Origin of the sequence: Dyadobacter sp. CY356, assembly GCF_021440195.1 — a bacterium.
Classification (GTDB): domain Bacteria; phylum Bacteroidota; class Bacteroidia; order Cytophagales; family Spirosomataceae; genus Dyadobacter.
Window position 1 is genome coordinate 173,015 of record NZ_JAJTSZ010000010.1, and the last position, 57,671, is coordinate 230,685.

Below are 57,671 nucleotides of genomic sequence, written 5' to 3' on the forward strand. Positions count from 1 at the left end.
TGGATTATGCTCCCAATTCTCCTAGAATCCGTTTCGTGATCATAACATGTTCAGAAAAAGTGGCGTGTGCCAAGGTAGCCAGATGTCTGCCCTGACTTTCAGCAGGATCAGTTTTTCCAGCTGCATGTGTCAAATAATTAGCTGCAAGATCTCTTAAAAAAACATGATTTTCATATTGAGCCTGAATGAAAATCTTATCAAATTCAGCTCCTTTTTTGGCCATCTTGATTTTTTCAAGCGTTCCTTTTGCTTTATCATCCATTGCAGGCATAGGTGTTGCAAGATCTTTAAGTACAGCTGTTACAGACTTGGCTTCTTCCAGTTCAAAACCTGCAAATTCCCGGGCGTTTTTCTGTGTACATTTTGAGACGGCAATTTGGCTTGTTTGCAGTGATAGTGTTGCCGGTCCAAAAACTTTCATCCTAAATTCTTTATCTGTTGCAGCTGTTGGCGCATCCATAAAAGCAACTTCCATAGCCTCGGCGGTAAAAGAAGGTAATAATGTGGCTACCAAGGATATACCGGCACTAATTGCCATTGTATCATAAAGTGACTTTCTGAAGAAAGCACGACGAGGTGTTTTTTGATTTAAGTTCATAATGAAGCTGTTTGTTGATGAAGTGAAATTTTTAAATTTGATCTCGCACTGGTTAAATCTATGCCAATCAGCTACTTGTATATTGGCACATGATATTAGAATAACTTACAACCTGAAAGAATGTTTAAAGTAAATCGGGATGTTTAAAGTCTCATTTTGGGAAATGAAATGAATGGAATGGCTAATTGTGATCTGCCGCAATGAAGTCGCATTACTTTTATATGAGATTCAATTTTTTGTTCGGATGATATTTTTGAGAATTATTTTTCACTCCTTCATCCTCAAATTCCTACTTTTGCCTTTCGATTAAAAAGACTAACAAATGGATATTAAAGTAATAGCTTTCGACGCGGACGATACGTTGTGGCTCAATGAACCCTATTTCAGAAAAACAGAAGAGCAGTTTTGTGAGTTATTAAGTGAATATCTCGAACGCCACGCGCTTGAACGTGCGTTGTTTAAAACCGAGATCGATAATCTCCCTCTTTATGGATACGGTGTGAAAGGATTCATGCTTTCCATGATAGAAACGGCCTTGAAGATTTCTGACAAAACGATCAGTCTGGAACATATAGAAAAAATCCTTGATTTGGGTAAAAATCTGCTCAACGAGCCCATTGACATTCTGGATGGCGTGGAAGAGGTTTTGGAGAAACTAAAAGGAAAATACAAGTTGGTGGTTGCTACAAAAGGCGATTTGCTTGATCAGGAGAGAAAATTGAAAAATTCGGGACTGAGCCATTATTTTCATCACATAGAAATCATGTCGGAGAAAGATGATGCAAATTATCTGAAACTGATTAAACACCTGGATATCATGCCGGAAAATCTTTTAATGGTTGGCAATTCCCTGAAATCCGATATTCTTCCGGTTTTGAATATTGGCGGTTATGCTGTGCACGTGCCATATCATATTACCTGGGCGCATGAACAGATCGAGAATACGATTGAAAGTGACAAATTCAAAAGTGTGGAGCATATCCGGGAAATTTTGCAGGATCTCTGATCATATCCTTATCCTGTTTTTTGATTGGTTTAATACAGGCACTGTATTTTAAAGCGGTCATTATAATACAGAGAATTCAGTCGTGTTAGGAATAAAATAGTAATCAGGTCACTTCATCTTTTTATGACAACAAAAATCAAATCACTTGTTTTAGTAGCATTATTAGCTCCGCTTTCTGTGCGTGCGCAACAGTTGATTACCATGTCAAACAAGTGTTACAAACAAGTTCAGGCAGGAAATCAGCAAAATGATCAGGGGCAATATCAGGAGGCATTAAATACTTTTACCAAGGTATTAAAGGATTGTTCTGCAAAAGATGCCAAAGAAGAAGGGAACGTTGGTAAAGCAATTGCTTTCAACGGTTTAAAACAGTTTAATGATGCCATTACTGCGGCAGAAAGCGCAATTAAGGTTAGTAAGCAAACAAATGTAACGGCTTATTATGCAAGAAGTTATGCGCTCAATAATGTTGGGAGAACAGAAGATGCCAAAGCCGATATTGTTAAAATCACTGAACTTACAAAAAAGAATAAAAATATAAAGGCAAGGGCAACGATGTACGCCCAGCTTTCCCATCTTGATTTTCAGCTTAACAAATTGGCGGAAGCCGATACAAATCTTACAAAAGCGATTGAGCTGGATCCTACAAATCCTGCCTTCTTTGTTCAAAAAGGAGATATGATGGTCAAGATCAATAACTATGACGATGCGTTCGTGGCGTATGATAAAGTATTGGAACTTGGAAAAAATGACCTTGAAATTTATCAGATCAGAACGGAAGCAAGACTCAAACAGCTGGAACAGAAATATGTGACTACGGATATCAAGGAGTTGTCAAACAGAATGACGAAACAGGAAAAAAGCAGTTTGTGTGCAGACATGAAAAAGGCGCTGGATATGGGTCTGCGGAACTTGCAGCTTGACTTGTTATCGGCTTCGATTTGTGAGTAATTAATTCAAAAATTAAAAATCAACATTGTGAAAAAAAATAGCATAGTTATATTATTACTAATATTTGCACTGGGATGCAAAAGTTTAAATAATACACAAAAAGGTACCGGAATTGGTGCAGCGGGAGGTGCCGCAGCCGGTGCTGCCATCGGTGGACTTACAGGAAAGAATAGTGTGATCGGTGCCTTGATAGGAGCAGCTGTGGGTGGATCTGCGGGTTATTTTATTGGTAAACATATGGACAAGCAAGCCGAAGAATTAAAGCAGGCAATTCCGGATGCCACGGTTGAGCGAGTGGGAGAGGGAATTAATTTAACTTTCAATTCAGGATTGCTTTTTAAAATTAATTCTGCCGATCTAAGTGATGATGCAAAGCAGGAACTTAAAAAAGTTGGCGGGATTCTGGCAAAATATGATGATACGCAGATATTGCTGGAAGGCCATACAGATGATACAGGCTCTGATGATTTAAATATGAAGCTATCAGAACGCCGCGCGGAAGCGGTTTCTTCTTATCTTGAATCAGAGAACATTCCATCATCCAGATTAAAAACAAAGTGGTATGGTGAATCGCAGCCAAAGTTTCCAAATGACAGCGAAGCAAACCGTATAAAAAACCGTAGGGTTGAAATTGCAATTTTTGCGGATCAGGAGATGAAGAAGGAAGCTGAGAAGGGAGAATTGAAGTAGGAAAGGTTTCACGCAAAGGTACTAAGTTAAAAAACGCAAAGGGCGCTGAGTTTAAAACTTTGCGCCCTTTGCGTTTTAACATTCCTGCTTTACGTAAAACCTCTTACCCTAAACTCACTTCATGCGGCGAAGTAATTTCCGGTTTCTTCTTTTCAAAACGGGCTTTAATCCTATCCACAACCAGATAAGCCGAAGGCACGAGCAATAATGTCAGAACCAGGGAGCTTGTCAATCCACCAATAATTACCCAGGCCATACCATTCTTGGTTTCAGCACCGGCTCCACTTGCAAGCGCAATGGGTAGCATACCAAATACCATCGCCAAAGTTGTCATCAAAATCGGGCGAAGACGTTCTTTCCCGGCTTCTACCAGAGCATAAACCACATCGTGCCCCTGTTCTTTTAAATGATTGGTAAAATCGACAATTAAAATTGCATTTTTCGCAACCAATCCAAGAAGCATGATCATCCCGACAATCGCGAAAACGGTCAGACTTTCCATGGTTAAAGCTAAGGCCAGAAGTGCACCAATTAAAGCAACCGGAATTGAAAATAATACTACGAATGGATAAACAACACTTTCGTAAAGCCCAACCATAATAAAATAAACAAGCAAAATCGCGATTACTAAGGCTAGTCCAAGACTTCCAAAGGCGTCTCCCTGCTGCTGCATTTGTCCTAAATACTGGATAGTTATCCCGTTTGGTAATTTCAGATTTTCCACCTTTGCCTGTATATCAGCACCAACCGTTCCAACAGGACGACCTACAACCTGTGCATTTACAGATATAGAAGAAAGTCTGTCAATCCGCTGTAAAACGCTTTCACCGATTTGTTCTTCAACGGATGCAAATTGAGATAACTGAAAAGATTGTCCCTGATTATTCACAAATAGCAGCTGACGAATGTCGGAAGCATTGGTCCGGTCAAACTGATCCAGACTTACCAGAATATCATATTCTTTTCCGTTTTGTTTAAATTTAGAACGGTCGTCACCACGAAAACCATTTTGTAAAGCAACACCCACTTCGGCTGCGTTAATTCCTAATTGTGCCATACGATCGCGATCAAGAATTACTTTAACCTCCGGTTTCGGATCCTGCACGGAGTATTTGACATCCTGAGTACCCGGAATGGATTCTGCTACCTGTTTCACCATGGCCGAGGCTCTCCTGATCGAATCAAGATTGGTGCCTTTTATAGCAATCTGAATGGGCGCTTCGGATGTTCCAACCAACCCTGTTGGGCTAACAGTTACCTTTGTCCCAGGAATTTTCGCAACCTCATTTTTGACGACAACGCTAAAATCTTCTGTTGAAATAACCCTCTCTTTTTTATCAATCAATTTTACGTTTAAAGTTGATAAATTACTGTTAGAAGAAGATGTCAGGTTATTGCTGCTGTATCCGATATTGCTGAAAACGTTGGTCACTTCCGGATGTTTAAGCAACATTTGTTCGGCGCGCTGGGCCACTTTATTACTCTCATAAATGGAAGCAGTTGGTGCCAGTTCAATTTGAACCGTGAATTCGCCCTGATCACTTGCCGGCATGAAAGCTGCGCCAATGAATCCTGCCGGAACGAGTGCAATTGCACCAATCAGCAGTGCAAGAACGCCGAGAAACACATATCTTTTATGACTTAAAACTTTCAAAAGGATCCTTCCGTAAGCGTTTTGCAGACGGGTCAGGAAATTTTCAAAACCCAAATTTAATCTACCCCACAAAGAAGTTTTGCTTAATACTTCCAGCTTTCCAAAACGTGATACCAGAAGTGGTGTCAAAGTAAACGAAACGAACAAACTCATTAAAGTAGAAAATACTACAACGAGCGAAAACTCACGAAGAATATTACCGATCAACCCGCCTGTCATGGCCAGCGGAACAAAAACCACAACGTCAACCAGTGTAATAGCCAGTGCGGTAAACCCAATTTCACTACGTCCGTCCAATGCGGCCTGCCAGCGGCTTTTACCCATTTCCAGATGTCGGTTGATGTTTTCCAACACCACAATCGAGTCATCCACCAAAATACCAACGACCAGCGAAAGTGCCATCAAGGTCATCAGATTCAGCGAAAATCCTAAAAGATACATTAAAATGAATGTTGGGATAATCGATGACGGAAGCGCTACCAGAACGAAAAGCGACGAGCGGAAACTATGTAAAAACATAAGCATAACCACAGATACGATCGCCACCGCCAGAAATAAATCCTCAACTACTGCATTAGCCGAAGCGAGTGTGTAAGTAGACTGGTCCGCAGCGATATTAAATTTCAACCCTGTTGAAGCATATTGTTTTTCAAGGGAAATAATTTTTGCTTTTACCTGCTTGCTAACTTCTACCGCATTCGCATCGGATTGTTTCAAAACCTGCAATCCAATAGAAGGTCTGGCATTGATATGGTTTATGGCTGTTGGTTTAGTGGTTGCATCTACAACTTCTGCAACATCTTTTAACAAAACTTCACCACCATCTGTCGTTCTGGATACCACAAGGTTTCTGAATCCATCTGTATTGGTAACCGAAGCGTCAAAGCGTATAGATAATTGCGATTCCCTCGTTTCAAGCTGTCCGGCCGGATAACTTGTATTTGCATTATTAATAGCCGCTGCAATTTGTCCGATCGAAAGATTGTAAGCTCTCAATTTTTGCGCATCTACATTAATCTGGATTTCTCTTTCGTTACCGCCGATTAAATCAATCCGGCCAACACCGGCAGCGTTTGATAGCTGTGGTTGCAGTTCGTCATCAATCAGATCATAGAGTTTGGCCGGAGAAATGTTCGCTGTCACACCCATCCTGAGCACAGGAAGTTCGTCTGTCGAGAATTTATTAATCGTAGGACGATCCGCTTCATCCGGCAAAAGATTGATAATCTGCTCTACTTTACGCTGTGCATCCTGTTGCGCAAGCGTTACGTCAACGCCGTTTTTCAGCTGGATCACAACAATAGAAGCACCTTCCTGAGAGGTAGAATTTATACGATCCAGACCTTCAATCGAAGCAAGTGCATCTTCGATTCTTTTCGTTACGTTTGTCTCAACCTCATCTGCCGATGCCCCGCGGTATGTGGTTGAAACACTGATCACATTTGCCTCAAATTTCGGCAAAAGATTATAGGAAAGCTGCTGGTAACTGATCACACCGAAAAGTATCAATACGGTGAAAATTGTAGTAATCAACAGCGGTCTTTTAACTGATAATTCGGTTATAGACATATTTGTATGTTTTAAAGATTTCCGGAATATACTTCCGGTCTATTTTGATATCTGAACAGGTTTACCGTCAGTTAGATTTAACTGGCCCGTTGTCACAACCTGATCGCCGGGCTGCAATCCACCACGTACTTCTATAAGGTCTCCCAATTCACGACCCACAGAAATTTTGCGTTGTTTGGCTACATTGTTATTAACCACATACACATAAGGATTTTTGATACTTTCCACCAAAGCAATCCGTGGAATCTGCAACGATTTTTCCTTAGATTTTTGAGAAAAATCGACATTCACAAATGTTCCGGCTTTGAGCGGTCCGGCGTTAGCTACGGTGATTTCAACCTGATAACTGTGCTCTTCATTCCCTCGCGGTGCGATGTAGGAAATCTGTCCGGGATATATTTTGCCTGAAAGAACATCTGCACTTACTTTCACTTTCTGGCTTTCATGAAGCTGATAAACGTCTTTTTCATTCACCATAACCTGCACTTTTAACCGCGAAACATCCAGGATTGTACCCAAAACAGTACCGGCATTCACAAACTCTCCAACCTCAATATCCTTTTTCACAATTCTTCCGCTGATCGGTGCTTTTACAGTCGCATCCTGAATCTGTTTGGTAATTTGCTCTGCCTTATTAACAGCATTTTCGTAATCATATTTGGTCTGGTTCAGCTGTAATTCCGTCGTTGCGTTTCCGGCGTAAAGCGTGTTATAACGCGTTACATCTTTTTTCAATTTATCAATATTGAGCTGCGTTGCCTGCAAGGCAAGCTGGTTCAGTTTATTGTCTATCTGAATCAGTGTGGAGCCTTTGGAAACTTGGCTTCCAAGATCAAAATTGACATTCAAAACCTGTCCCTGACTCGTAGCCATGATGGAAGTTTCACGGAAAGGGATCAAATTCCCGGTTTTAAGCAGCATTTGACTCACCGTATCTTCACTGACCGAGATCACCGTAACCGGTATCGGTGCGTTTGTGATGGTGACAGGTTTATTCTTTTCATCAATATTTTTCTTATTGGAAACCAGCCTGGCACCTATTAAAACTACAATGGCAAGTATAGCCAGTGTTATAATTAATGTTGTTTTTTTCATTGCCTTATACTATTTGTAATGTCAAAGTTGATTAAAGAAAGGTATCAGTGTGCCTTGCGCCTGTTCCAGATCCAGCTTGGCCTGATAAAAATTGATCAGTGAATTCACGTAATCCGTTTGCGCCTGGCGGTAAGAATTTTCAGCGTTGATCAAATCTGTGAGCGGCGCCGTTCCCTGTTTGTATTGAAGCGTCGTCATGTCATACACTTTTCGTGCCAATTTTACATTTCGATCGTCATTTTCTACATTAATCTTTGATTGCTGGATTTGGGACTGAGAATTGTTAAAGGCAAGACGGTAGGACTGAACATTCATTTTTTGCTGTTCTTCCTGAGTAACCACCTTAATCCGTGCCTGCTGGATTTGCGCACTTCTGCTGAAACCATCAAAAATTGGAATATTTAATTTCAATCCGATCGTCCCGAAACCGATAAAGTTTTTGAAAGAATTGCCAAATTCATTCGTTAGCGCCATTTGACCGTAGCGGGCATTAAAACTCAAACGTGGCAAATATCCCGCCTTTATTCTATCCTGATCCAGACGGTTCAGCGTAAGTTGATTTTCGTTTAACTGATAACTTGTAAGATTTTTAGCATCAAACGGAGATTCTGAAACCGCAGGAAGCTGAGTCAGTATCAGAGAGTCCTTTAAAACTAATTCCTGATCCTGGTCGAGCCCCATTTGATATTTCAACCGGTTTAATGCAAGTGTTACATTTGTTTTTGCCAGAGATAGCTGAGATTTATTACTATTATAATTTACATCTGTCCGGTCATAATCAACTGGTTGAATGACGCCGTTATCGCGTTGCAGTTTCAGAATGTTAAGTACCTGCTGCGTTCTTTCAAGGTTATCCTGCAAAAGTGAGATTTGCTGCTGAGAGACAAATACCTGATAGTAATTTTTCGATACCTGATAAATGATTTCTTCTTGTGTTTGTCTGTCATTCAGTTCAGCACGTTGTTGATTTGGCTTGTTCGCCTTGATGCCGGTCAACAATGCCTGATCAAAAATTACCTGCTCCGCGGAGGCCGTAAAGTTTGTCTGGTATTTAGAACCAAGGGCAATCCGGGTTGGCTCGGGGCCAAAAACACCGGCAGGCAAAACCGTAGTCTGTAATTTCAGGTTATCATCAAAAGTTCCGGTTCCGGAAATCTGAGGCAGATAGGTAGCCAAAGCCTGCCGCGATTGCTGCCGTGCATTTTCTTTTTGATACTGAGCAATGCGTACGGTACCGAAATGTTTAAGACCATAATCTATGCAATCCTTTAATGACCAGGCTGTTTGTGCCTGCGATATCACTGGTAAAGCGATCAGCATAATCACTTCACAATAAAATCTTCTTTTCATACTAATAAGTTGATGTGTCTACTGTGGATATATCAACTATATATCCAAATTTTTTTATTCTTTTATTACATTTGAGATTTTTCTGACAATGGAAATCAGAGAATCTATTTCCTCCTGACTGATGGAAGCAGTCATACGTCTGTCAATATCTTCAATTGATTCCATCATTTTTGTTACGACCATTTTTCCGGCCGGAGTTAGCTCTATCAGGTTTTTACGACGATCATTTGAATCACCTACAATCTTGATATAACCATCTCTTGAAAGCGTTTGAATGGAGCGCTGAATGCCTCCTTTGTCCTTCTGAGTAAAATTAGCTATCTCTTGCTGTGATGGAGAATTTCCCTCGCGCAGGTAAACGACAAATAAAATCTGAAGCTGCTCCACCTGTAAAGTATAGCCCATTCTGGCCAGTTCTTTATTTGTATTACGACCAACAAGATGCGAAACGGTGATAATGTTGAACAACATCATTTTGCTCAGACGCTCATAGTTTGCTTTGTTCAGTTCTTTAACTTCTATATCCATGGTACAAAGATAAAATAGGTAGACATATCAACCAAATTAATTTTGCTAATATTTATTTTATATTTTAAAGTGCGAGAAAAATATACTTATACCTGGATTAAGTTGAAAAAAAAATTTAAAAAATCAAGAAATGGGTGGGTGAAATTGGTAATTTAACTGTTGTATTTATTTAACTTACGAAGTTATTTGAATTCGATGGCGACGGATGGTTTTATCCGTTTGACTTTCAAGAACAAATCCTGAATCAATTATTAACTATTTTCTTTTGAGATGAATCGTAGAGAAGCCGTTCAAAAATTGACCCTTCTGATGGGAGGCGTCATTTCTGCACCTTTAATGGCTGGTGTGATGGGAGAAAGGCTGAATTTTGGCCCATCTGTCGAAGTTTCTGCTGAGCAGGAAGCACTGCTTGCCGATATTGCTGATGTTATTATTCCGACTACAAAAACGCCTGGTGCGAAAGCTGCCGGGGTTGAAAAATTTATCACGCGTGTGATGCGTGACTGTTATGTGGAAGAGGAACAGCAGAAGTTTTATGCCGGCGTTGAAAGACTGAATAAAAGCAGTAATGATGTTTATGGAAAAGGATTCGCAGCACTTGATGCGACCCAGAAAAATGATATCGTAAAACGCAGTACGACCGCAGACAAACCTTTTTTCCTGCAAATGAAGGGGCTTACAGTAACCGGTTATTTCACATCCGAAATCGGAGCGACACAGGCGCTGGATTATCTGCCGATTCCTGGCAGATTTGAGGGTTCTTATCCGATGAAAGAGGGACAAAAAACCTGGGCACTTTAAGATCTTAACCTTTCTAAATTATTAAAAATTAATTGTCACCATGGCGAATTTAAATGTTAATGCAGTAAAAGATATGACCTACGATGCCATCGTAATCGGTTCGGGTGTTTCCGGCGGTTGGGCAGCGAAGGAGTTGACGGAAAAAGGATTAAGAGTATTGATGCTTGAAAAAGGGAAACCGCTTGAACACGTTACCGGATACGAAAACGCGTTGAAAGATCCCTGGGAAATGAAATACAACGGTCGGTTGACTGTTAAACAAAAGGAAACACATCCATTTCTTTCCCGTGATTATCCGTACAATGAGATGACGGAAAAGTACTGGATGAACGATTCAGATTCTCCGTACGAGGAAAAGAAAAGATTTGACTGGTTCAGACCAAATATTGTTGGTGGTAAATCCATTATGTGGGGGCGCCAGTCTTATCGTTGGAGTGATCTGGATTTCGAAGCAAATCTGAAAGACGGAATTGCGGTCGACTGGCCGATCCGTTATAAGGACGTTGCGCCTTGGTATTCTTATGTTGAAAAACATGTAGGAATCTCTGGTGAAAAACTGGGTCTGCCACAGCTGCCGGACAGTGATTTTTTGCCGCCGATGGAAATGTACCATGTTGAAAAAGAAGTCCGTAAGAGACTGGAAAAACAATTTCCTGGTCGTACCATGACCATTGGACGCGTTGCAAACCTTTCTCAGCCTGACAAAATCCAGCTGGAAGGTGGCCGTTCTCCATGTCAGTATCGAAACCGTTGTTCGTATGGTTGTCCATACGGCGCCTATTTCAGTACGCAGTCAAGCACATTACCACCGGCTGTGAAAACCGGACTTTTGACACTTCGTCCGGATTCGGTTGTCAGGGAAATTGTTTATGATAAAGTAAAACAAAAAGCGACCGGCGTGAAGGTTACCGATTCTGTGACTTTGCAGGAGCGTGAATATTTTGCCAAAATTATATTTGTTTGTGCCAGCGCAATCGGTACTTCATTGGTTCTTTTGAATTCGACCTCGGATCGTTTTCCAAATGGTTTGGGTAATGATTCCGGCGAACTTGGACATAACTTGATGGATCACCATTTCCGTACGGGTGCTAGTGGTGTTTGGGAAGGCGATCTCGACAAATATTATTTTGGGCGTCGAGCAAACGGTATCTATGTGCCGCGTTACCAGAATATTGGAAACGATAAGCGAGATTATATCCGTGGATTTGGATATCAGGGAGGCGGCGGACGTCAGGGCTGGCAGCGAAATGTTGCTGAACTCGCTTTCGGTGCTGATTTCAAAGAAGATCTGACAACGCCGGGACAATGGACGATGGGTTTCGGAGGTTTTGGTGAAACATTGCCATACCACGAAAACAGGATGTTCCTGAATAAAGAGAAAAAAGATAAGTGGGGCATGCCAACTGTCGTTTTTGATGCAGAATTACGCGAAAATGAAATGAAAATGCGTAAGGATATGAAAAACGACGCCGCTGAAATGCTTGAAAAATCCGGTGTTAAAAATGTGAAAACGCATGACAACGGATCTTATCTTGGTATGGCCATTCACGAAATGGGAACGGCGCGTATGGGTCGTGATCCAAAAACTTCGGTTTTGAATGGAAATAACCAGCTGCATGCTGTGAAAAATGTATTCGTTACGGATGGCGCTGCAATGGTTTCGGCTTCCTGCGTGAACCCGTCACTGACCTATATGGCGCTTACAGCCAGAGCTGCGGATTTTGCAGTGAAGGAATTGAAGAAGAAGAATATTTAATTGTTTAGATTAGAACATTTTTATCCGCCAATCGAAATTCTTTGAATTTTGGTTGGCGGATTTTTTGTCCCCAGGGTTGGAAACCCTGCGCTGCAATGTCGGCCATGCCTACGGCATTTGTTCGATTAATTCTGTTTCAATTTTTATCGATTTAATAGGATTACGATATTGACAGGACGTTGTTAGTTGTCTACGGCGTTTATTTTTAAAGATAAATTTCCAACAAAAAATGCCGTAGGCATGCCTGCGCGGCCCGGACCCACATTGTAGCCCTGGAATTCATTTCGGAGTTTATGATGCGGCCGATATTTACCTTCAACAAATCTTCCAAATTGATAAAATCATATCAAAATGATACGCCATTATTTGGCTTTAAAAAAATGCCACACTTTAAATTAATTGACCTTCAATAAGTTAATCTCTAATAAAAATTCTGGTTCCTTTTTGGTATTCACCTTTCCATATCAATTTACAAAAACGATGAAAAGGAAAATATCCAGAGGGATTTACAAGCAAATGCAGAAGTTCGCAGACCTCACCCAAACCATGATTGTCAGAGGAAATATATCGCGCGCGAAAAAATGTTTCGCTGTCGCTGAAAATCTGTTTATCAACGGAAATAAAGAAACACAAAGAGCAATTTCAAACGTCTACCTATATTCTGTTTCAGGTATGCTGGAATTGAAACATTTCAACACCGAAAAAATACTTCCAAATGCCTTGAAAAGGGAATACATTAAACAAATCAACGCCTTTTAGGTCATGGGAAAGCTTGAATTGCTGCTTCACTTCAAACCTTTCATTCTGATAAAATCCTATCATTTTGAGTTGCTTTTTTCAGGGTTTAGGTTGGTGTTTATGATGTTATCTTTTTGATTTAAAATGAGTTACGTAATGTCTGTTTAAGGCGGAATAAATTTGGTATTAATAAATGAAAACTCTATCATTCAATAAATTTTAAAATAGTATGATCACAATCCTTTTAGTATCTGCCGGAATTTTATGTTTCGCGCTTTTCTACAAAACAGTAAACTTCTTTGAAAATATCTAATCATGGCAGCGCTCTTCATAGTCTCAATATGTGTGTTTGGTTATATCTGTTACGTATTGATCAAACCTGAAAAGTTCTAACCGGATCGAAAACCGGAAAACGAAATCGAATTAAAAAATAGAAAAAATGAACACTGAATTATTTGGAATCATTGCTATGTTTGTCCTTACGGTTGCCTTCGCAATACCGTTCGGCAAGTACATTGCAAAAGTTTATGCAGGCGAAAAAACCTCCTTCGATCCTGTTTTTAACCCTATTGAAAAGCTGTTTTTCAAAATTAGCGGTATCGACCAAAACGCTGAAATGAACTGGAAACAGCATATGTTCTCGCTTATCACGATCAACATGGTCTGGTTTGTACTGGGTATGTTTGTTCTGATGAATCAAGGCTGGTTGCCATTAAATCCTGACGGAAATCCCGGACAAACGGCTGATCTGGCTTTTAACACAAGTATTTCATTTGTTGTAAACTGTAACTTACAGCATTACTCGGGCGAATCGGGACTTAGTTATTTGTCTCAGTTATTCCTTATGTTCTTGCATTTTGTAACGGCAGGAACAGGTATGGCGGCGGCGGCGGTTTTGTTTATGGCATTACGCGAACGCACAACAGACAAGCTTGGTAACTTTTACAATTTGATGGTAAAATCCTGCACAAGAATTTTGCTTCCGCTTTCAATTCTTGTTGCTTTCATTTTGGCTTTCAACGGAACACCGATGACTTTTGATGGAAAAGATACCATCATTAATATGCAGGGAGATACCGTTCAGGTTTCTACCGGACCGGTTGCTGCCTTTGTTGCGATCAAACATTTGGGTACGAATGGTGGTGGATTTTACGGAGCAAATTCTGCTCATCCTTTGGAAAACCCGAACTATCTGACCAACATGGTTGAAATGATTGCACAGATGATTATTCCAATGGCCATGATCTTTGCTTTCGGCTTCTTTCTGAAAAGAAGAAAAATGAGCTGGATGATTTTTGGAGTGATGACAATCGGATTTTTACTTCTGACCGTGCCAACAATAATTTGGGAAAACGGAGGAAATCACGCCATCACCGCCATGGGAATTGATAACAGTTCAGGAGCAATGGAAGGTAAGGAAGTCAGGTTTGGTAGTACGGCTTCTGCATTTTGGAGTATAGCCACCACCGTTATTTCAACCGGATCTATTAATTCCATGCATGACAGCTTCACGCCACTTTCCGGTATGACCCAATTGCTGGCGATGATGACCAATGCTTTTTATGGTGGTGTCGGTGCTGGTATGCTCAATTTTTTTATCTTCATTATTCTGGCTGTGTTTATCAGCGGATTGATGGTGGGTAGAACACCTGAATTCATGGGCAAAAAAATTGAAGCGCGTGAGATGAAAATTGCGATGATCGTTGCTTTGCTTCATCCATTTCTGATTCTGGTTGGTACCGCTTTGGCAGCTGCATTTCCTACGATTACTTCTGCTACGCTTGCCAACCCAGGCTTTCACGGATTTACGGAAATGCTTTACGAATATACCTCATCCTCGGCGAATAACGGTAGCGGGTTTGAAGGTTTGGGCGATAACAACCCATGGTGGAATATCACAACCGGTTTTGTTCTGATCCTGTCACGTTACATTCCAATCATCGGCCCGATCGCCATTGCTGGACTTCTGGCCAATAAAAAATACATTCCTGAAAGTGCGGGAACTTTGAAAACAGACTCTTCAACTTTCGGCATTATGATCCTGGCCGTTATTGTGATTATCACAGCATTATCCTTTTTTCCGGCTCTTACGCTCGGTCCGATCGCTGAATATTTCACATTACGTTAAGAATCGAATAATAAAAAAATAAAGGCTACAAGAAAATCTGTTCAGGCGACAGACTTTCAAAGATCAATAAGTAGTCAATACCTAATCGCTAACGGCTAAACGCCATAATGAAATGAAAAATCAAGATACGTCCTTATTTCAGAAGGACTTGGTTAATGAGGCCCTCAAACAGGCATTTGTAAAATTGAACCCCAAAATAATGTTCCGTAATCCGGTGATGTTCACCGTGGAAATCGGAACGGTGATTATGCTGGTGGTAAGTATCTGGACTTTGATGGGTGAAAAATCCCAGGGCAGTTTTGCCTATAACTTCACTGTTTTTCTTATTCTTTTGCTGACACTGCTTTTTGCCAATTTCGCAGAAGGAATCGCGGAAGCAAGGGGAAAAGCGCAGGCGGATAGTTTGCGTAAAACAAGAGAAGAAACACCGGCAAGGCTGGTTATAGAAAACAAACCAGGTTTCTCGGTTTCAACAAGACAGGTAATGTCTGCTTCCATGAAAAAGGGCGATGTATTTATCTGTGAAGCGGGTGATAATATTGCAACGGATGGTGAGATTATCGAAGGTCTTGCAACGATTGACGAAAGCGCGATCACAGGTGAAAGTGCGCCGGTAATACGTGAAGCTGGCGGTGATAAAAGTAGTGTGACGGGAGGTACCAAAGTTTTGTCTGACAAGATAAAAGTGATGGTAACAACCGAGCCGGGCGAAAGTTTTCTTGACAAAATGATCGCTTTGGTAGAAGGTGCCAGTCGGCAGAAAACACCTAACGAAATTGCGCTGACGATCCTTTTGGCTGGTTTTACCCTTGTGTTTATTATTGTCTGTGTTACTTTGAAACCATTCGCTGACCACGCCAATACGCCGATAACAATTGCCGCTTTTATTTCTCTTTTCGTGTGTTTGATTCCAACAACGATTGGTGGTTTGCTTTCAGCGATTGGTATTGCCGGGATGGACAGAGCACTTCGCGCCAATGTGATCACGAAATCAGGGAAGGCGGTAGAAACAGCCGGTGATATTGACGTATTGCTTTTGGATAAAACAGGAACGATCACGATCGGTAACAGAAAGGCAACAAATTTCTATGCAGCCAAAGGCGTGACTGATAATCATTTTATCAAATGCGCCGTGCTAAGTTCAATTGCTGATGAAACACCGGAAGGAAAATCAATTCTGGAACTGGCGAATTTGAATCCATCCACTTATGCCAATCTGAACAATCCAACGTTCATCAAATTTACTGCTGAAACCAGAAGTTCAGGTGTTGATTTTGATGAAACCAGAATTCGCAAAGGTGCCTTTGATTCGATGAAAAATCTGACAATAAAAGCAGGAAATAATTTCCCTACTGATATTGAAGAAAAAACAAAGGCCATTTCAAACAACGGTGGAACGCCACTTGTGGTTACTGAAAATGAAAAAGTGCTGGGCGTGATCGAGTTGCAGGATATTATCAAACCTGGTATCAGTGAACGCTTTGAACGTCTTCGTAAAATGGGAGTGAAAACGGTGATGGTAACGGGTGATAATCCTTTGACTGCCAAGTTTATCGCTGAAAAAGCTGGTGTGGATGACTTTATCGCAGAGGCCAAGCCGGAGGATAAAATGAACTACATCAAAAGAGAACAGGAAAGTGGAAAACTGGTTGCGATGATGGGGGACGGTACCAATGACGCGCCGGCACTTGCACAGGCTGATGTTGGAGTAGCGATGAACAGCGGTACCCAGGCAGCAAAAGAAGCAGGGAACATGGTGGATTTGGACAATGATCCAACCAAACTGATCGAGATTGTTGAGATTGGAAAGCAATTGCTGATGACACGTGGTACGTTGACAACCTTCTCTATTGCGAACGACGTTGCCAAATATTTCGCCATCATTCCAGCTTTATTTATCGCTTCAATTCCAGCGCTTCAAGGTTTGAATATCATGGATCTGCATAGTCCGGAAAGTGCAATATTGTCGGCTGTTATTTTCAATGCGATCATTATTCCAATCCTGATCCCGTTAGCCTTGAAAGGTGTTGCATACAAGCCAATCGGAGCCAGTGCATTGTTGAGAAGAAACCTTTTTATCTACGGTTTAGGCGGTGTTGTTGTGCCTTTTATCGGAATTAAGGTGATTGATATGCTGGTGAGTATCTGGTTTTAATTATTGATCGTAATGTCCATGAACACTAATAACAAGGATGTCGTTTTCAGCGACAGGTTTATAAATCAAACGATGTTCGTCTGTAATTCGTCTGCTCCAAAATCCTTTGTACTGATGTTTCAGACCCTCAGGTTTACCAAGTCCTTCGAAAGGGTGTTTGTGGATATCCTTGATCAATTCAAAAACTTTTTTAACAAGACGAGGTTCGCTTTTGGACCAGTGTGTGAGATCTTCGATTACCTGAAGAGAGAAAATAGTATTATTCATTCTTGCGAGATATGTTTGACAAACTTTTCAAAGCTGTCTCCATTAAACGAAACAATATTTCCGCTCTCGAAATCATCGATGGATTTGTCAAGTCGCGAGAAATATTCTTCCCGGCTTTCCTCCCGCAATATTCCAGCAGATATCTTATCAGTTATACTGATCGTAACCTCACTGTCTTTTGAAACACTTAGTAGCGCTCTGATCTTCGAAATCAATTCGTCAGTAAACTCAGAAGATTTAATTTTTAGTACAGCTTCCATAAATATGAATTTCTATAAAAAAGGATTAATGATAGTAAGCCGCTTATCAATAACCAAGCCGTGTTGCATATCTTCTGAATACAAAGTATTGCAACCGGCCTCTAATGCAGCTGAAATTATCTTGGAATCAAACGGTTGTAGCAAATACTTGTTAAAAATGGATAATGCATTTGTTACAACCGATTCGTTCTCTGGCTGGATAAATGAAGCACTTATTAATTCGGAAACAAACCGAATAGCGACACTTCGATCCATTTTATATTTTCTCAGGCAAACATTTAAGCATTCAAAAATAACCTGTGGGCTAATGAATGGTACATTTAGTAAAAGCGACGATGCAATTTCTTTCTTTCGGCTGTCATTTAGATCAAGAAGATATAATGCGATGTTGCTGTCAATGAAAAAATTATCTCTCATTAGCCTCGTCACGATCAAATTTAAAACCACTCATGTCTATTTGTAAAGTGTTAAAGAATTGAATCGCATTTTGAGCAGCTTTCTTTTTATTTAAATAAGCTGAATCAAGATTGTCATCTATCTCAAAGGCAATAACTTCTACACCTTTATTGAGGTATTCAATAGGCAAGTTTATGGTCAATTGAGAAGCAGTTTCAGCAATAAATACTTTACGATACATAAGTCAAATGTTTATTATCAAAAATAACGAAAATTTAATTATCATGAAAACGAACCTATTTCCAGCAATCAAATTAACCGCAATCACGCTGGTTTTCTTTGCCGGAGTTTATACAATCATAATCTGGGGAATTGCTCAACTTGCTCCAAACCATGGAAATGGCGAGGTGATAACTCAAAACGGAAAAAAATATTACACCAACGTTGGTCAGGCTTTCACTCAGGATAAGTATTTCAATTCCCGCCCTTCTGCTGTGGATTATAATGCAGCCGGTAGTGGTGGTAGCAACAAGGCGCCTTCAAATCCTGAATACCTTCAAATGGTTCAGGCCAGGATTGATACATTTTTAGTGCATAATCCCGGAGTTCAAAAACAAGACGTGCCTGTGGAACTGGTAACGGCAAGTGGCAGTGGACTTGATCCGGATATTTCTCCAAATGCAGCCATTGTTCAGCTTAAAAGAGTTGCCAAAACCAGAAATCTATCAGACGATAACGTGAAAAAACTGATTGATGAAAACACAGAAGCTCCGTTATTAGGACTTCTGGGGCCAGCAAAAGTGAATGTGTTAAAGCTTAATATGGCACTTGATCAGCTTAAATAAATGCCCGGATCACGCAACGTTTTTAAAATTTAATTCTCAACAAAAAATCAAGAGTTCAGTACACTTATTAGTATTACAATGAATAAATTAATTTTGTTTGCCGCAGGAATTTTTTCTATTCCTGCTATTGCCCAGGATACCATTTCAATTGAAAAAGCAAAACCAAATCCATTGACTTTTTCAGGTTACGTTGAAGCTTTTTATAGTTATGATTTCAATAAACCAGCCAACCACGAACGTCCTGGATTTTTATATAATTTCAACAAACACAACGAGGTCAATTTAAATCTGGGGCTTTTTAAGGTTAACTATAACACTGAAAATGTAAGGGCCAATCTGGCTGTGATGGCGGGTACTTATCCGCAATATAATCTGGCTGCGGAACAAGGATTACTGAAAAATATTTTTGAAGCCAATGTGGGATTCAAAATTTCGCAGAAAAATAATTTCTGGATTGACGCCGGAATAATGCCGTCTCACATTGGGTTCGAAAGTGCAATTGGAAAAGACAACTGGAATTTGACGCGCAGTATTCTGGCTGAAAATTCTCCATATTATGAAACAGGTGTCAAAATTGGTTACACCAGCAAAAACGAAAAATTATATGCCGCAGCCATGTATTTGAATGGCTGGCAGCGTACCCAGAAAATTCCGGGAAACCAGACGCCTGCCTTCGGGACGCAATTAACTTACAAACCGTCTGCAAATGCAACATTAAATTGGAGCACTTACATTGGGAATGAGCAACCGGATAGTACCAGACAATGGCGTTATTTTAACAACTTTTATGGTCAGTTTCAGCTCGCAGATAAATTTGGTCTGACTGCGGGATTTGACATTGGAATGCAACAAAAAAGTAAAGGAAGCAGCAGTTACAATGTGTGGTATACGCCGGTTTTAATTGCCCGGTATATGCCGAATGAAAAGGTCAGGATTGCAGCCAGAGGAGAATATTATGCAGACGAAAAAGGGGTGATTATCAGCACAGGAACGCCAAATGGATTTAAAACTTTTGGTTACTCTGCAAACTTCGATTACCTGCCTGCACAAAATGTAATGTTCAGACTCGAAGCACGGGCTTTTAACAGCAAAGACGATATATTTACAAAGGATGGCCGGGCCGACAACCAGAATTTCTTTGTTACAACATCCGTTGCACTATCATTTTAATGACTGAAAAAGAGAACAACGTAAAACATTTTCTGGACCTGATCAAAAAATCCAGAAAAGGAAAGTTTAAAATCTACATCGGCATGAGTGCCGGTGTAGGTAAAACCTTCCGGATGCTGCAAGAGGCCCACACATTGATGCGAAACGGCATCGATGTAAAAATCGGTTATATAGAAACCCATAACCGAAAAGAAACACATGAGTTGCTGGAAGGCCTACCGATAATTCCAAGACGAAAACTTTTTTACAAAGGTAAAGAGCTTGAAGAATTTGATTTGCAGGCTGTTATAAGCCTTCGGCCGGAAATTGTGATCGTCGATGAGCTTGCCCATACCAACATTGAAGGCAGCAAAAACGACAAGCGCTGGCAGGATGTGATGGAAATCCTGGATGCGGGAATTAACGTGATCAGCGCCGTCAACATTCAGCATATTGAAAGTCTGAATGAAGAGATCAAGCAAATTACGGGTGTCGAAGTAAAGGAAAGAATTCCGGATAGCGTGCTGCAACAGGCCGATGAAGTGGTAAATATTGACCTTACCGCAGACGAATTAATTACGCGTTTGAAGGAAGGCAAAATTTACGCTGCGGAAAAAGTGCCGACTGCCCTTAACAACTTTTTTACATCCGGAAATATTCTGCAACTTCGTGAGCTTGCACTGAAAGAAGTGGCCAGTCAGGTGGTCAGGAAAGTGGAGACGGAGGTAACTTCCCGCAGTGTGACGGCTTTAAAAGCGAATAAATTTATGGCCTGTATCAGCAGCAACGCACAAACTTCTAAAAACGTTATCCGTAAAACGGCCCGGTTGGCCAGTTATTACAACAGTCCCTGGGTGTTGCTTTATGTTCAAACACCAAATGAAAGCACCGATAAAATTGCGCTGGATAAACAACGCCATCTGATCAATAATTTTAAACTGGCGACTGAACTTGGAGGCGAAATAATTCGAGTCGAAAGTCCGCATGTATCCCGTACGATCATGGAAGTTGCCGAGCAAAGACAAATCACAACAATTTGTATTGGTAAGCCGCATATGAGTTTGTTTAAAGTAATTTTGGCCACCAATATCTTTAACCAGTTATTAAAAAAACTATCTGTTTCCGAAATTGACCTGGTCATTTTGTCCTGATGAAAATAAAAACCAAATTAACCCTCGGCGTTGGCCTGCTGTTCCTGATGATCATAATCCTTTCATTGGTTGCAGCGCGTTATATCAACGTATTGAAAAATGATACCGAAAATATTCTGGTTGATAATTATAACACACTGGAATATTCCCGTAATATGCTGATGTCGCTGGATCAAACACAGCGTGGAACAAAAGCTTTTTTAACGTTTGAAGATAACCTGAACAAACAACGGGAAAATGTAACGGAAATAGGGGAGCGGGAGGCAACCGATGCTATTTCCGAACATTTGACACAGCTTAAACAGGATCCGTCCAATTTGCTACTTCACCAGGTTATCCGTAAAGATATCACAGAGTTGATGCGTTTGAATATGGAAGCGATTCAGCGTAAAAGTGAGGTTGCCAAGGAAACAGCTCGTTCAGCCAATTTATGGATTGTGATCACGGGTACTCTGTGTTTCCTTTTTGCTTTTACTTTGCTGGTCAATCTGCCAAGTAATATTGCCAATCCGATCAAAGAACTGACGGAAAGTATAAAGGAAATTGCTGCAAAGAATTATTCTCAGCGGGTGACTTTTGGTAGTAAAAATGAGTTTGGAGAACTCGCGGGATCTTTCAATACGATGGCTGAGAAACTGGAAGAATATGACAGCAGTAATCTTTCTAAAATACTATTTGAAAAGAAAAGAATTGAAACCCTGATCAACAACATGCACGAGCCTGTTTTGGGTCTGGACGAAAATAAGAAGATACTTTTTGCCAACAATGAAGTGTTGAAAATCTCAGGACTTCTGGCAGAGGATATTGTTGGCAAAGCGGCTGTGGATGTTGCTTTGCACAACGATTTGATCCGCTCACTCGTTCAGGGATTGGTAACCCCAAAACCGGATCATGAAAAAGAGAAGCCACTTAAAATATATGCGGATAATAAGGAAAGCTATTTCGAGAAAGAGATAGTTAATATCACAATTACGCCAACAGGAGAGAAGGAAAAGATATTTATTGGTCAGGTGATTGTGTTAAAAAATATAACACCGTTCAAAGAACTTGATTTTGCCAAAACCAATTTTATCGCCACGGTTTCTCATGAATTGAAAACACCGATTTCTTCAATAAAAATGAGTGTTCAATTGTTGGAAAATAAACAAACTGGTGAGGTAAATGAAGAGCAGAAGCAATTGATTGAAAGTATAAAAGACGATAGTAACAGGCTACTGAAAATTACAGGAGAACTGCTGAATCTTTCGCAGGTTGAAACCGGAAATATACAATTAAATATTCAGCAAGGAAGTCCCTATAAAATTATTCAATATGCAACAGAGGCGGTAAAAGTACAGGCCGACCAGAAGCAGATCAAACTGGTGTTGAATGCAGATGAAAATCTCCCGGAGGTAAAAGCGGATACGGAAAAAACGGCTTGGGTATTGATTAACTTTCTAACCAATGCGATCCGGTATTCATCTGAAGAAACTAAGGTTGAAATTGGTGTTAAGAAGGAAAATAACGGCATTATATTCTCTGTAAAAGATCAGGGAAAAGGTATCGAAAGCCGTTACCGCGAGAAAATTTTCGACCGCTATTTTCAGGTTCCGGGAAGTCCGAAAACCGGAACGGGACTTGGGCTGGCGATCAGTAAAGAATTTATCGAAGCACAGGGTGGCAAGATAGGGTTGGATTCGGAAATTGGTATGGGGAGTACTTTTTATTTTAGTTTGAATACCTGATTGGTTAAGAACAAAAGGCAATAGAATGGTTTTAATTTGATGATAATCTTTTAGACAACAAAACACTTTTTCCTTTGAATAAATGTAAAGTATCACATTTATTCAAAGGAAAAAGTGTAATTTAGTACATATTATCATACGAATAAATGTACTCTAAGAATGGAGAGGAAAGAAATTAGCCGGTTGATAGCGTGGAAAAATTCGGAAAACCGTAAACCATTATTGATACGTGGAGCTCGTCAGGTTGGTAAAACATGGTTAATGAAGGCTTTCGGGAAGCAGGAATACGAACAATGCGTTTATATAAACTTTGAAAGTAACAGGAGACTAGGCACCATATTCGAAACTGATTTTGATATCAAACGAATAATTCTCGCTCTGCAAATAGAAACCGGGATCATTATCAATCCTGAAAACACATTAATTATTCTGGATGAAATTCAGGAAGCACAAGGTGCATTGACGTCACTGAAATATTTCCACGAAAACGCCCAGGAATATCATATCATTTCTGCCGGTTCATTGCTTGGAGTTGCACTTAACAGGCAAACTTCATTTCCTGTTGGTAAGGTTGAGTTTCTGGATTTACATCCTTTAAGCTTTATCGAGTTTCTACACGCCCTTGGCGAAAGTCCCTTACTTCAACTTTTAGAAAGTCAGGATTGGTTATTGATAAAGACATTTAAAACGAAGTACATACAGTTATTGAAACAGTATTATTATGTTGGTGGCATGCCGGAAGCCGTATTGTCATTTTCTAAAAATTCTGATTTTGATAAAGTGAGAGATATTCAGAAGCGAATTCTGGAATCATATGAGCAGGACTTCTCAAAACACGCTCCACGGGAAATTGTCCCCAGAATCAGAATGTTATGGCAGTCAACTCCTGCACAGCTTGCAAAAGAAAATAAGAAATTTATTTACGGAATTATTAAGGAAGGCGCCAGAGCCAAAGAGTACGAATTGGCAATGTCATGGTTAACAGATTGTGGACTAATCTATAAGGTGAACCGGATAACCAAACCTGCTATACCGTTGAAGGCTTATGAAGACTTTGGTGCTTTTAAATTATTCATCGTGGATATTGGCCTGTTAGGCGCAATGGTGAATATGGATGTAAAAACGCTCTTGGAAGGAAATGTTTTATTTGAGGAATTTAAGGGTGCCTTAACCGAGCAGTTTGTGATGCAGCAATTAATCACCTTCAAAGAAACGTCTACCTACTACTGGTCAGCAGAAAATGCAACCGCGGAAATAGATTTCCTTATCCAATTTTCAGGAAAAATTATTCCTGTTGAAGTCAAGGCGGAAGAAAATCTGAAGGCGAAAAGTTTAAAAGTATTTTATGAAAAATACAGTCCGGCGTTATCAATCAGAACTTCAATGTCTGATTTTAGAAGAGAAGAATGGTTGGTGAATTTACCGTTATACGCGCTTAGCGAGCTAACTGCGATAATTTCAAAGAGCTAGTTAATAGTAACTTACTAGTTGTTTTGTCGCAAAAGAGCTAACACCGATTTGCAATCGGTGTTGCATTGTCCAGCGTTTGCAACGCGACTAAAAGTAAGGCTTTATAAAGAGCCTCGTCAAAAAATAGAATATTTTAAACATTAGATAAAGTTTGTTTCAACCAGCCCTTTCAATCCGGCATAATTCCGAGCAGAACTGAACAAGTAATTTTCAGCCTCATCTACAATCGAAGCTCTGACAGGATTTTGATGTATATAATTCAGCTTCTGTTTTGTGAATTCATAACTAAAACATTCCATAGCATGATTTCCATCCTGCCAGAATTTGTAGTCTTTTACATTCACCTTGAACTTTCCGGCAAACTCAAAACGATATAGCATCCAGTCTTTACGAATTTCTACTTCACTATTTATTGCCGCAACGATTTTTTTTGAGGTAAATTTCTTGAAGTCACGAAGAATGTCTGATAAATTATAGCCGTCTTTTGCTGATGCTAACAAATGAAGATGATTGGACATCAAACACCAGCCATGAATTTGAAGACCTTTTTCTTTCTGGCAATATATTAATGAGTCTGTTATCAGAAATTTGTACTCTTTTCTTGTGAATACATCGATCCAATCGACTACCGTCATTGTTAGAAAATAAATTGCGTTTTGATTCCTGATGAAATACTGGTCGGATGCCATCTGTTTTTTAGTTGGTGTTTTGGTTTGACGGAGTGAAGATGGGATCGTAACTGATTATTAGTATTTAAGAAATATAGATTGGTGTTGTCTTGATTACTTTCTCGCGTTGCAAACGCGAAACCAAGCAACACCGATTGCAAATCGGTGTTAGCAGCCGTTCCAAAGCGAACGAACAGTGTTCATTATCGGACATTGTTCGTTCGCTTTATTTTTTGTAACTAATTGATTTTTAGGTTTTTGTCTTATTGAAAAATACCTGGCAAACTATTTGAACGGCAAGGGTAGAAAATCAATTATAGAGAAAGATATGATCAGCAACTATTTCAAAATCGCAAGAAGGAATCTTGTTAAAAACAAGGTTTATTCTTTTATTAATATTGCTGGTCTTGCCACTGGTCTGGCCGTAGCCATGCTTATCGGGCTTTGGATTTTTGATGAACTTTCATTTAACAAGTCATTTGAAAATTATGATCGTCTTGCGATTATTAAGCAAAATCAGACTTTCAATAATGAGGTCAGTACCCAAAGTTCTATTCCCTACTTAATGGGCGAAGAAATTCGTAATAAATATGGAAGTGACTTTAAACATGTAGTGATGTCGACCGGATCATCCACCCGGATTTTGGCTTTTGGAGATAAGAAAATTTCGAAACAAGGAAATTTCATGGAGCCGGGGATTACAGAAATGTTGTCTTTGAATATGATAAAGGGAACAAGGGCAGGTCTGAAAGAAATTAATTCCATTATGCTCTCGGAAGAAACTGCAAAGGCCCTTTTTGGAGATCATGATCCGATTGACGAGATAATTAAAGTTAATAACAAACAGGATTTGAAGGTTACGGGCGTTTATCAGAATATTCCTTACAACTCCGATTTTAAGGACCTGGCATTTATCGCTCCCTGGGATCTTTACATTAACAACGAAAACTGGTCAGAGAAAAAGACAAATCCGTGGCGTGCCAATATGTTTATCACTTTTGTGCAAATCGCTGACAAAGCGGATATGGACAAGGTTTCTGCCAAGATAAAAGATGTGAAACTTAATAAGGTGACACCGGAAGATGCAGCGTTTAAACCAGAAATTTTTCTACATCCGTTAAGTAAATGGCACTTATATTCTGAATTCAAAAATGGGAAAATTGCCGGGGGAAGTATAGAGTTTGTCTGGCTTTTTGGCATTATCGGTGTTTTCGTTCTGCTATTGGCTTGCATCAATTTTATGAACCTTAGCACAGCAAGAAGTGAAAAGCGTGCGAAGGAAGTTGGCATCCGTAAGGCGATTGGTTCTTTGAGAAGTCAGTTGATCACACAGTTTTTTAGCGAATCGTTACTTGTTGTGGCTGTTGCCTTTATTTTGTCCTTGATTTTTGTGCTTTCCGCTTTGCCATATTTTAATGAGGTTGCGGATAAAAAAATGATCTTTCCGTGGAAAGAGCCACTATTCTGGATTGTCAGCATCAGTTTCAGTATTCTCACAGGACTTATTGCGGGAAGTTATCCGGCACTTTATTTGTCGTCATTCCAGCCAATTAAAGTTTTAAAAGGAAGTGGTTTTGCTAGAATGAAACTTGGAAATTTCGCCGCTGTTCCCCGTAAAGTTTTGGTTGTAGTTCAATTTACAATTTCTATTGTTTTAATTATTGGCACAATTATCGTATTCCGTCAAATAGAATTTGCCAAAGACCGTCCGGTTGGATATGATAGAAATAATTTGCTTATGGTTGCCATGAATACGCCTGAATTGCACGGACATTATGACGCCATAAGAAGTGAATTGCTGAAAACGGGTGCAGTCAAAGAAATGTCTCAGTCGTCTAATCCTACCACGAATATCGCTGCAATAAATAATGGTTACGAATGGGAGGGAAAGGATCCGGCAACGCAAGGAAATTTTGCAACTATGGCCGTTTCTCATGATTTTGGCAAAACAGTGGGATGGCAGTTTAAAGAAGGTAGAGATTTTTCGAGGTCTTTTTCTACGGATTCTTCCGGTGTTGTGATCAATGAGACGGCTGCGAAATTTATGGGACTAAAAAACCCTGTTGGTTCACTTATCAAAGTAGATGGAAAACCTTATCAGGTTATTGGTGTGATCAAAGATATGATCATGGAATCACCATATAAAGCTTCCTTCCGCACTGTTTTTTTTCTGGAATATGGTTGGGCCAATGTGTTCAATATCAAAATAAACCCTGCATCAGGATCAACCGAAGCCATAAGAAAAATTGAAGAAGTCTTTAAAAAGTTCAACCCGGCTGCACCTTTCGATTATAAATTTACCGACGAACAATACGCCAAAAAATTCGGCGAAGAGGTGAGAATTGGTAAATTAACCTCATTCTTTGCCGCTCTGGCCGTACTCATCAGTTGTCTTGGGTTATTTGGAATGGCAACCTTTATTGCAGAACAGCGCACAAAAGAAATTGGAATCCGTAAGGTTTTGGGAGCTTCTCTTGCCAATTTATGGGGTATGCTTTCGAAAGAATTTGTTTTGCTGGTTGTTTTATCCTGCATCATTGCCGCACCGATAGCCTGGTATTTTATGGGCAACTGGTTGAACAAATATGAATACCGGACAGAAATGTCGTGGTGGATATTTGCAGCTTCCGGAGCCGGAGCTTTGGTAATCACTCTGTCAACGGTAAGTTTTCAAGCCATTAAAGCAGCATTGATGAATCCTGTAAAAAGTTTGAAATCCGAGTAGGGGCGGCCCTCGTGGCCGCCCAATTCCAGGCAACCAACCCGTACGATCAATTCGAGACAATAAACCCGTACGCCCAATTCCAGTCAACAAACCCGTAAGCCCAATTCCAAACAACCAACCCGTACAACCTATTCAAATCAACCCAATACTATCCACCCAAATTCCAACAACTCCAAAAAATTCATTTAAATCCATCATAATCAGGTAATAAAAGGCTTATGATACTGAATTATTTTAAAACCGCCCGAAGAAATCTTTGGAAAAACAAGACTAATACGGTCATCAATGTTTTCGGACTTGCGCTCGGAATTACATGCTGTCTGGGCATTTATGTGTTTGTAAATTACCAATTAAGTTTTGACAATTTCCATACAAATGCTGACAGGACCTACCGGATTGTCGAGCACAGTAAAAAAGCAGATGGAATTCAACATTGGCCTACCACCGCATATCCCCTTGCGGAAGCTTTACGGAGGGAATTTCCTAATGTTAGCGTTACCCAAACCGCAGGACCAGATAAACGGATCATCAGTACGAAGGATGAAAAGGGTGAGATACGCAGGTTTGAGGAAAAGAGGGTCATGTTTGCCGATATGAATTATTTAAGGCTTTTTGATTTTAAAAATGCTTTTGAAAAGGGACTTTGGTTATCAGGGAATGTAAACACCGCATTCAGTCAGCCCAATTCTGTTATTTTAACAGAACAAATGGCTGAACGTTATTTCGGTTCATTTTCAAATAATTATGACCAATTGTTGGGTAAAATTATCAAGTTGAACAACATTGATTTATTAATAGTATCAGGCATAATCCGTAACCCGCCCACGAATACAAATCTACCCTTTGATATTCTGATCAATTATGACTTTTTTAAGGCAAACAATCCTTACCAGGCCAATAACTGGTCGGGTAATTATCAGGGCACAACATACGTTGCACTGCCTTCCGGCATGGATCCCGCCAAATTTGAAAAAGCCATCGACAAAATAAAAAGTAAATATCTGAACGCAGAGGATAACCGGAGGATCAGCTATTTCCTGCAACCGCTTTCGGATATTCACACCAATTCATTGTATTCAGGTGAGCCAGGTACTTATGTGCTGGGAAAGGAGGTTTTGTGGGGATTGAGCAGTCTAGCAGTTTTTTTGATATTGATTGCTTCTGTTAACTTCATCAATCTGAGCACCGCTCAAGCCATGCAGCGTCAGAAAGAAATTGGCGTACGGAAAGCCATTGGAAGCACAAGATATCAGTTGTTTTTTCAATTTATGAGCGAGACATTTTTATTAGCTATTCTTTCCGGTTTTTTGTCTGTCAACGGCCTTTATTTTTTGCTTTGGATTGTAAACCAGAAATTGTCTTTTATTGATTTAAACCTGACACCTAACATTCAGACCTGGTTTTTCGGTACAGGACTTATTGGTATCATAACATTACTTGCCGGAAGTTATCCGGCACTGGTTTTATCAGGTTTTAAACCTGCGATGGCTATCAAAAACAACGTTCAGCGAAAGTCAAACGGGATTTCGCTGCGTCAGGGGCTTATTGTATTTCAATTTGGGATAACCTATTGCCTGCTGGTAGCCACCTGGATTTCTTCTGATCAAATGTCGTTTTTTCAAAGAAAAGGGTTAGGATTTACAAAGGATGAAGTGTTAACGATCAATGCTCCACGAAACAAGAAGCTGGGAGAATTGGAAACCTTTCGGCAGGAATTACTTCAATACCCTGATGTAAAGGAAGTGAGTCTCGCGTCAGGAGCTCCATTAACCAAAAACTGGTACGGAACAGATTTTCGCTTAAAATCTGAACCGTTATCGATGTCGCGTCAGGCGGAAATGAAGACCACGGACGAAAATTATCAAAATCTTTTTAATCTGCAACTACTTGCCGGACAATGGTTTTCAACTTCCAACATCGTTCCGGACAGCATTCGTGTCAACGGGTTTGTGATTAATGAAACTATGGCGAAGATGTTGAATCTGACACCAGAGAAGGCAATTGGAGAAAGATTAGTAATTAATGAAGGCGAGGCACCAATTATTGGTGTTGTAAAAGATTTTCACAACGCATCTTTGCAGCAGGCCATTCAGCCCTGCGTATTCATGTATCCCAATGCGCCTGAGCAAATTCACGTGAAATTGCTCGCAGCCAATGGCCAGCCTTCCAATTTATCACAGACGCTTGGACATTTGGAACAAACCTGGAAGCAGTCTTTTCCGGACGATGTATACCAGTTTACTTTCCTGAACGAGTCCCTGGCTAAAAATTACTTTGTAGAGCAACTGGTTTTTGACGCTTTTAAAACATTTGCAGCCATATCCATTTTTATTTCCTGCCTTGGTCTCTTTGGCCTGATCACCCTTACTGCCGCACAGCGAACCAAAGAAATCGGAGTACGGAAAGTGCTTGGTGCATCAGTGTCCAGTGTAGTCGGTATGTTGGCTGGTGACTTTGTCAAACTGGTGCTTTGCGCAATTGTGCTGGCCTTGCCAATTTCCTGGTGGGCCATGCATCAATGGCTTCAGGGTTTTGCTTATAAAACAGATATTAATGGATGGGTTTTTGTCCTGTCAGGAATATTTGCAATCGCTATCGCTTTATTAACGGTCAGTTTTCAAAGTATCAAAGCAGCATTAATGGACCCGGTGAAAAGCCTGAAAAGCGAATAATTTTTTAGCTTTTGGCACTGATTCATGGGCATCAGGAAAATTTTTGAATCAATAAATATATTGCGAACGAAGCTATCCACTCAATGCTCAATAGTTAAATTCTTACATACTTATGATACGGAATTACTTCAAAATCGCTTTTAGAACATTGATGCATAACAAAACTTATGCATTGATCAACATCACAGGTTTGGCGCTGGGATTAGCAGCCTGTGTTGTAATTTTTCTAATTGTCCAAAATGAATTAGGGTACGATGATTATCACAAAAATGCGGATCAGACCTACCGAATTACACTTCATGGGAAGGACTATAATCCGAGCGTAGCCTTTGCCATAGCTCCGGCTTTTAAAAATGAATTCCCCGAAGCAGAAGTATCACAATATTTGGCTGAGCAAGGCGGGCTTGTAACTGTGGATGATCAAAAATATAATCTGAAAGTATTTGCTTTTGCCGATCAGAATTTTTCAAGAATTTTCGATTTTTCATGGTTAGCCGGAAATCCGGAAACCGCATTAAAAGAACCAAATACCGTTGTTCTTACCGAAAGCGAAGCACACAAATATTTTCAGGATAAAGATGCAATTGGTAAAATCATCAAACTTAATAATGAACACGATTTGCGTGTTACGGGCATAATAAAAGATCTGCCTTCCAATACACATCTTGTTTTTTCTTTTTTGGTATCCTGGGAAACCATTAGGAAAAAGGTCAATACCTCAAACTTCTGGTCAATTCAAGGTGGAATGGTGTATATCACTTTGCCAAAAAATGAATCAGCAAAATCCATAGAAGCAAGGCTTCCTGCCTTTGTCCAAAAAAACTGGGCAGCCGATATTGCCTGGGAAAAGGGACTTTTGCTTTTACAACCGTTAAAGGAAATTCATTTTGACAGACGTTATCTCAACCAGATATCAATGCCAAGATCAAAAGAAACCATCTATGGACTGGCAGGAGTGGCACTTTTTATTATACTGACGGCTTGTATCAATTTTGTAAATCTCGCCACTGCTCAATCTTTAAAACGCGGAAAAGAAGTCGGGATACGAAAAACCCTAGGTGCTTTCAGAAAACAACTGATCATGCAGGTCATGGGCGAGACTACCCTTCTTGTATTGGTTTCGGTTGTTATTTCGCTGGTTGCCGTCATACTATTTTTACCGTATTCAGAGACTTTGCTGAATATCAGAATCGAGACCACGAATCTTTTTAAACCCAAAATGGTCAGTGCACTTCTCGTCATTGTAATCGTTACCATACTTTTAGCCGGGTTGTATCCTGCTTTTATTCAATCCGGATTTCAGCCTTTGAAAGCATTAAAATCCGGTGTTGCTGACAATTCAAACGGTAAATCTTTTTTACGTAAGAGCCTTGTAGTCGTACAATTTTCAATAACCCAGATTCTGCTTGTCGGGACTTTGATTGTTGGGAGCCAGATGGATTTCTTTTTAAATAAAGATAATGGTTTTGATAAAGATGCTATCGTTACATTTTCAACCGGCGAAAAGCCGGATGTGCTGCGTCAGAAATTATTGGATAATCCAGGTGTGCAACAAATCAGCTTTGCTTCGGGCGGCCCTGCTTATAATAACAGTTTTGCGCCATTTACTTCCCCGGAATTGGGCATGACAGAAAATGATGTGACTGAGATTAAGCAGGTTGATGAAAATTATTTGTCAATGTATCACATAAAACTGCTTGCCGGCGAGCCGGTTACCAAGGTAATTACAAAGGATACTGTTGCCAATCTGATTGTCAATGAAACACTGATCAAACGTTTAGGAATTAATAATCCGGAAAAGGCAATCGGTCAGCGGTTTTTTATCGGCGATCAACCCATCAGAATAAGAGGTGTTGTTCGGGACTTTCAGAGTGAATCAAAACACAAAAAAATCAGAGCTTGTGTGATTATGTACAATCCCAATTCATTCTGGCAGGCAAGTGTAAAACTTCGTCCTGAAAAAATGCGTGAAACCCTGGCTTCCATTGAAAAAGACTGGTCAGCGCTGAATCCGAAATCGCTGTTTTCCTATGAGTTTATGGATGACCGAATTGCCAGTCTTTACACTCAGGAATATAAAATGTATAACGCCTTTCGTATGTTTTCGGCGATTGCAATCCTGATCGGTTGTTTGGGATTATACGGACTTGTTTCCTTAATGGCAGTCCAGCGCACCAAGGAAATAGGGATTCGTAAAGTTATGGGCGCTTCTATTCCGGGATTAGTCGTGCTTTTTGTCAATCAATTCATCTGGCTGATACTGATCGCATTTATTGTTGCGGCACCGATTGCCTGGTTTGCCATGGACAAATGGTTGCAGGAATTCGCATACCATATAAATATAGGTCCGGATATATTCCTAATTTCAATCATTACGACAATGATTATTGCCGGTTTAACCATCAGTCACCAAAGTATGAAAGCAGCATTAATGAACCCAATAAAAAGTTTACGAAGCGAGTAGGGGCGGGCCTTGTGTCCGCCCAATCCGGCGCAAAACGGCGCGCCAATCCGGCACAAAGCCAACCGCCAAATCCAGGGCATATCAAACCCGCCAAAACCAACAAAATATTTAAAAATAAAATCCAACAAACACAACCCCATGCTCCGCAACTATTTGAAAATCGCATATAGAAATTTGTCACAGAATAAAGGATATTCCGCGCTGACAATTTTCGGCCTGGCTTTAGGGTTGGCGGTCAGTTTGCTGAGCATACTTTATGTAAAAGACGAATTGGCATACGATCATTTCAATACCAAATCCGACCGTATATTTCGTATCAATAGTGACATTACCTATTCCGGAAAAAGTGCAAAAGGCGCACTTGCGCCGACGCCCATGGGACAAACAATGAAACAGGATTTTCCGGAAGTTGAAGCGTTTACCCGACTGGGAAAATACGACAGTCAGATTGTGAAAACAGGCGAGACAGCGATTCGGGAGGAAAATGTTTTATATGCAGATTCAACCGTTTTCGATGTATTTACCCTTCCGATGCTTGAAGGGAATTCACAAAAAGCACTGGCATCGCCAAATTCTGTGGTTATTTCCAGGAGTATTGCCAGGAAATATTTTGGTACGGCCAATTCGATAAACAAAACCTTGACATTTAATAATGATGAAGTTCGCCGGGTTACCGGCGTGATGGAAGATATACCTGAACAATCACATTTTCATGCCGATTTTCTTTTGCCTTTGTACGAAACCAGAGATGCGAAAGTGAATAAGTGGGGAAATCATATTTTCAATACCTATGTACTCCTGAAACCCGGGACAAGCCGTGAATCGGTTGAAGCAAAATTTGAAAAAATCCTTCAGACTTATCTTGATCCGGCGTTAAAGCAATATTTTCAAACTACACTTGCCGAAACGAGAAAGGCCGGAAATAATTTCAGCTATTCGCTGATGCCGCTTACCGATATTCATTTGTATTCCGACCGTGAGGGTGAGCTTTCCCCAAATGGCAGTATTCAGTATATCTATATTTTCCTTTTGACAGGTCTATTCATTCTTTTAATTGCAGTTTTTAATTTTATCAATCTAACGACTGCACGTTCTGCCAAAAGGGCAAGAGAAGTGGGCGTACGGAAAGTGATGGGTTCCGATAGATCAGTGCTCGTATTTCAGTTTCTGTCCGAATCTTTTCTCACCACTTTTTTGGCATTACTGACAGGACTGGTTTTGCTGTATTTATCACTTCCGGCGTTTAATAATCTTTCTGCAAAACATCTGTCATTAAAAACAGAAATTAATCTCACTTCAATACTCTGTTTATTAGCCGGAACTGCTTTGGTAAGCGTAGTTGCGGGCATATATCCTGCATTTTATCTTTCTTCATTCCGGCCGATTAAGGCTTTGAAAGGTATCATGGTGCACTCGCGGTCACAAGGTTTCCGGAATTCACTAGTTGCTTTCCAATTCTCTTTATCGGTTTTATTGATCATTGGAACGCTGCTTGTCAACCAGCAGCTTCAATATATTCAAACGAAAAAAATAGGTTTTGACAAAGATCAGGTCATTGTTATCAATACTTCTCAATCGACAAAATCCCAGGTTTTGACATTTAAAAATGAAGTTTTGAAGTCTCCGGCGGTAAAAAACGGGACAGTAAGTGGCTTTTTGCCCGTTACTTCCAGGCGGTGGAATGACATGTGGTATCCGCAGCTGGAAACCGATCCGAAATATTCGGTCAACATGCAGGAATGGATGGTTGACCCGGATTATATTTCAACCCTTCGGATGGAAGTGGTATCAGGAAGAGATTTTATTGACGGCAGGGCGACTGATAGTTCGGCTGTCATTATTAATGAAAGTGCTGCAAAACAATTCGGCCTGGAAGATCCGGTTGGAAAAATAATTCATAAAACGGGAGGTGAGCAGCTCACCATTATCGGTGTTGTAAAAGATTTTCACTACGAATCATTAAGGTCAAAAATTGCTCCTGTTGGCTTGGTTATAAATGGAAAGGCAATTGACAGACCGCTCGAAGAATCATTTTTAGAGGCTGTTTCATTTCGGCTGGATGCTTCCGATTTAACTTCCACACTAGCAACAATTGAAAAAAGATGGAAAGAAATTTCGCCGGCACAACCGTTTGAATACTCGTTTTTGAATGAAGATTTTGATGCCATGTATCGCTCGGAACAGCGGATCGAACAATTATTTACCGCATTTTCCGGTGTCGCCTTACTGATCGCCTGTCTGGGACTATTTGGCCTTAGCGCATTTTCAGCCGAACAGAGAACGAAGGAAATTGGCGTGCGAAAAGTCCTGGGTGCTTCTGTGGGCAGCATCGTTTCTCTGCTTTCAAAGGATTTTTTAAAACCTGTTTTTGCTGCAATCTTGATTGCAATTCCCGTTGGTTGGTATGTTATGCAAATCTGGTTACAGGATTTTGCTTATAAAATTGAAATTCAATGGTGGGTTTTTGTCATTGCCGGTTTATCATCCCTCGCTATCGCAATCCTCACAGTAAGTTTTCAAAGTGTCAAAGCCGCCTTAATGAATCCGGTGAAAAGTTTGAAAAGTGAGTAAAGCTGCCATCAATCAGCTGTTGGCCTATGGCACTCCCGGATATTAAATAGATCTAATGAAAATTCAAATTGCAAAAGCTAAAACCTAAAAGTTAACAGCCATTATGATACGTAATTATTTTAAAATTGCTTTCAGAAACCTTATCAAAAATAAGGTGTATACGGGAATAAATATTTTCGGATTGGCGCTTGGTTTGGCGACTTGTCTTTTGATCATACTTTACATTTCCGACGAGTTCAACGTGGACAAACACCATCAATACGGCAATCGGATATTTAGAATTGCGAGTAAGTCTGATGGAGAAACCTGGGCAGGCACTGCGGGTCCGTATGCACAGGGTTTGAAAAACGACTTCCCGGAAGTAGAGTCGGCAGCGCGTATTTTGAAATTTCCCGGTTTTGAGGATATGCTTTTAAGAACAGACGGAAATCAATCCGTCAAACAGTTTTATGAGCCCAATGGATTTTATGCAGACTCGACCATATTTGAAATTTTTTCTTACAATTTTAAGTATGGAAAGGCTGAAAGTGCCCTGAGTCAACCAAATACAATAGTTCTCTCAGAAAAGCTTGCGGGAAAACTATTTGGTAATGAAAATCCTATTGGCAAAATTGTAAAGATCGGTCTTTACTTTGGCGACTTTAATTACACTGTTTCCGCAGTCTTCAAAAATGATCACAAATCCCACATCGACGCCCACTTTTTCCTTTCAATGCAGAACACGGATTTAGGTCCATGGATTGCAAACCAAAAAAACTGGTCTGGCAATAATATTTTTCATACTTATTTCAAGTTACACGAAGGCTCAGATGCTAAAATTTTTGAACAAAAATTGCCTCAGTTTCTTGACAGGAATGGTGGTGCAGATCTTAAAGCAATGGGTGTCAGCAAACAACTATTTATTCAGTCGGTACCCGATATTTATCTGAATTCTGATCTGGATGGAGAAATCGCACCTAATGGAAGCATGACCTATCTGTACATTTTTGGGATGATTGCTGCGCTTTTACTTTTAATCGCCTGCATTAATTTTATGAATTTGTCTACTGCCAGATCTGAAAAAAGAGCCAGAGAAGTTGGTGTCCGAAAGGCTATGGGAGCGTTCAGAATGTCTTTGATTTATCAGTTTTTGGGAGAATCATTGGCTATGTCTGTCTTGGCACTTTTCCTCTCACTAATTTTCATAAACCTTTCCCTTCCGTTTTTTAATAATCTTACAAGTAAAGATCTAACCATCAGCGGTAACCTGAATTTTGTCAGCTGGATTGTCGGGATAACGTTACTAACGGGCTTACTTTCAGGTATATATCCGGCATTTTACCTGTCATCTTTTCGGCCTGTCAGCGTACTTAAAGGGAAACTTGTCAACAATATATCGGCTTCGTTTTTAAGAAAAGGTTTGGTTGTATTTCAATTTACGATTTCAATTATTCTCATTCTGGGAGCCATTGTGATCTGGAAACAATTATCCTTCCTTCAAACTCAAAATCTGGGATTCAGTAAAAATCAGAAAATAGTTATTCCACTGAAAACACCTCAATCACAAAATAATTTTGTCGCATTGAAAGAGGAAATCGAAAAGAATTCTGTTGTCGTTTCTGCTTCGGGCGGATCAGCTTATCCCGGAATTCCGAGTGTTGAGGATTTGCTTTTTTATCCGGAATCAAAGTCAGTCAATGAAGCCGTAGACATCCATTTTGCTGCGGTTGAAAATGACTATACCGAAACGTTAGGTTTTCAAATACTTTCAGGGAGAGGTTTTTCAAAGCAGTTCACAGCAGATTCTAACAGTATCATTTTAAATGAAGCTGCTGTTAAAGAGCTGGGTTTTGATCAGCAAAACGCATTGGGAAAGAAAATAAATTACGAACTCCAAAATGTCCGGAGAAGTATGGTGGTTGTGGGTGTAGTCCGGAACTTCAATTTTGAAAGCTTACATAATGAAATTAAGCCTTACGGATTTACCACAACCATTGCCAATAAACATCAATATTTTATTGCGAATGTAAAGTCTCAGGATTACAGCAGGTTGATTGGAACATTTCACGAAACCTGGAAAAGGCTAAATCCCGACACTCCTTTCACATATTCATTTCTGGATCAGGATTTTCAAAAAAATTATGAGAAAGAACAACGGACTTCACATATTGTGATTTACTTCACTTTTATAGCGGTTGTCATCGCCTGTTTAGGTTTATTTGGTCTGGCCATTTTCTCTGCTGAACAGCGCACAAAAGAAATTGGAATTAGAAAAGTATTAGGTGCGTCGGTGATGAGCATTATTGGCCTGCTTTCCAAAGAGTTTCTGCTGCTGGTTCTCTTTGCAATTCTTCTCGCGACACCGCTGGCCTGGTATGGAATGAATCGATGGTTACAGGATTTTGCATACCGTGTTGAAATTCAGTGGTGGATTTTCGCAGTCTCCGGTTTTTTAGCTTTGGCCGTAGCGTTGCTCACAGTATCTTACCAAAGCATCAAAGCAGCCCTGATGAACCCAGTGAAAAGTTTACGAAGGGAGTAGGGGCGGGCCTTGTGTCCGCCCAATCCAGCGCAAAAGCCAGACCGCCCAATCCAGCACAAAAGCAAACCCGCCCAATCCAAAACCATAATTCGAATTAAATCAAAACAAGCTCATGATACGTAATTATTTCAAAATCGCATTTCGGAATCTTGTCAAAGGTAAATGGTATTCAGCTTTGAATATTGGGGGATTAGGTTTGGTACTGGCAGTCAGCATTCTGCTTTTTTGGTGGGTGAAAGATGAATTAAGTTATGATAATTTTCATTCAGACATCGAACAAATTTACCGGCTTAATACACGGTTTGGTTTAGAAACTGCGGAGAACACTTTTCCGGATACTCCGGGAGCTGTTTCTTCTGCGGCTTTAAAATCAATTCCAGGCGTTGGTTCCTCTGTCCGTGTATCTCGTTTTTGGGCAACGTTATTTCGTGCAGGTAACAATACATTTACCGAAAAAGGCGATCTGGCATATATTGATGCCAACTTTCTGGAATTTTTTGACGGCTTTTCCTTGCTTTATGGTGATAAGAAAAATCTGTTTCCGACACCCGCTTCGGTAATTTTGACCAAAGACCTGGCGGTAAAGTTTTTTGGTACAGCAAACGCAGTAGATAAAATTTTCAAGAATGTAGAAAATAATCAGATACTTACCGTAAGTGCTGTGATTGAAGAAAGTCCCGACAATTCCTATTTTAAGCAAAAGATGTACTTGCCGATGCAGGCAAAGGAAAAACCATTCAGGGAAGAAAATAATGGAGATGATCTGGATGGAAGCTGGATTGCTTACGACTTTGAAACTTTTGTAAAACTGGATAAAAATACAAATCCTGAAATTGTAGGCCAGAAATTAACATCAATTAAAAAGGCAGTAAGGAACAAAGAAAACGATGCCGCGCAATACTTTTTGCAACCATTCAGCCAACTTCACCTGTATGCACCGGATGGGAAGAGCTCGGGAATGCAGCAGGTTAAACTTCTGGGTCTCATTGCATTTTTGCTTTTAAGTATTGGTTGTATCAACTATGTAAATTTAACAACGGCCCGTGCTTCCCGTCGTAATCGCGAAGTTGGAATCCGTAAAGTGGTTGGTGCAAAGTCAGGTCAACTGGCTGGACAATTAATGGTAGAATCACTATTGACATTAAGCCTGTCCTTGATTTTTGCCCTGTTTTTGATAGAAATTTTTCTACCATTTTATCGGGAGATGACCGGAAAAAGCGGACATTTTTCATTACTTGATTTAGATTCAATACTTATACTGACAGGGGCCCTTGTACTGGTATTTCTTCTTGCCGGTATTTATCCGGCACTCATGATTGCCGGTTTCAATCCCATCCATATATTTCGTGGACGATCAAATCAGCGTCAAACATCAGGTTTAAGGCAAGGACTTGTTGTGACGCAATTTGCGTTATCAACAATATTGATTACCAGTACCTTGATCATTGGCAGCCAGCTACGCTTTATCCGTGAGCGTAATCCGGGATTTAATCGCGAACATGTGTTTTCTTTTGATGGAAAAAAGTTTGCTCTGCCTTTGCAGCAGGCATTGTCTGGTGAGCCTTCTATAAAAAGTATAACGACTGCCAGTGATTCCCCTGTCGATGTTTTAAGAGGAACGGGCACAGTTCAGTGGGAGGGTAAAGATCCAGACGCGATGCCCATTTTTGCCTACATTAGTATCGATCCGGCATTCATTCCAAATTTTGGGATTAAAATTCTGGACGGAAGAAATTTCGATGGGAGCCCATCGGATTCGGTTCATTTTATGTTGAACGAGGCGGCAGTCAGGCAGATGGAACTTAAAAATCCTATTGGAAAACGTATAAAAGTGGAAGGTAGAGAAGGAGAGATTATAAGCGTTGTCAAAGATTTTAACATTGCCTCCCTTCATGAAACGATCAGGCCCTTGATTTTATCCTGTCGCTCAATGAGCAATAACATATTACTTGTTAAAACTACGGGTAAATCGGCTGCGGAAGCTTTGAACGTCACACGGAAATTATGGGAAAAATATGCACCTGAATATCCTTTTGACTATAAATTTCTTGATGCACATTACAATGAACATTATAAATCGGAAGAACAGACAGAACGTTTATTCAATTTTTTTGCTGGAATTGCCATTGTCATTTCCTGCCTAGGGCTTTTAGGTCTGGTTTCGTTCACTGCCGAACAACGTACAAAAGAGATTGGTGTCAGGAAGGTTCTTGGCGCTTCCGTAGCCAGTATTACCGCGTTACTTTCAAAAGATTTTTTAAAACTGGTATGTATTGCGATCGTCATTGCAGTACCCGTTGCCTGGTATTTCATGAAGAAATGGCTGGATAACTTCGCATTTAAAGTGGATATTGATTGGAGACTATTCTTTTTTGCAGGTCTTGCTACAATCCTGACCGCTGTTCTTACAATTAGTTTTCAAAGCATCAAAGCAGCCCTGATGAACCCGGTGAAAAGTTTACGAAGCGAGTAACCTAAGGCTCCACTAAAAACTAATATTGTTAAAACTATATTTTTAATACGTCGGGCAAAAAGATGTCTTTTGTCCGACGTCGTTTTTTAATCCTTTCACATTGATAAAATACCCTATCAAATTGAAATGAAATATTTATTATAATCCTGATTGTGTATGCGTAATTTATTCATAATTAGATTGTTGAATTTACGTCCGGATTTTGGTACAGGTTTGGTATGATACATTTTTTTAAACCAAACAATATTGATACTTAAACCATGATCTCGCAGTACGAAGGCACAAAACTTATTGAATCTGAGTTTCCGCAGTTGACTAATTTATATAAAAGAAGTTCTCTCACCACTGATATTAACAAAGCGGTTCAGCGCCTTCTGGATTTCTCCAGGGAAGCCGTTCTGGATTACAATTTAAACCTTTCGCGAAAATGTTTTTCACTTGCCAAATACCTGTATAATCAGGGCGATATGATCATTCGTAACGCAATTGAAAAAAGCTTTATTTTTTCATTCTCAACCTTTTTTCAACAAGATGAGATGGAGAAAAAACGATTGCAATTCTTTATACCGGACGATTTTTATAACATCTATTTAAAGGAACTAAATCATCTTCCAAAACCTGAAAAGATTGTTGAAGTACCTGATAGTGAATGTTTGACAGACATAACCGTACGGCTAGCAACCTGTGAAGATGCCAGATATGCTAAAATCATAACGGATGAAATGGAATCTTCGGCACGTACACGTGGCTGCGGAATTTCAAAAAGATCGCCTGCGGCTATTATCAAAAAAATGAAGGAAGGGAAGGCGGTTATCGCATTAACTTCAAAAAATGAATGGGTAGGTTTTTCTTACATTGAAGTTTGGCAAAACAGAGAATTTGTATCCAATTCAGGTCTGATCGTTTCACCGGAATTTCGTAAATGTGGTGTTGCCAAGGCGATTAAGGAGAAAATATTTGATTTGTCGCGTCAACGATTTCCAAATGCAAAAGTCTTCAGCATTACAACCGGTCTTGCTGTAATGAAAATGAATACCGAGCTCGGTTTTGAAACTGTAACCTTTAATGAAATTACAAAAGAGAAGAAATTCTGGGAAGGCTGTAAAAGTTGCGTAAACTATCAGACTTTGAAAAGTAAGGATTGCAAAAACTGTTTTTGTACTGCCATGTTGTTCACACCGGAAAATGTAAAAATCAAGGAAAACTGATTTTTTTGCTTCCTGTTTAATATGTAGGAACAAGCACGGTTTTGTGCTATTTCAGGAGTATTTTAGAAAGTATGATTTATATCCTTTTTTATTATCTGTTTTACACAGTTAACGAACCGGATTATCTGAAAACTTTCTGGAATACTCCTTTCTTTTATTATCTTCGTCTGTCGCCGAAATGTCTTTGCCAAAGTTGGTGAAAATAGGATTTTAGCCGAACATCTGTATGAAGATTTTGTTGGAATGATAATTAAGAAATCAATACACAATGAAATATTCAGCCAGATTATTTTTTAATCAAAATAGAATTGATAATGAAAGTAGTGATCATAGGCGGCGGATTTGCAGGAGTTAATTTTGCACTTTCCCTTGCCAACCATAATGAGTTTGAAGTAATACTTGTAGATAAAAATAACTACAATTTTTTTCCACCGCTGATTTATCAGGTAGCCACAGCTTTTTTGGAGCCGTCGAGTATCAGTTATCCTTTCAGAAAGTTATTCTCCGGGAAAGATAATGTGCATTTCCGGCTTGGTGAATTGCAAAAAGTAATCCCTTCCGAAAATAAAATAGTGCTTGACAATGGAGAACTTACCTACGATTATCTGGTTTTCGCCACTGGTGCAGAAACCAATTATTTCGGCATGGAGAACGTCAAAAAAAATGCAATTCCGATGAAAACGCTTGACGATGCCATTGAAATGCGTAATAAATTATTGCAGCAAATGGAAATGGCATCGATTTCCACAGATCCGGAAGAAACCAAAAAATTGCTCACCATTGTGATCGCCGGTGGCGGCCCTACGGGTGTGGAAGTTTCCGGTATGTTTGCTGAAATGAGGAATGGGATCCTTCGGAAGGAATATCCTGAACTGGCAGGGAAAGGAAGTGAAATTTACCTGGTTGATGGCGGTGATGCCTTGTTATCGCCCATGAGCATAAAATCACAGCAAAACACGCACGACGATCTTCGCAGACTGGGCGTAAAAATAAAATTGAATACGCACGTTAAGGATTATGTAAATGATACTGTCGTGTTTGATAATAGTGAGCCTATTGAGACAAAAAATCTGATTTGGGCTGCCGGTGTTACTGCCAAAGTTTTTGAGGGCATACCAACCGAAAGTTACGGCCGTGGCAGAAGAATGATGGTGGATCAGTTCAATAAAGTTCAGAGCACCCAAAACATTTACGCCATTGGAGATACCTGTATTCAAATCACCGACCCGAATTTCACGGGTGGGCATCCGCAGGTTGCTCAGGTAGCCATCCAGCAAGGTAAAAAACTTGCGAAGAATTTTAAACTGATTGCAGATGGAAAATCGCCTGAACCGTTTGAATATTTTGATAAGGGTTCCATGGCGATTATCGGTAAAAACAAGGCAGTAGTGGATTTGCCAACACCAAAATTGCACTTAAATGGCTTTTTTGCCTGGTTGATCTGGTTGTTTATCCACCTTCTTTCATTGATAACGTACCGAAACCGTTTCAGGACTTTTTATAACTGGACAATCGCCTATTTTACAAAAGACCAGTCGTTGCGGATGATTATAAAACCTTCAAGGCAAAATAAGACTCAGTAAGGAATTCAATAGCCGCGATTGTTGTTCATTTTAGTATAGTCAAGACGCTGACGTCGGTAAGATTATTTCTTAGGACTTCCGGCGTTTTTTCTATAATGAATAAAACTCAAAAAATTAAAAAGTAATTGGCTCTGTCATTCGTCTTCCTGTTTATAACTGGAATGATAAACAGAATTGAATTCACTGAAAAGATACGATAATGAAGGAAACCATATTAGATATATCGCAAAATATTCCAGTGGAAATCGAGCAGATTGATGTATCGCTCTCCTTTAAAAAATTTATTGATTATATAAAAGTAAGGATTGCGGGAGAGACAACAGTCAAAAGGAAATTTTTCGAGTTTGTGCTAGATCGTTTTACCGAAAATCCAAGATTTGCCGGTAATGTAGAATTGTCAGAAATCGGTGATTTTCAGGAACAACTGAGTCTGGTTTACAATATGCTCGTTCCGGTGATTGCAGATGAAAAGGAAACTTTATGGGCGCTGAGTGTGCCTTTAAAACCAACTATTTTTTACGAGACTTCTGCATTCCATGATCTTTTGGCAGATCGGGATACCGGACTTGCCAAATGTGATCTGCTCAGGGATATTGACATAAGTATTGAGAAGAAGCAAAAGGTGCAGATGTTATATTCATTTATCCTTGAACGTTTTTATGGAATCCCGTCATATCATAATAATGAAATGATTCTTTCGATCCGGGATGATAAAACCTGCTTGTCAAAATACTATAAACTGGATCTTGGAAAGGACTTTATTGAAGTAATACCGAAAGGCCCCTTGCCTGAACTAACCATCGAGATTCTTCAAAAGCAGTCTCAGCGGGATTTTGACTGGAATTCTCTGGCAGAGATTTTACCTCTCTCCATGTTTAAATTCGAGGGGTTTTCTGTTATTACCTTAACAGATGTAACGGCAGAACAGGCAGTTGAAAACATTAAAAGCATAATACTGAATCCAGCCCGTGATACGGCAAAGTCTTACTACGAAAAAATCATTGCCTCACTTAGTTTGCTCATTGGAAGCCATGAGGTGAAATTTGGACTTTTACCTGAGTTGCGGGTTAATGAGAAGCTGGTTTTCAGCGAGGATCTTTGTACGCATAGTATTCTTGTCCAGACATCATTGGAACAGGGAATGGAAGAAGATGATTTTTTGCATCTGGCTGATAGATTTTTCAAAAACCCATCCATCTGTTTCTATAAAAACTTATATGACGGAGAAGATCACGGCGATTTTTTAAGTATACTGAAGGGTCACGGTGTGCATTCTTACGCATTGCTGCCGGTTTACAATGGATCAGGGTTAGTAGGCGTTCTTGAGGTCTACTGCAAACAAAAAGATTTATTGACTGAGCACTCACTTTCGAGACTCAAACCAGCTCTTCCTTTAATCGGACAGCTTTTGCAGAATAATATCGATGAATTTGAATCGAGGATTGAGAATGTAATCAAGGAGAAATTTACATCATTACAACCTGCCGTTCAATGGAAATTTAAGGAAGTGGCCTGGCATTATTTGCGCGACAATACCATTCAGCTCCCAAAAACGCCGATTGAAAGCATACATTTTAAAAATGTTTATCCGCTGTATGGTGCGATCGATATCAGGAATTCCACCATTGAAAGAAATACCGCGTTACACACTGACTTACAGGTTCAGTTCGGTGCTTTGATCAAGGTTCTGAAAACCATCAAAGAGAATGTCGGGCTTGGGCTGGCAGACGAAATTATCTACAAATGTAAAAAGTGGATGGAGCGGATTTCTGACCAGTCTACTGAAAATGATGAAGTGAAGGTGCTGGATTTCTTTGAGTTTGAGGTATATCCGTTTTTGCAGCATTTCAGACAAAGCGAACAGAATCTCGTTGAAAGCATTGACGCTTATTATCAGGTAGTTGATAAGGAGAATGGTCTTGCGTATGCCAATAGAAATGCGCTGGAATCTTCCATGCAGACGATAAATTCGGCTGTTAATCTTTATCTAGAACTCTTTAAAAGTGAGATCCAGCAAAGCTATCCATGTTATTTTGAAAAATTCAGAACAGATGGTGTCGAATACGATATTTACATTGGTCAGGAAATTGCGCCGGAAAAAAACTTTAATATTCTTTATCTGAATAATATCCGTTTGTGGCAACTTACCTCGATGGCGGCGATTGCGAAAATTACGCACGAGCTGATCCCGCAGATGAAAAATCCGCTGGAAACAACGCAGCTTATCTTTATCAATTCCAATAGCATTGATATCAGTTTTCGTGATGATGAGCGCCGTTTTGATGTGGAAGGTTCATACAATATTCGTTACCACGTTATTAAAAAACGGATTGATAAGGTGCATGTCAAGGAAACCGGTGAACGGTTAACCCAGCCCGGAAAGATTGCACTGGTATACTTCAATAGCAAATCCGCGGAAGAATACGTTAATTACATTAAATATCTTCAGGAGAAAAACACTTTGAAAAACGATCTTGAATATCTGGAACTCGAAGAATTGCAGGGAGTTACAGGATTGAGAGCTTTGCGGATCGGGGTGAATCTGGATGGAGAATGGAGTTGAAAGTTTGAACCCTCACAATATCAGAAAATTAAAAGAATTATATGAATTACGATAAGGTCCTTGAACATGTTCAGAATCATGTAAAACACTTTTTCAAGACGCAGCAGATTGAAGAATTAGTTTATCACAATCTTACGCATACCGAAGAAGTCGTGGTACACGCGATTGATATTTCCAGGCATTATGAGCTGCATGAAAAGGATAACTTTGTGGTAGTTGCAGCCGCATGGTTTCATGACATCGGTTATTGCACCGGTAGCGCAGAAGGACATGAACAGCGGGGTGCGGAATTGGCAAAGGTTTATCTGGAAGAAAAGGAAGTTAAAGAAGAAGTGATTCTGGCAATCCAGGGTTGTATTCTAGCGACAACCATACCGCAGCGGCCATTGGTATTTCTTCAGCAAATAGTTTGTGATGCAGACTTATACCATTTGGGTACCGAAGAGTTTGCTGATAAAAACAAGCTGATGCGCAAGGAAAAGGAAATGTGGCTGGGCAAAAAAATAGATAAAAAGGACTGGCGCAAACACACCATAGAATTTCTGGAAGCGCATGTTTATCAAACTGATTATTGCCGTGCTTTGCTGGATGCGGTGAAAAATAAAAATATTCAGAAATTAAAAGATAAAGAAACGGAAAAAGTGAAGGAGCCGGAACCGCAGATTAATCTTCTCAAATACATAGATGATTCAAAAATGGCATCAGAAACGGAAGAGGAAAAGGATAAAAAAGTGAAGTCGGACAGGCCGGACAAAGGAATTGAAACGATGTTTCGTATCAGTTCAAATAACCACCAGCGGTTGAGTGATATGGCTGATAATAAGGCACATATCATGATCACGACTACATCCATTATTATATCAGTTTTACTTAGTATTCTGCTTAGAAAGCTGGAAGACAACGCCTATCTGATATTCCCTACAATATTACTGCTAACGATTTGCGTGATCACGATGGTGTTCTCCATTCTGGCGACTCGCCCGACAATTCCGCACGGAACGTTTACAGAACAGGATATAACCGATAAAAAAGTGAACCTGCTGTTTTTTGGTAATTTTTACAGAATGGCATATTCAGATTACGCAGCCGGCATGCAGGCGATGATGAATGACCGCGATTTTTTATATGGAAGTTTAACAAAAGACGTGTATTCCCAAGGGGTGGTTTTAGGTAGAAAATACAGATTATTACGCGTAGGTTATAATGTTTTCATGTTCGGGATTGTCGCCTCGGTGGTCTCTTTTGTAATTGCTTCGATGTTTTTTGGTAAATAATTCATTGTCGGGGTGGAAAATTACCAATACAATTTTCGGTGTTATTAAACACAAATAGAAATTAGATTTATATGACCAGTAATTTTTACAAAATATTGATTTCAGCCATTTTATTACTTACTCTTTTTACGGGTTGTTCAAATTCGCATGAAAATGAACAAACGCTGAAAGACTACAATCTTGAAAGTCCGGAAAAGTTTTTCATGCCGGAAAGTCTCTTTGAAATTTCAGGAATTACTTTTGAAAAAGGTAATCCGGATACTATATATGCTATTCAGGATGAAGAAGGCAAAGTTTTTCGCCTGGCCTGGGGTGTAAAAAAACAGTATCATGCCAAATTTGGGAAAAAAGGAGATTATGAAGACCTGGCCATTATTAATGACCAGGTTGTCGTGCTTAAAAGTAACGGAACCTTATATTCATTTCCATTTTCGGAGTCTGTTTACGAAGAGGTTGACAGCACAAAGGAATGGAAAAAAGTTTTGCCAAAAGGTGAATATGAAAGCATCTATGGCAATGAAGAGACGGATAGTTTGTATGTGCTTTGTAAAAACTGTGCGCAGGATGATTCTAAAAAAAGCATTACCGGTTATGCTTTTCACACCGACGACAGTGTTGCAATTGCCCAGCCTTTTCAGATCAATGTAAAAGATATAAAAGCGTTGTCAGGGAAAGTGGAAAGAGGTTTCCGGCCTTCGGGTATGGCGCAAAACCCGTTTTCGAAAGATTGGTATATCATCTCCGCTGTGAATAAATTATTGGTTATAACAGACAAAAACTGGAAGGTTCAGCAAGCCCTTGCCCTCAATGGAAACATGTTCACACAACCAGAAGGGATTGCTTTTGATAACGCTGGTAATCTTTATATATCAAATGAAGGAGATGATTTTGCGGAGGGTAATATTTTGAAATTTAAGAAGTTAAGTAAATAACAAAAGTGAACTTACCTGAATCTGGTATGAAATTAAAATTCTCCTCAATACTTTTTATAGTATCGCTGGTTATCATTTCTTCGTGTTCCAGTTACAAAAAGCTGCAATATTCCAGGGAAGGAAAAAGTTGGGAACAAAGTGCTCCTTCTCCTGATCTTGTCTTAAAACATACCATGTACCTGGTGGGTGATGCAGGAAACGACAAACCTGAAAATAAGGCTCCGGTACTTCTCTATCTGAAAGAAAAACTTGCCAAAGAATCCAAAAATAGCTCAGCCTTGTTTTTGGGAGATAATATTTATGAGTACGGTATGCCGCCCTCGGATGATACCGCCAAAAGAAAAGTGGCCGAATACCGGATCACCTCTCAATTGGAAACGCTTGATGATTTTAAAGGAAGACCATTTTTTATCCCGGGTAATCATGACTGGCGGGGTTGGGGGAGGAAAGGGCTGAAACGTCAGGAAAATTTTATTGAATCTTATCTTAATAAAAGAAAAGGAAAAACGGATAAAGACGATTACGAGACTTATTTCCTTCCACAGGACGGATGTTCAGGGCCGGAAGTGATAGAACTAAATGATAATGTGGTCGTTATCGCTGTCGATTCACAGTGGTGGCTGAGTGACTGGGATAAAGATACCAAAATCAATGATGGCTGCGAAATAAAAAACAGGGCAACTTTCAAGTTTATTTTTGAAAATGTGATCCGTAAATACAGGAATAAAAACGTCGTGATCGCAATGCACCATCCGCCGTTTACGTATGGCCCGCATGGTGGGAAATTTACGATCAAGCAGCATATTTTCCCGCTCACAGAAATGAACCCGAATTTGTATATCCCGCTTCCGGGTATTGGAAGTTTAAGTGCGCTTTTCAGGGGAACAATCGGATCTCGTCAGGATACGCATAACAAACTTTATAAGGATATGCGCGACGGAATCCTGGCAGCGGCAAGGAAAAATGGAAATTTCATTTTTGCCAGTGGCCATGAACATGCGTTGCAGTTTATCGAAAACGACGGACAGGAATTTATTGTGAGTGGAAGCGGATCTAAAAACAGTCCTATCGGAATGGGTAAAGGTTCGCAATTTGCTTCCACGGCTTTGGGTTACAGTACGCTTTCTTTCTACGAAGGCGGTGAAACCTGGGTACAATACTGGGAAGTGGCTGAACATGGGAAAAGTGCAAAACTGGTTTATCAGAAAAAGATAAAGGACAAACTTCCGGTTGTGAAATCGGAGCCGGCTATCGCCTACAAAGAATATGAAGAACATCTGGATAGCACCAGCCGGTTTGTGCTTAAAAATGAAATAAAGCCGGTTAAGGGTTTCCATAACTTCCTGTTTGGCGAACATCACAGGAATCTTTATATGGAAAAATATCCTTTCCCGGTTCTTGATTTTGATAAATATCAGGGGGGCGTAATTCCGGTTAAACAGGGTGGGGGAAATCAGACGAATTCGCTCCGTGTCCGTGCAAACGATGGGAAGGAATATGTGCTTCGTGACATGACAAAAGATGTCAGTCGTTTTTTGCCATATCCTTTTAATAAAATGCTTGCGGCGCAATTTCTGGCTCAGGAAAATTTCCTTTCCACGCTGCCATTTGCACCATTGGCAATACCCAAACTTGCTGATGCCATTCAGGTTTATCATACCAATCCTAAAATTTATTATGTTCCTTCACAACCCGCATTAGGCGATTTTAACCAGGTTTTTGGTGGAAGTCTGAGTTTGGTGGAGGAACGCCCGGATGGTAAAAAATGGAAGGACGCAGCCTTTTTTGGAAATGCGGATAAAATAATCAGTACACCGGATTTGCTTGAAAATATTCTGGAAAGTAATAAATATAGGGTCGATGAAAAGTGGGCATTGAAAACCCGCTTTCTTGATATAATCATCGGTGACTGGGACCGGCATGATGACCAGTGGACCTGGGCTGATATCAAACAGCCGGATGGTACAAATCTGTATCGGCCAATTCCACGTGACAGGGATCAGGCGCTGTCAAAATATGACGGACTTTTTACCAACGCTGCCAGGCTAACCATGCCGTTTTTGCGTCAGTTACAGGTTTACGGCCCGGAAGTTCCAAGTATGAAATGGACTACATGGAGTGCGCGTTTATTTGACCGGACCTTTTTGAATTCACTTAGTTGGGAAGATTGGGAAGAGCAGGTACGGTATGTTCAGAAAAACATGACTGATGAAGTTATTGAAAATGCTTTCACAGACTGGCCGGATAAGGCAAGAGAAATGGCCGCACCGCTTGTGATCAAAAGCATAAAAACCAGACGGGATAATTTACTGGAACTGGCCAGAAAACATTATGAATTTGTGAGCGAGTCGGTGAATGTTATAGGTACTGAGGAAAATGAAAAATTTGAAATTGAACGTATGGATGACCAACATACGCGGGTTACGGTTTCGGAAATAAACAAAAAGGGCGAGATTAAACAACAGAATTACAGGCGAATTTTTGATAATAAAATCACCAAAACAATTAACGTTTATGGTAATGGGGACGACGATGAATTTATTGTTACAGGCGATGTCAGCAAGGGTTCTAGGGTGAGATTAATCGGTGGAACTGGTAAAGATATTTTCACGGACAGCTCAATTGTACACGGTGGAGGTAAAAAAACGATTGTGTATGATGATCTCGGCAAAAATAAAATAAATGGCGGGCCGGAAACAAAAGATAAACGGACTTCTCTTTACCGGTATAATGTGTACGACCGCAGGAGTGCAGAAAGTGATTATGATATTACTATTCCACTTCCAATTGTTGGGTACAACCCGGATGACGGCTTTTTGATTGGTGCCAATTTCAATATGATCAGGTATGGTTTCAAAAAAGAACCTTATGCCTCACAGCAACGGTTTGGCGGGAGTTATTCCTTTGCCACCAAAGCTATCAAGCTTTATTATACCGGGGATTATCTGAATGCTTTCAAAAGTTTCGACTTTTACCTGGATACTTATTATCATGGCCCTGCCTATGCATTTAACTATGCCGGTTTAGGAAATACTTCTGAACGTCCGGTTGACAACCCTAACTTTTACCGGGTGCGCCAGAGTGCTTTTCATGTATATCCTGCCATCAAAAAACATTTTGCCGGAAATAGCGGTTTTGTGACATTGGGACCGGTTTTTGAAGTTTCAGATGTACAATCTACCGCCGGTAGATTTATTACCAGTGATGCGAACCAGCTTAGTGACGATGTTTTCAAAACAAAATATTACAGCGGTGGCCAGCTTTTATTTAATTTCAGCAGTGTTGATAATATCTTTTCTCCACATTCCGGATTACGTTTTAATGCCGGAATGAACTATACCAAAAACCTGAAAGAGGATAAAAGCTTCTCGGGTCTGAAAGCGCAGATAGCGTTTTATTTCAGTCTGGATACAAAGGAGAACATCATTTTTGCCTCTCAGATCGGAACAGGTCTGAATTTCGGTAAAGGATATGAATTTTTCCAGATGCCAACCATTGGAGGAAATCAGGGATTGCGTGGATATCGGACGCAACGGTTTTATGGCAAAAGCAGTTTGTGGCATTCAAATGATCTGCGTGTTAGATTGGGAAACAGTGTAAATCCTACCTTGCCGTTAACTTACGGGCTTTTTGGTAGTTTTGATTACGGCCGTGTCTGGCTTAATGATGATATGAACAAAGACTGGCATTATAGTTACGGAGGGGGAATCTGGGTCGCTCCCGTAGATATACTGACTTTGTCAATAGGCGCATTTATTCCAAAAGAAAAACAGGAAGAGAAACCAAGAATTGCCTTTCAGGTCGGGTTTTGGTTTTAATTTTATATAATAGCCGAAGTATAATTTAATCTTAAAGTGATCTGTTGAAATGAAAGAACAAAAACGAATAAAACCGCAGACCCTTTTCGTTGTGACAGCTTTTTTGGTATCACTGGCCAATTTTTTGTTTTTTAAATCAGATATCTCCATTCAACTCTACGACACGTATTATGTGATTTCTCAAAAATTCGTTGCACAGTTGCTGTCCATGATTTGTATTGCATGTTTCACGATATATTATGTTTTTGACAAGTTTATCTGGCCGCTACAAAATCCATTGGGTTATGTACATTATTCGCTGACGGTTATTCCACTTTTGATTTTGTTAGTAAAACCAATTGAAGATATTCAAGTGATCACTCTGCTCGCCATCGTTGCAGCAGGCCTTTTGTTACTTGCTCAAATTGTGTTGATAGTAAATATTATCCGTACAAAACGAGCACAAATTCAGAATTGAAATCAGGATTTGAATCAACTATTTACAAATAATCATACGGCTTTTTAGGAAAGTTACGGCTAGTGCGTTTAACTTTATCGCTACTTAACAATCTTAAATTAGCCGATGAAAATTACTTTATGCCAGAAAAGAGTAATACTGTTTTTTTGCTTTTTTCTTCTTGTTAATGGTGCTTTTGCACAGCGTTACATTTTCTTTCTTCATAATAAGTTTATTGAAGAAAATGATTTGTCTGCAAAACATCCGGACTACGGAGTAGCACAATATGAAGAGATTCTGGATTATTACACGAAAGAAAATTTCGTTGTAATCAGTGAGAAACGTCCTCTGAATACGGATGCAAAATCGTATGCCCAAAAAGTAGCTTTGCAAATTGATAGCCTGATCACCAAAGGTATCAAGCCGGAAAGAATCACTGTTATTGGTACATCCAAAGGAGGTTATATTGCTCAGTTTGTTTCAAGCATTGAAAAGAATAAGGACTTAAATTATGTTTTTATTGGAAGCTGTGGGGAAGAAGATGTAACCAAAATCCCGGATATAAATTTCAGAGGCAACATTTTATCAATATATGAAAAAAGTGATATTATAGGTCAGTCATGTACAAGCATGAGACTAAGATCGGTAAATACAGTCAGCAGGTTTAAAGAAATCGAATTGAACACAGGATTGAAACATGGATTTCTATTCAAAGCATTACCCGAATGGCTCGAACCTTCGGCGCAATGGGCAAGACGGGATTATGGAGTCAGACCTGTTACCGGAGATGCTAAGTCAAAAAAAACGATTGGCGGGAATAATGACAATACCAATGGAAAAATTGACGACTTGCTTTCTTCGTCTACTCAAAAACATTTCAACGGAATAGTTCTAATTGCAAAACATGGTTTTACCAAATACGTTAAGGTCATTGGATTTTCAGATATTGAAAAAAGGAAACCTTTGAAATTTGACGATCAGTTTGTGATTGGATCCATCAGCAAACAATTTACAGCAGTTTTACTTTTGCGGGAATATGAAAAAGGCAGGGTAAAGCTTGATATTCCAATCCGAAACTATCTGCCTGAATTAAAGCAGTCATGGGCGGATTCTGTCACTGTTGACCAGCTTTTGACGCATATGAATGGAATATCCGCCCTGGACAAACCACTTGATTTTAAACCAGGTTCGAAATATTCCTATTCTCAGATCGGTTATGATCTGTTGGCAAGAATTATTGAAAATACATCTGGGAAATCTTTTGCGTCTTTGTCTGCAGCACTATTTAAGAAATGTAAAATGTACAATACCTTTCATCCGGACGTGAAGCAGTATCATAATCTTGTAAAAGGTTATACCGAACAGGAAAATGGAAAATTTGCGATTGAAGCTAAAACATTTGAAAATTATGTGGCGGCCGGCTCGTTCATTTCTACCGCGCACGATCTGCTCTTATGGAATAATTGTCTGCACGAAGGAAAACTTTTATCGCAGAAAACATACCGTTTAATGATCTCCAAAAAGCCGGAGGCCGTCAGGAATCACCCTATTTTTGGAAAGGTGGAATATGGTTATGGGATTACCCACGACACCAAGGAGGGCATTTTACAGCTCGGACAAACTGGTTTCGCCCCAGGGTTTATTTCTATGGATTTTTATTTTCCTAAAACAAAAACCAGCTGTATTGTGCTCGACAATGTTGTTTATGATGAAAATGATCTGCAAAAGGCGTTTTCATATCATTCACATATACTTAAAATTATAAGAGAAAGCAATCTGGTCAAATAAAATTGAAAATGTCCGGACTTTGAAATAATTCGAGAGTCCGGATAATCTATTTTAATACGTCTAAGGCTACGCTGACAATGTCATTGTAAATATCCTGATCCACAGCGGATTTGGCAGCTATTCTTAAACCGGAAATTGTATTAAACAAAAAACGGGCAATAGCTCTCGGATTTTTATCCATTGAAATTTCCCCGGATTGCTGGCCTTTGGTTATCAGTTGAAAAAAGGCATCTTCAATATCCTGCATGTTTTGACGCACAATTTTGTCGATTTCTTCGTCGTGAGGTGCCAGTTCCACAGAACTGTTAACCATAAAACAACCCTTGGGAAGTTTATCAGTAAAACTGTCATGAACAAGCATTTTAAAAATCTCCTGCAACGAAACCATCGTGTTTTTGGAGTCATTGACCATATCAATCAATCCACCCGCTGCCTGTGCACGGTATCTCTCCAAAGCGGAGATATAAAGCTTACGTTTATCACCAAACGTATCATAAATACTTGACCGGCTCAACCCAAGCGCATCCACCACATCCTGCATGGAAGAAGCGTGGTAACCCTTATACCAAAATAGGTCAACAGCTTTATCTAAAATCGCTTCCTGATCGAATTCTTTCGTGCGTGCCATATTGCTAAAAAACTTTGCTGATGCGTCAGCAAAGTTAATTTATTTTGGAACAATTATTCCGAAAATAATGCTCAAATTAATTCAATACTGCATTTACAGTCAATCCGCCGTCAACTACAATCTCGGTTCCGGTAATGAAGGAAGAATCATCAGATGCCAGGAATAAAATAGTTTTTGCAATTTCTGAGGACTGAGCAAAACGATTCAATAGAATTTTTTTACCCAAAATCTCACCAAAACCAGATACTTCTTCATGGCTCAAACCTAATTTTCCGTAAAGCGGTGTTTCAACCGGACCGGGAGATACCGCATTTACACGGATTTTTCTTGGTGCAAGTTCAGTGGCAAATACTCTGTTCAACGATAAAATAGCTCCTTTACTTCCCGCATAAACCGCTGAATTAGGCATACCAACGTGGGCATTTATAGACGTATTAAAAATAACTGAACCTCCGTCGTTAAAAATAGGCAGGAACTTCTGAACCGTGAAAAAGGTGCCTTTTACATTGACGTTCATAATGTCGTCATAATGGTCTTCAGAAGCGGATTGTAACGGAGCAAAAGCGGCAAGTCCGGCATTGAGGAACAGAATATCGATTTTGCCAAATTTGTTTTTTACATTATCTACCAATTTATCAATGGAGGAAAGATTACTTTGATCAGCAACTATCCCAGTTGCACCAAGTTCTTTAGCTGCCTGATCTAATAATTCTTTATTTCTACCTGTGATGATTACTTGTGCACCTTGTGCTGCAAATTCTTTTGCTGCGGCATAGCCAATTCCACTATTGCCCCCGGTTACTACTGCGACTTTGTTTTGAAGATTGTTCATTTGATATATGTTTAAAAATTATTAATGGAATGATTGTTCCGTAAAGGTAATAATAATGGAATGATCATTCCTAATTAACTTGAAAATATTTTTATTCGAAAATATGTATCTTCAAATAACACCAGTGAAAGTTGAAAGTCCTGATTTTCTATTTTTAAAAGTATAACGTTACTTGTTTCAATTCTTAATATTTATAATATGCTAATACAAAGATAGATAGGGATCTGCCTGGAATAAATGTACAGATTCGTGTTTAACATGTCCATTTTATCGGTTTAGGTTTTTTTTAAGATTGAAAATCTTGAATATTTTTAAAATCGTTGATTTATACCATAGATAACTTCATCTGTACTTTCGTGACCAATGTATATTGCTGACCTTTGTTACAAGTTAAATGAGGAGGTTCAAGCTCATAGAAGTATCGGAAGTAAGAGTTTCCGATAAAGGATTTGAAACAAAAAATAAGGGCTTCTAATTTTTAGAAATCATGAAGAATAACAGAGTTTACAGCGTATTGTTTAATAAATGTCCACGATGCGGTCAGGGCGATTTTTTTGTCACTAAAAGCGCTTATAGCTTCAAATTTGACCAAATGAATAAAAGCTGCCCCCATTGTGGTGAAAATCTGGTGCCGGAACCTGGCTTTTATCAGGGTGCGTTATACATGAGCTATGCGTTTTATGTGGTTTTTATGTTGATTTACTTTTTTGTTTTTATTCATTTTTTTGAACCCTATCTGGATTATTTCCTGTATAGTATTATTCCTGTTTTGATATTTTTAACACCTCTATTTTACCGCATGGCCAGAAGAGCGTGGCTGGCAATATTTATTTCACCGACACAGGAAGAAGTGGTTGGGAAATAAAATCAGGTAAAACAGTTATAGATTTTAAGCATTCATCTTGTGATCAGCCATTAGTAAAATTGATTGCAAGGTGAATTTTTTACCCATACTAAAAGTCATGGAATCGCAAAAAATCAATCTACAACAAAGGAAAACAATTTGCTTAGTGGATCGGTTGATAAACAAACGATGCTGCGTTATGCAATGATTATTATTCCATCATTTGTTGCATTAATGTAGGTTTAATGCTGCTTATTTCGCTTTAAAGTTATCTAACTAGGACGGTTTTAAATGTTCGGCTATTGCAGCCGGTGCCATTTTAAGGGATGTTCATTAATGTTTCCCACTTTCCAGAGTTGATTTTTTTCTAAAAACTTCCGGGCTCATTCCAACTTCTTTTTTGAAAAATTTGGTAAAATATGAATTGTCATTAAAGTTTAGTTTGTAGGCAATTTCCGAAACACTAAGTCCCAGGTTTACAAGTAATCTTTTTGCTTCCAAAACTACACGGTTTCTTATTACTTCACCAGCCTGCAAACCCATATTTTCCTTGCACAATGCATTCAGGTGATTGGGAGTAATATTCAGCAGTTCTGCATACTCACCCGGTAAGCGGATTTCGACAAAATTTTTCTCAATCAACTTATGAAAATTACTTAACAGGATATTTGTTTTGAAAGGGATATTTTGATCACGGTTTATTGATGTACTCTGCTCAATACATATAAATATTTGTAACAAAAGCACGCGAATCATATCTTCCCGTAATACATTTTTGTCGATATAGTGTTCAATTAAATTTTCAAATAGCTTATTAACAGTTTGATGAGTTTTTTCTGAAAGGTTGATGACACTTTCCTGCGAAATCCCTTTAAAGAAAGAAAAGGAAGCCAGATATTCAGGACGAAGCAGGAATGACTGGAAGAAATCGCCCGAAAAATTGACTACAAAACCATCCACATTACCTTTAAAATCCCAGGAATGAACCTGTCCTGGAACCATGAAATAGATCTGATATGGCTTTACTTCAAAATGGTTAAAATCAATCGTATGCATTCCGCCGCCTTCGGTGAAAAACAGCAAGTGATAAAAGCTATGTCGATGTGGAAGTGTCAGATTAGGATGTATTGCCAGATATGCTGCAAACCGGCTTATCAGAATTTCGTCTTCTTTGTGCTCTGAAAGCGAATCAATGTCGATTCGTGGAATGTTGGTCTGCATAGGAGTGCCCAAAAGATGTTTTTCAAATCTAAGAATTTTGGCTCAAATCCGATATTAATAATTAACTTTTGTGCTTTATGACAAATTCTGTTGTTTGAACAGGTCAGAGAAAGAGGACTTTGTCAAAGGCATTCTTGCCGGTGGTGTGAATAGGGAAATTCTGAATTCA

At 39.6% G+C, this 57,671-nt stretch carries 42 protein-coding genes; 29 read left to right on the forward strand and 13 right to left on the reverse strand.

Going from position 1 to position 57,671, the window contains the following annotated elements; genetic code table 11:
- Positions 1-4: 4 nt before the first annotated feature.
- The gene (locus LXL81_RS25760) at positions 5-598 is read right to left on the reverse strand and encodes a DUF4142 domain-containing protein (RefSeq protein ID WP_234650353.1); all 594 of its coding nucleotides are present in this window, start codon (positions 596-598) and stop codon (positions 5-7) included.
- Positions 599-920: 322 nt separating this feature from the next.
- On the opposite strand from LXL81_RS25760, the gene LXL81_RS25765 reads away from it, so the two are divergent.
- The 3 genes from LXL81_RS25765 (at position 921) to LXL81_RS25775 (ending at position 3,245) form a co-directional block, all read left to right on the forward strand.
- A complete protein-coding gene (locus LXL81_RS25765; RefSeq protein WP_234650355.1) occupies positions 921-1,604 on the forward strand; it encodes an HAD family hydrolase in 684 nt (227 codons plus the stop codon).
- Positions 1,605-1,727: 123 nt separating this feature from the next.
- Entirely contained in the window at positions 1,728-2,555 is an 828-nt protein-coding gene (locus LXL81_RS25770; RefSeq protein ID WP_234650357.1) for a tetratricopeptide repeat protein, read from the forward strand.
- A gap of 27 nt (positions 2,556-2,582) precedes the next feature.
- Complete coding sequence (locus tag LXL81_RS25775; RefSeq protein ID WP_234650358.1) at positions 2,583-3,245, forward strand: OmpA family protein; 663 nt, start codon at positions 2,583-2,585, stop codon at positions 3,243-3,245.
- 103 nt (positions 3,246-3,348) lie between these two features.
- On the opposite strand, the gene LXL81_RS25780 is transcribed toward LXL81_RS25775, so the two are convergent.
- Genes LXL81_RS25780 through LXL81_RS25795 form a run of 4 tightly spaced genes read right to left on the reverse strand, consistent with a single transcriptional unit; the run spans position 3,349 to position 9,441 of the window.
- A complete protein-coding gene (locus LXL81_RS25780) occupies positions 3,349-6,468 on the reverse strand; it encodes an efflux RND transporter permease subunit (protein ID WP_234650359.1) in 3,120 nt (1,039 codons plus the stop codon).
- A 39-nt stretch (positions 6,469-6,507) separates the two neighbouring features.
- The gene (locus LXL81_RS25785) at positions 6,508-7,563 is read right to left on the reverse strand and encodes an efflux RND transporter periplasmic adaptor subunit (RefSeq protein ID WP_234650360.1); all 1,056 of its coding nucleotides are present in this window, start codon (positions 7,561-7,563) and stop codon (positions 6,508-6,510) included.
- A 21-nt stretch (positions 7,564-7,584) separates the two neighbouring features.
- Positions 7,585-8,913, reverse strand: a complete 1,329-nt coding sequence (locus LXL81_RS25790) for a TolC family protein (RefSeq protein WP_234650362.1) — start codon at positions 8,911-8,913, stop codon at positions 7,585-7,587.
- 54 nt (positions 8,914-8,967) lie between these two features.
- The gene (locus LXL81_RS25795) at positions 8,968-9,441 is read right to left on the reverse strand and encodes a MarR family winged helix-turn-helix transcriptional regulator (RefSeq protein ID WP_234650363.1); all 474 of its coding nucleotides are present in this window, start codon (positions 9,439-9,441) and stop codon (positions 8,968-8,970) included.
- A 270-nt stretch (positions 9,442-9,711) separates the two neighbouring features.
- Here LXL81_RS25795 and LXL81_RS25800 point away from each other — a divergent pair, with 270 nt between their 5' ends.
- The 6 genes from LXL81_RS25800 (at position 9,712) to kdpB (ending at position 17,019) form a co-directional block, all read left to right on the forward strand.
- Entirely contained in the window at positions 9,712-10,242 is a 531-nt protein-coding gene (locus LXL81_RS25800; RefSeq protein WP_234650366.1) for a gluconate 2-dehydrogenase subunit 3 family protein, read from the forward strand.
- A gap of 40 nt (positions 10,243-10,282) precedes the next feature.
- Positions 10,283-11,998 (forward strand): GMC oxidoreductase, encoded by a 1,716-nt coding sequence (locus LXL81_RS25805; protein ID WP_234650369.1) that lies wholly within the window; start codon positions 10,283-10,285, stop codon positions 11,996-11,998.
- Between the two features lie 480 nt (positions 11,999-12,478).
- Positions 12,479-12,757 carry a hypothetical protein gene (locus LXL81_RS25810; RefSeq protein WP_234650371.1) on the forward strand — a complete coding sequence of 93 codons (279 nt, stop codon included), beginning with the start codon at positions 12,479-12,481 and terminating at the stop codon, positions 12,755-12,757.
- 294 nt (positions 12,758-13,051) lie between these two features.
- Positions 13,052-13,129, forward strand: a complete 78-nt coding sequence (locus LXL81_RS29355; RefSeq protein ID WP_137340128.1) for a potassium-transporting ATPase subunit F — start codon at positions 13,052-13,054, stop codon at positions 13,127-13,129.
- 46 nt (positions 13,130-13,175) lie between these two features.
- The gene (gene kdpA / locus LXL81_RS25815) at positions 13,176-14,864 is read left to right on the forward strand and encodes a potassium-transporting ATPase subunit KdpA (protein ID WP_234650373.1); all 1,689 of its coding nucleotides are present in this window, start codon (positions 13,176-13,178) and stop codon (positions 14,862-14,864) included.
- Positions 14,865-14,976: 112 nt separating this feature from the next.
- Positions 14,977-17,019, forward strand: coding sequence for a potassium-transporting ATPase subunit KdpB (gene kdpB / locus LXL81_RS25820; RefSeq protein WP_234650375.1), 2,043 nt, complete (start codon positions 14,977-14,979; stop codon positions 17,017-17,019).
- Here the strand turns inward: kdpB and LXL81_RS25825 are convergent, their stop codons facing one another.
- From LXL81_RS25825 to LXL81_RS25835, 4 genes are read right to left on the reverse strand one after another with little or no spacing between them, the layout of a single operon-like run.
- Positions 17,020-17,286, reverse strand: coding sequence for a Txe/YoeB family addiction module toxin (locus LXL81_RS25825; protein WP_234650377.1), 267 nt, complete (start codon positions 17,284-17,286; stop codon positions 17,020-17,022). It abuts the gene before it with no gap.
- Positions 17,283-17,546, reverse strand: a complete 264-nt coding sequence (locus LXL81_RS25830; RefSeq protein WP_234650379.1) for a hypothetical protein — start codon at positions 17,544-17,546, stop codon at positions 17,283-17,285. Before LXL81_RS25830 ends, LXL81_RS25825 begins: the two co-directional genes overlap by 4 nt.
- Before the next feature lie 12 nt (positions 17,547-17,558).
- Positions 17,559-17,963 (reverse strand): PIN domain-containing protein, encoded by a 405-nt coding sequence (locus LXL81_RS29360; protein ID WP_409013975.1) that lies wholly within the window; start codon positions 17,961-17,963, stop codon positions 17,559-17,561.
- Positions 17,953-18,183: a hypothetical protein gene (locus LXL81_RS25835; protein ID WP_234650381.1), complete on the reverse strand. Its 231-nt coding sequence runs from the start codon at positions 18,181-18,183 to the stop codon at positions 17,953-17,955. The genes LXL81_RS29360 and LXL81_RS25835 overlap by 11 nt, the downstream gene beginning before the upstream one ends.
- A 43-nt stretch (positions 18,184-18,226) precedes the next feature.
- Here LXL81_RS25835 and LXL81_RS25840 point away from each other — a divergent pair, with 43 nt between their 5' ends.
- The 5 genes from LXL81_RS25840 (at position 18,227) to LXL81_RS25860 (ending at position 24,281) form a co-directional block, all read left to right on the forward strand.
- Positions 18,227-18,787: a K(+)-transporting ATPase subunit C gene (locus LXL81_RS25840; protein ID WP_234650383.1), complete on the forward strand. Its 561-nt coding sequence runs from the start codon at positions 18,227-18,229 to the stop codon at positions 18,785-18,787.
- A gap of 78 nt (positions 18,788-18,865) precedes the next feature.
- Positions 18,866-19,957: a porin gene (locus LXL81_RS25845; protein ID WP_234650385.1), complete on the forward strand. Its 1,092-nt coding sequence runs from the start codon at positions 18,866-18,868 to the stop codon at positions 19,955-19,957.
- Positions 19,957-21,087 carry a universal stress protein gene (locus tag LXL81_RS25850; RefSeq protein WP_234650387.1) on the forward strand — a complete coding sequence of 377 codons (1,131 nt, stop codon included), beginning with the start codon at positions 19,957-19,959 and terminating at the stop codon, positions 21,085-21,087. The genes LXL81_RS25845 and LXL81_RS25850 overlap by 1 nt, the downstream gene beginning before the upstream one ends.
- Positions 21,087-22,811, forward strand: a complete 1,725-nt coding sequence (locus LXL81_RS25855) for an ATP-binding protein (protein WP_234650390.1) — start codon at positions 21,087-21,089, stop codon at positions 22,809-22,811. Before LXL81_RS25850 ends, LXL81_RS25855 begins: the two co-directional genes overlap by 1 nt.
- A gap of 159 nt (positions 22,812-22,970) precedes the next feature.
- Positions 22,971-24,281: an ATP-binding protein gene (locus tag LXL81_RS25860; protein WP_234650392.1), complete on the forward strand. Its 1,311-nt coding sequence runs from the start codon at positions 22,971-22,973 to the stop codon at positions 24,279-24,281.
- A gap of 140 nt (positions 24,282-24,421) precedes the next feature.
- Here the strand turns inward: LXL81_RS25860 and LXL81_RS25865 are convergent, their stop codons facing one another.
- On the reverse strand, positions 24,422-24,970 hold the full coding sequence (locus LXL81_RS25865; RefSeq protein WP_310589613.1) for an REP-associated tyrosine transposase: 549 nt from the start codon (positions 24,968-24,970) through the stop codon (positions 24,422-24,424).
- A 307-nt stretch (positions 24,971-25,277) separates the two neighbouring features.
- Here LXL81_RS25865 and LXL81_RS25870 point away from each other — a divergent pair, with 307 nt between their 5' ends.
- From LXL81_RS25870 to LXL81_RS25935, 14 genes are all read left to right on the forward strand, one after another.
- Positions 25,278-27,674, forward strand: a complete 2,397-nt coding sequence (locus tag LXL81_RS25870; protein WP_234650397.1) for an ABC transporter permease — start codon at positions 25,278-25,280, stop codon at positions 27,672-27,674.
- 218 nt (positions 27,675-27,892) lie between these two features.
- Entirely contained in the window at positions 27,893-30,346 is a 2,454-nt protein-coding gene (locus LXL81_RS25875) for an ABC transporter permease (protein WP_234650399.1), read from the forward strand.
- Between the two features lie 112 nt (positions 30,347-30,458).
- Positions 30,459-32,810, forward strand: a complete 2,352-nt coding sequence (locus tag LXL81_RS25880; RefSeq protein ID WP_234650401.1) for an ABC transporter permease — start codon at positions 30,459-30,461, stop codon at positions 32,808-32,810.
- A gap of 138 nt (positions 32,811-32,948) precedes the next feature.
- Positions 32,949-35,381, forward strand: coding sequence for an ABC transporter permease (locus LXL81_RS25885; protein WP_234650403.1), 2,433 nt, complete (start codon positions 32,949-32,951; stop codon positions 35,379-35,381).
- Positions 35,382-35,484: 103 nt separating this feature from the next.
- On the forward strand, positions 35,485-37,902 hold the full coding sequence (locus LXL81_RS25890) for an ABC transporter permease (RefSeq protein ID WP_234650405.1): 2,418 nt from the start codon (positions 35,485-35,487) through the stop codon (positions 37,900-37,902).
- A gap of 112 nt (positions 37,903-38,014) precedes the next feature.
- On the forward strand, positions 38,015-40,375 hold the full coding sequence (locus LXL81_RS25895) for an ABC transporter permease (RefSeq protein WP_234650407.1): 2,361 nt from the start codon (positions 38,015-38,017) through the stop codon (positions 40,373-40,375).
- A 260-nt stretch (positions 40,376-40,635) separates the two neighbouring features.
- Positions 40,636-41,583 carry a hypothetical protein gene (locus LXL81_RS25900; RefSeq protein WP_234650410.1) on the forward strand — a complete coding sequence of 316 codons (948 nt, stop codon included), beginning with the start codon at positions 40,636-40,638 and terminating at the stop codon, positions 41,581-41,583.
- Between the two features lie 314 nt (positions 41,584-41,897).
- A complete protein-coding gene (locus tag LXL81_RS25905; protein WP_234650412.1) occupies positions 41,898-43,166 on the forward strand; it encodes an NAD(P)/FAD-dependent oxidoreductase in 1,269 nt (422 codons plus the stop codon).
- 199 nt (positions 43,167-43,365) lie between these two features.
- A complete protein-coding gene (locus LXL81_RS25910) occupies positions 43,366-45,729 on the forward strand; it encodes a GAF domain-containing protein (protein WP_234650414.1) in 2,364 nt (787 codons plus the stop codon).
- A 41-nt stretch (positions 45,730-45,770) separates the two neighbouring features.
- Positions 45,771-47,003 carry a Pycsar system effector family protein gene (locus LXL81_RS25915; protein ID WP_234650416.1) on the forward strand — a complete coding sequence of 411 codons (1,233 nt, stop codon included), beginning with the start codon at positions 45,771-45,773 and terminating at the stop codon, positions 47,001-47,003.
- Between the two features lie 71 nt (positions 47,004-47,074).
- Positions 47,075-47,935 carry an SdiA-regulated domain-containing protein gene (locus LXL81_RS25920; RefSeq protein WP_234650418.1) on the forward strand — a complete coding sequence of 287 codons (861 nt, stop codon included), beginning with the start codon at positions 47,075-47,077 and terminating at the stop codon, positions 47,933-47,935.
- A 26-nt stretch (positions 47,936-47,961) separates the two neighbouring features.
- Complete coding sequence (locus tag LXL81_RS25925; protein ID WP_234650420.1) at positions 47,962-51,753, forward strand: metallophosphoesterase; 3,792 nt, start codon at positions 47,962-47,964, stop codon at positions 51,751-51,753.
- Positions 51,754-51,802: 49 nt separating this feature from the next.
- Entirely contained in the window at positions 51,803-52,210 is a 408-nt protein-coding gene (locus tag LXL81_RS25930) for a hypothetical protein (protein WP_234650421.1), read from the forward strand.
- A gap of 105 nt (positions 52,211-52,315) precedes the next feature.
- Entirely contained in the window at positions 52,316-53,977 is a 1,662-nt protein-coding gene (locus tag LXL81_RS25935) for a serine hydrolase (RefSeq protein ID WP_234650423.1), read from the forward strand.
- A 46-nt stretch (positions 53,978-54,023) separates the two neighbouring features.
- On the opposite strand, the gene LXL81_RS25940 is transcribed toward LXL81_RS25935, so the two are convergent.
- Positions 54,024-54,605, reverse strand: coding sequence for a TetR/AcrR family transcriptional regulator (locus LXL81_RS25940; RefSeq protein ID WP_234650425.1), 582 nt, complete (start codon positions 54,603-54,605; stop codon positions 54,024-54,026).
- 76 nt (positions 54,606-54,681) lie between these two features.
- Positions 54,682-55,437, reverse strand: coding sequence for an SDR family oxidoreductase (locus tag LXL81_RS25945; protein ID WP_234650427.1), 756 nt, complete (start codon positions 55,435-55,437; stop codon positions 54,682-54,684).
- Between the two features lie 592 nt (positions 55,438-56,029).
- Between LXL81_RS25945 and LXL81_RS25950 the strand changes: the two genes are divergently transcribed.
- Entirely contained in the window at positions 56,030-56,302 is a 273-nt protein-coding gene (locus LXL81_RS25950) for a DUF983 domain-containing protein (RefSeq protein ID WP_234650429.1), read from the forward strand.
- A 312-nt stretch (positions 56,303-56,614) separates the two neighbouring features.
- Here LXL81_RS25950 and LXL81_RS25955 read toward each other — a convergent pair whose 3' ends face one another.
- Complete coding sequence (locus tag LXL81_RS25955) at positions 56,615-57,502, reverse strand: AraC family transcriptional regulator (RefSeq protein WP_234650431.1); 888 nt, start codon at positions 57,500-57,502, stop codon at positions 56,615-56,617.
- Positions 57,503-57,671 lie beyond the last annotated feature (169 nt).

Bases quoted from the DNA above. Each gene is read 5' to 3' on its own strand.
- LXL81_RS25900 (WP_234650410.1), top strand. From the start codon at position 40,636: ATGATCTCGCAGTACGAAGGCACAAAACTTATTGAATCTGAGTTTCCG.
- LXL81_RS25880 (WP_234650401.1), top strand. From the start codon at position 30,459: ATGATACGGAATTACTTCAAAATCGCTTTTAGAACATTGATGCATAAC.
- LXL81_RS25780 (WP_234650359.1), bottom strand. From the start codon at position 6,468: ATGTCTATAACCGAATTATCAGTTAAAAGACCGCTGTTGATTACTACA.
- LXL81_RS29355 (WP_137340128.1), top strand. From the start codon at position 13,052: ATGGCAGCGCTCTTCATAGTCTCAATATGTGTGTTTGGTTATATCTGT.
- LXL81_RS25860 (WP_234650392.1), top strand. From the start codon at position 22,971: ATGGAGAGGAAAGAAATTAGCCGGTTGATAGCGTGGAAAAATTCGGAA.
- LXL81_RS25925 (WP_234650420.1), top strand. From the start codon at position 47,962: ATGAAATTAAAATTCTCCTCAATACTTTTTATAGTATCGCTGGTTATC.
- LXL81_RS25930 (WP_234650421.1), top strand. From the start codon at position 51,803: ATGAAAGAACAAAAACGAATAAAACCGCAGACCCTTTTCGTTGTGACA.
- LXL81_RS25770 (WP_234650357.1), top strand. From the start codon at position 1,728: ATGACAACAAAAATCAAATCACTTGTTTTAGTAGCATTATTAGCTCCG.
- LXL81_RS25950 (WP_234650429.1), top strand. From the start codon at position 56,030: ATGAATAAAAGCTGCCCCCATTGTGGTGAAAATCTGGTGCCGGAACCT.
- LXL81_RS25810 (WP_234650371.1), top strand. From the start codon at position 12,479: ATGAAAAGGAAAATATCCAGAGGGATTTACAAGCAAATGCAGAAGTTC.
- LXL81_RS25850 (WP_234650387.1), top strand. From the start codon at position 19,957: ATGACTGAAAAAGAGAACAACGTAAAACATTTTCTGGACCTGATCAAA.
- LXL81_RS25865 (WP_310589613.1), bottom strand. From the start codon at position 24,970: ATGGCATCCGACCAGTATTTCATCAGGAATCAAAACGCAATTTATTTT.
- LXL81_RS25940 (WP_234650425.1), bottom strand. From the start codon at position 54,605: ATGGCACGCACGAAAGAATTCGATCAGGAAGCGATTTTAGATAAAGCT.
- LXL81_RS25800 (WP_234650366.1), top strand. From the start codon at position 9,712: ATGAATCGTAGAGAAGCCGTTCAAAAATTGACCCTTCTGATGGGAGGC.
- LXL81_RS25790 (WP_234650362.1), bottom strand. From the start codon at position 8,913: ATGAAAAGAAGATTTTATTGTGAAGTGATTATGCTGATCGCTTTACCA.
- kdpA (WP_234650373.1), top strand. From the start codon at position 13,176: ATGAACACTGAATTATTTGGAATCATTGCTATGTTTGTCCTTACGGTT.
- LXL81_RS25855 (WP_234650390.1), top strand. From the start codon at position 21,087: ATGAAAATAAAAACCAAATTAACCCTCGGCGTTGGCCTGCTGTTCCTG.
- LXL81_RS25920 (WP_234650418.1), top strand. From the start codon at position 47,075: ATGACCAGTAATTTTTACAAAATATTGATTTCAGCCATTTTATTACTT.
- LXL81_RS25805 (WP_234650369.1), top strand. From the start codon at position 10,283: ATGGCGAATTTAAATGTTAATGCAGTAAAAGATATGACCTACGATGCC.
- LXL81_RS25945 (WP_234650427.1), bottom strand. From the start codon at position 55,437: ATGAACAATCTTCAAAACAAAGTCGCAGTAGTAACCGGGGGCAATAGT.
- LXL81_RS25765 (WP_234650355.1), top strand. From the start codon at position 921: ATGGATATTAAAGTAATAGCTTTCGACGCGGACGATACGTTGTGGCTC.
- LXL81_RS25835 (WP_234650381.1), bottom strand. From the start codon at position 18,183: ATGTATCGTAAAGTATTTATTGCTGAAACTGCTTCTCAATTGACCATA.
- LXL81_RS29360 (WP_409013975.1), bottom strand. From the start codon at position 17,963: ATGAGAGATAATTTTTTCATTGACAGCAACATCGCATTATATCTTCTT.
- LXL81_RS25935 (WP_234650423.1), top strand. From the start codon at position 52,316: ATGAAAATTACTTTATGCCAGAAAAGAGTAATACTGTTTTTTTGCTTT.
- LXL81_RS25905 (WP_234650412.1), top strand. From the start codon at position 41,898: ATGAAAGTAGTGATCATAGGCGGCGGATTTGCAGGAGTTAATTTTGCA.
- LXL81_RS25840 (WP_234650383.1), top strand. From the start codon at position 18,227: ATGAAAACGAACCTATTTCCAGCAATCAAATTAACCGCAATCACGCTG.
- LXL81_RS25870 (WP_234650397.1), top strand. From the start codon at position 25,278: ATGATCAGCAACTATTTCAAAATCGCAAGAAGGAATCTTGTTAAAAAC.
- LXL81_RS25895 (WP_234650407.1), top strand. From the start codon at position 38,015: ATGATACGTAATTATTTCAAAATCGCATTTCGGAATCTTGTCAAAGGT.
- LXL81_RS25875 (WP_234650399.1), top strand. From the start codon at position 27,893: ATGATACTGAATTATTTTAAAACCGCCCGAAGAAATCTTTGGAAAAAC.
- LXL81_RS25830 (WP_234650379.1), bottom strand. From the start codon at position 17,546: ATGGAAGCTGTACTAAAAATTAAATCTTCTGAGTTTACTGACGAATTG.
- LXL81_RS25910 (WP_234650414.1), top strand. From the start codon at position 43,366: ATGAAGGAAACCATATTAGATATATCGCAAAATATTCCAGTGGAAATC.
- LXL81_RS25915 (WP_234650416.1), top strand. From the start codon at position 45,771: ATGAATTACGATAAGGTCCTTGAACATGTTCAGAATCATGTAAAACAC.
- LXL81_RS25955 (WP_234650431.1), bottom strand. From the start codon at position 57,502: ATGCAGACCAACATTCCACGAATCGACATTGATTCGCTTTCAGAGCAC.
- kdpB (WP_234650375.1), top strand. From the start codon at position 14,977: ATGAAAAATCAAGATACGTCCTTATTTCAGAAGGACTTGGTTAATGAG.
- LXL81_RS25785 (WP_234650360.1), bottom strand. From the start codon at position 7,563: ATGAAAAAAACAACATTAATTATAACACTGGCTATACTTGCCATTGTA.
- LXL81_RS25845 (WP_234650385.1), top strand. From the start codon at position 18,866: ATGAATAAATTAATTTTGTTTGCCGCAGGAATTTTTTCTATTCCTGCT.
- LXL81_RS25825 (WP_234650377.1), bottom strand. From the start codon at position 17,286: ATGAATAATACTATTTTCTCTCTTCAGGTAATCGAAGATCTCACACAC.
- LXL81_RS25885 (WP_234650403.1), top strand. From the start codon at position 32,949: ATGCTCCGCAACTATTTGAAAATCGCATATAGAAATTTGTCACAGAAT.
- LXL81_RS25890 (WP_234650405.1), top strand. From the start codon at position 35,485: ATGATACGTAATTATTTTAAAATTGCTTTCAGAAACCTTATCAAAAAT.
- LXL81_RS25795 (WP_234650363.1), bottom strand. From the start codon at position 9,441: ATGGATATAGAAGTTAAAGAACTGAACAAAGCAAACTATGAGCGTCTG.
- LXL81_RS25760 (WP_234650353.1), bottom strand. From the start codon at position 598: ATGAACTTAAATCAAAAAACACCTCGTCGTGCTTTCTTCAGAAAGTCA.